The 56,870-nt window shown below is 58.8% G+C and carries 52 protein-coding genes and 2 tRNA genes (2 of these 54 only partly in view); 19 read left to right on the top strand and 35 right to left on the bottom strand.

Annotation, left to right across the window (positions count from 1 at the left end):
- A protein-coding gene (locus tag AACY18_RS04545) for an AIPR family protein (protein WP_339464403.1) crosses the window boundary here: on the bottom strand, window positions 1–1,526 show its 5' portion. 166 nt of this gene lie to the left of the window's left edge; only the first 1,526 of its 1,692 coding nucleotides appear in the window; it begins with the start codon at window positions 1,524–1,526; its stop codon lies beyond the left edge, outside the window.
- 944 nt (window positions 1,527–2,470) lie between these two features.
- On the opposite strand from AACY18_RS04545, the gene AACY18_RS04550 reads away from it, so the two are divergent.
- Window positions 2,471–3,019, top strand: a complete 549-nt coding sequence (locus AACY18_RS04550) for a hypothetical protein (RefSeq protein WP_339464404.1) — start codon at window positions 2,471–2,473, stop codon at window positions 3,017–3,019.
- A 438-nt stretch (window positions 3,020–3,457) separates the two neighbouring features.
- Window positions 3,458–5,359, top strand: coding sequence for a potassium transporter Kup (locus tag AACY18_RS04555; RefSeq protein WP_339430608.1), 1,902 nt, complete (start codon window positions 3,458–3,460; stop codon window positions 5,357–5,359).
- Window positions 5,360–5,428: 69 nt separating this feature from the next.
- On the opposite strand, the gene AACY18_RS04560 is transcribed toward AACY18_RS04555, so the two are convergent.
- The 4 genes from AACY18_RS04560 to AACY18_RS04575 all read right to left on the bottom strand — a co-directional run bounded on the left by AACY18_RS04560 (window position 5,429) and on the right by AACY18_RS04575 (window position 10,016).
- Window positions 5,429–6,724 (bottom strand): virulence factor family protein, encoded by a 1,296-nt coding sequence (locus tag AACY18_RS04560; RefSeq protein ID WP_339464405.1) that lies wholly within the window; start codon window positions 6,722–6,724, stop codon window positions 5,429–5,431.
- Window positions 6,724–9,363: a bifunctional lysylphosphatidylglycerol flippase/synthetase MprF gene (gene mprF, locus AACY18_RS04565; protein WP_339464406.1), complete on the bottom strand. Its 2,640-nt coding sequence runs from the start codon at window positions 9,361–9,363 to the stop codon at window positions 6,724–6,726. Before mprF ends, AACY18_RS04560 begins: the two co-directional genes overlap by 1 nt.
- A 278-nt stretch (window positions 9,364–9,641) precedes the next feature.
- Window positions 9,642–9,718, bottom strand: a tRNA-Met gene (locus AACY18_RS04570).
- Window positions 9,719–9,939: 221 nt separating this feature from the next.
- Window positions 9,940–10,016, bottom strand: a tRNA-Met gene (locus AACY18_RS04575).
- A 280-nt stretch (window positions 10,017–10,296) separates the two neighbouring features.
- On the opposite strand from AACY18_RS04575, the gene dinB reads away from it, so the two are divergent.
- Window positions 10,297–11,358, top strand: coding sequence for a DNA polymerase IV (dinB, locus tag AACY18_RS04580; RefSeq protein WP_339430611.1), 1,062 nt, complete (start codon window positions 10,297–10,299; stop codon window positions 11,356–11,358).
- A gap of 109 nt (window positions 11,359–11,467) precedes the next feature.
- On the opposite strand, the gene AACY18_RS04585 is transcribed toward dinB, so the two are convergent.
- The 4 genes from AACY18_RS04585 to AACY18_RS04600 all read right to left on the bottom strand — a co-directional run bounded on the left by AACY18_RS04585 (window position 11,468) and on the right by AACY18_RS04600 (window position 16,240).
- Window positions 11,468–12,421, bottom strand: a complete 954-nt coding sequence (locus tag AACY18_RS04585; RefSeq protein WP_339430612.1) for a hypothetical protein — start codon at window positions 12,419–12,421, stop codon at window positions 11,468–11,470.
- Between the two features lie 17 nt (window positions 12,422–12,438).
- Entirely contained in the window at window positions 12,439–14,154 is a 1,716-nt protein-coding gene (locus AACY18_RS04590; protein WP_339430613.1) for a proline--tRNA ligase, read from the bottom strand.
- Between the two features lie 129 nt (window positions 14,155–14,283).
- Window positions 14,284–15,843: an AmpG family muropeptide MFS transporter gene (locus tag AACY18_RS04595; RefSeq protein WP_339430614.1), complete on the bottom strand. Its 1,560-nt coding sequence runs from the start codon at window positions 15,841–15,843 to the stop codon at window positions 14,284–14,286.
- Window positions 15,844–15,886: 43 nt separating this feature from the next.
- Window positions 15,887–16,240 carry an MGMT family protein gene (locus tag AACY18_RS04600; RefSeq protein ID WP_339430615.1) on the bottom strand — a complete coding sequence of 118 codons (354 nt, stop codon included), beginning with the start codon at window positions 16,238–16,240 and terminating at the stop codon, window positions 15,887–15,889.
- 163 nt (window positions 16,241–16,403) lie between these two features.
- On the opposite strand from AACY18_RS04600, the gene AACY18_RS04605 reads away from it, so the two are divergent.
- Window positions 16,404–17,411, top strand: a complete 1,008-nt coding sequence (locus AACY18_RS04605; RefSeq protein WP_221731464.1) for a DUF481 domain-containing protein — start codon at window positions 16,404–16,406, stop codon at window positions 17,409–17,411.
- Between the two features lie 154 nt (window positions 17,412–17,565).
- Here AACY18_RS04605 and AACY18_RS04610 read toward each other — a convergent pair whose 3' ends face one another.
- Window positions 17,566–17,775 carry a cold-shock protein gene (locus AACY18_RS04610; protein ID WP_002554837.1) on the bottom strand — a complete coding sequence of 70 codons (210 nt, stop codon included), beginning with the start codon at window positions 17,773–17,775 and terminating at the stop codon, window positions 17,566–17,568.
- Window positions 17,776–18,128: 353 nt separating this feature from the next.
- On the opposite strand from AACY18_RS04610, the gene dcd reads away from it, so the two are divergent.
- Both dcd and AACY18_RS04620 read left to right on the top strand, forming a co-directional pair.
- Entirely contained in the window at window positions 18,129–18,695 is a 567-nt protein-coding gene (gene dcd, locus AACY18_RS04615) for a dCTP deaminase (protein ID WP_085724551.1), read from the top strand.
- A gap of 106 nt (window positions 18,696–18,801) precedes the next feature.
- Window positions 18,802–19,011, top strand: coding sequence for a hypothetical protein (locus tag AACY18_RS04620; RefSeq protein WP_339430617.1), 210 nt, complete (start codon window positions 18,802–18,804; stop codon window positions 19,009–19,011).
- A 40-nt stretch (window positions 19,012–19,051) separates the two neighbouring features.
- Here the strand turns inward: AACY18_RS04620 and pdeM are convergent, their stop codons facing one another.
- From pdeM to AACY18_RS04670, 10 genes are all read right to left on the bottom strand, one after another.
- Window positions 19,052–19,708, bottom strand: a complete 657-nt coding sequence (pdeM, locus tag AACY18_RS04625) for a ligase-associated DNA damage response endonuclease PdeM (RefSeq protein WP_339464408.1) — start codon at window positions 19,706–19,708, stop codon at window positions 19,052–19,054.
- Complete coding sequence (locus AACY18_RS04630) at window positions 19,708–22,194, bottom strand: ligase-associated DNA damage response DEXH box helicase (protein ID WP_339464409.1); 2,487 nt, start codon at window positions 22,192–22,194, stop codon at window positions 19,708–19,710. Before AACY18_RS04630 ends, pdeM begins: the two co-directional genes overlap by 1 nt.
- A 192-nt stretch (window positions 22,195–22,386) precedes the next feature.
- Window positions 22,387–23,151 (bottom strand): ABC transporter ATP-binding protein, encoded by a 765-nt coding sequence (locus tag AACY18_RS04635; protein WP_339430620.1) that lies wholly within the window; start codon window positions 23,149–23,151, stop codon window positions 22,387–22,389.
- A 13-nt stretch (window positions 23,152–23,164) separates the two neighbouring features.
- Entirely contained in the window at window positions 23,165–24,283 is a 1,119-nt protein-coding gene (locus tag AACY18_RS04640) for a succinylglutamate desuccinylase/aspartoacylase family protein (protein ID WP_339464410.1), read from the bottom strand.
- A gap of 12 nt (window positions 24,284–24,295) precedes the next feature.
- Window positions 24,296–25,006: an ABC transporter permease gene (locus AACY18_RS04645; RefSeq protein WP_221731458.1), complete on the bottom strand. Its 711-nt coding sequence runs from the start codon at window positions 25,004–25,006 to the stop codon at window positions 24,296–24,298.
- Window positions 25,003–25,731, bottom strand: a complete 729-nt coding sequence (locus AACY18_RS04650) for an ABC transporter permease (protein WP_339430622.1) — start codon at window positions 25,729–25,731, stop codon at window positions 25,003–25,005. Before AACY18_RS04650 ends, AACY18_RS04645 begins: the two co-directional genes overlap by 4 nt.
- 57 nt (window positions 25,732–25,788) lie before the next feature.
- A complete protein-coding gene (locus tag AACY18_RS04655) occupies window positions 25,789–26,571 on the bottom strand; it encodes a transporter substrate-binding domain-containing protein (RefSeq protein WP_221731456.1) in 783 nt (260 codons plus the stop codon).
- Window positions 26,572–26,800: 229 nt separating this feature from the next.
- Window positions 26,801–28,489 (bottom strand): ATP-dependent DNA ligase, encoded by a 1,689-nt coding sequence (locus AACY18_RS04660; protein ID WP_339430623.1) that lies wholly within the window; start codon window positions 28,487–28,489, stop codon window positions 26,801–26,803.
- Window positions 28,486–29,520: a ligase-associated DNA damage response exonuclease gene (locus AACY18_RS04665; RefSeq protein ID WP_339464411.1), complete on the bottom strand. Its 1,035-nt coding sequence runs from the start codon at window positions 29,518–29,520 to the stop codon at window positions 28,486–28,488. The genes AACY18_RS04660 and AACY18_RS04665 overlap by 4 nt, the downstream gene beginning before the upstream one ends.
- A gap of 183 nt (window positions 29,521–29,703) precedes the next feature.
- Window positions 29,704–32,154 (bottom strand): penicillin acylase family protein, encoded by a 2,451-nt coding sequence (locus tag AACY18_RS04670; protein ID WP_339464412.1) that lies wholly within the window; start codon window positions 32,152–32,154, stop codon window positions 29,704–29,706.
- Between the two features lie 212 nt (window positions 32,155–32,366).
- On the opposite strand from AACY18_RS04670, the gene AACY18_RS04675 reads away from it, so the two are divergent.
- Entirely contained in the window at window positions 32,367–32,924 is a 558-nt protein-coding gene (locus tag AACY18_RS04675) for a cysteine hydrolase family protein (RefSeq protein ID WP_339430766.1), read from the top strand.
- Between the two features lie 139 nt (window positions 32,925–33,063).
- Here AACY18_RS04675 and AACY18_RS04680 read toward each other — a convergent pair whose 3' ends face one another.
- Genes AACY18_RS04680 through AACY18_RS04695 form a run of 4 tightly spaced genes read right to left on the bottom strand, consistent with a single transcriptional unit; the run spans window position 33,064 to window position 34,779 of the window.
- Window positions 33,064–33,267, bottom strand: coding sequence for an SEC-C metal-binding domain-containing protein (locus AACY18_RS04680; protein ID WP_003198420.1), 204 nt, complete (start codon window positions 33,265–33,267; stop codon window positions 33,064–33,066).
- On the bottom strand, window positions 33,264–33,758 hold the full coding sequence (locus AACY18_RS04685) for an LEA type 2 family protein (protein WP_339464413.1): 495 nt from the start codon (window positions 33,756–33,758) through the stop codon (window positions 33,264–33,266). Before AACY18_RS04685 ends, AACY18_RS04680 begins: the two co-directional genes overlap by 4 nt.
- 42 nt (window positions 33,759–33,800) lie before the next feature.
- Window positions 33,801–34,277, bottom strand: a complete 477-nt coding sequence (locus AACY18_RS04690) for a YchJ family protein (RefSeq protein WP_339464414.1) — start codon at window positions 34,275–34,277, stop codon at window positions 33,801–33,803.
- Between the two features lie 4 nt (window positions 34,278–34,281).
- Complete coding sequence (locus AACY18_RS04695) at window positions 34,282–34,779, bottom strand: DUF6231 family protein (RefSeq protein WP_339430628.1); 498 nt, start codon at window positions 34,777–34,779, stop codon at window positions 34,282–34,284.
- Between the two features lie 199 nt (window positions 34,780–34,978).
- On the opposite strand from AACY18_RS04695, the gene AACY18_RS04700 reads away from it, so the two are divergent.
- The 4 genes from AACY18_RS04700 to AACY18_RS04715 all read left to right on the top strand — a co-directional run bounded on the left by AACY18_RS04700 (window position 34,979) and on the right by AACY18_RS04715 (window position 37,682).
- A complete protein-coding gene (locus AACY18_RS04700; protein WP_221731448.1) occupies window positions 34,979–35,674 on the top strand; it encodes an OmpA family protein in 696 nt (231 codons plus the stop codon).
- Between the two features lie 89 nt (window positions 35,675–35,763).
- Window positions 35,764–36,486 carry an OmpA family protein gene (locus tag AACY18_RS04705; RefSeq protein WP_339430629.1) on the top strand — a complete coding sequence of 241 codons (723 nt, stop codon included), beginning with the start codon at window positions 35,764–35,766 and terminating at the stop codon, window positions 36,484–36,486.
- Window positions 36,487–36,649: 163 nt separating this feature from the next.
- A complete protein-coding gene (locus AACY18_RS04710; RefSeq protein WP_339430630.1) occupies window positions 36,650–36,931 on the top strand; it encodes a DUF1145 domain-containing protein in 282 nt (93 codons plus the stop codon).
- On the top strand, window positions 36,924–37,682 hold the full coding sequence (locus tag AACY18_RS04715) for a collagen-like protein (RefSeq protein ID WP_339430631.1): 759 nt from the start codon (window positions 36,924–36,926) through the stop codon (window positions 37,680–37,682). Before AACY18_RS04710 ends, AACY18_RS04715 begins: the two co-directional genes overlap by 8 nt.
- 76 nt (window positions 37,683–37,758) lie before the next feature.
- Here the strand turns inward: AACY18_RS04715 and AACY18_RS04720 are convergent, their stop codons facing one another.
- The gene (locus tag AACY18_RS04720; RefSeq protein ID WP_339464416.1) at window positions 37,759–38,223 is read right to left on the bottom strand and encodes a CopD family protein; all 465 of its coding nucleotides are present in this window, start codon (window positions 38,221–38,223) and stop codon (window positions 37,759–37,761) included.
- Window positions 38,224–38,323: 100 nt separating this feature from the next.
- On the opposite strand from AACY18_RS04720, the gene dinG reads away from it, so the two are divergent.
- The 5 genes from dinG (at window position 38,324) to pdxH (ending at window position 46,260) form a co-directional block, all read left to right on the top strand.
- Window positions 38,324–40,468: an ATP-dependent DNA helicase DinG gene (dinG, locus tag AACY18_RS04725; RefSeq protein ID WP_339464417.1), complete on the top strand. Its 2,145-nt coding sequence runs from the start codon at window positions 38,324–38,326 to the stop codon at window positions 40,466–40,468.
- A gap of 95 nt (window positions 40,469–40,563) precedes the next feature.
- Window positions 40,564–43,041, top strand: coding sequence for a beta-agarase (locus AACY18_RS04730; protein WP_339464418.1), 2,478 nt, complete (start codon window positions 40,564–40,566; stop codon window positions 43,039–43,041).
- Between the two features lie 202 nt (window positions 43,042–43,243).
- Window positions 43,244–44,389: a serine hydrolase domain-containing protein gene (locus AACY18_RS04735; RefSeq protein WP_221731441.1), complete on the top strand. Its 1,146-nt coding sequence runs from the start codon at window positions 43,244–43,246 to the stop codon at window positions 44,387–44,389.
- Between the two features lie 113 nt (window positions 44,390–44,502).
- Window positions 44,503–45,588, top strand: coding sequence for an OmpA family protein (locus tag AACY18_RS04740; protein ID WP_339464419.1), 1,086 nt, complete (start codon window positions 44,503–44,505; stop codon window positions 45,586–45,588).
- Window positions 45,589–45,612: 24 nt separating this feature from the next.
- Complete coding sequence (pdxH, locus tag AACY18_RS04745; protein ID WP_339430635.1) at window positions 45,613–46,260, top strand: pyridoxamine 5'-phosphate oxidase; 648 nt, start codon at window positions 45,613–45,615, stop codon at window positions 46,258–46,260.
- 5 nt (window positions 46,261–46,265) lie between these two features.
- Here the strand turns inward: pdxH and AACY18_RS04750 are convergent, their stop codons facing one another.
- On the bottom strand, window positions 46,266–46,502 hold the full coding sequence (locus tag AACY18_RS04750; protein WP_339430636.1) for a hypothetical protein: 237 nt from the start codon (window positions 46,500–46,502) through the stop codon (window positions 46,266–46,268).
- A 166-nt stretch (window positions 46,503–46,668) separates the two neighbouring features.
- On the opposite strand from AACY18_RS04750, the gene AACY18_RS04755 reads away from it, so the two are divergent.
- Window positions 46,669–47,133 (top strand): outer membrane lipoprotein, encoded by a 465-nt coding sequence (locus tag AACY18_RS04755; RefSeq protein WP_024776354.1) that lies wholly within the window; start codon window positions 46,669–46,671, stop codon window positions 47,131–47,133.
- A 78-nt stretch (window positions 47,134–47,211) separates the two neighbouring features.
- Here AACY18_RS04755 and AACY18_RS04760 read toward each other — a convergent pair whose 3' ends face one another.
- From AACY18_RS04760 to nhaA, 5 genes are all read right to left on the bottom strand, one after another.
- Window positions 47,212–47,463 carry a pyocin S6 family toxin immunity protein gene (locus AACY18_RS04760; protein WP_339430637.1) on the bottom strand — a complete coding sequence of 84 codons (252 nt, stop codon included), beginning with the start codon at window positions 47,461–47,463 and terminating at the stop codon, window positions 47,212–47,214.
- Window positions 47,464–47,473: 10 nt separating this feature from the next.
- On the bottom strand, window positions 47,474–48,667 hold the full coding sequence (locus AACY18_RS04765) for an S-type pyocin domain-containing protein (protein WP_339430638.1): 1,194 nt from the start codon (window positions 48,665–48,667) through the stop codon (window positions 47,474–47,476).
- A 438-nt stretch (window positions 48,668–49,105) separates the two neighbouring features.
- Complete coding sequence (locus tag AACY18_RS04770) at window positions 49,106–49,441, bottom strand: hypothetical protein (protein WP_339464420.1); 336 nt, start codon at window positions 49,439–49,441, stop codon at window positions 49,106–49,108.
- Window positions 49,442–49,518: 77 nt separating this feature from the next.
- The gene (locus AACY18_RS04775) at window positions 49,519–49,788 is read right to left on the bottom strand and encodes a hypothetical protein (RefSeq protein WP_339464421.1); all 270 of its coding nucleotides are present in this window, start codon (window positions 49,786–49,788) and stop codon (window positions 49,519–49,521) included.
- A gap of 105 nt (window positions 49,789–49,893) precedes the next feature.
- Window positions 49,894–51,096 carry a Na+/H+ antiporter NhaA gene (gene nhaA, locus AACY18_RS04780; protein WP_339430641.1) on the bottom strand — a complete coding sequence of 401 codons (1,203 nt, stop codon included), beginning with the start codon at window positions 51,094–51,096 and terminating at the stop codon, window positions 49,894–49,896.
- A gap of 252 nt (window positions 51,097–51,348) precedes the next feature.
- Here nhaA and AACY18_RS04785 point away from each other — a divergent pair, with 252 nt between their 5' ends.
- The gene (locus tag AACY18_RS04785) at window positions 51,349–52,443 is read left to right on the top strand and encodes a PLP-dependent cysteine synthase family protein (protein ID WP_339430642.1); all 1,095 of its coding nucleotides are present in this window, start codon (window positions 51,349–51,351) and stop codon (window positions 52,441–52,443) included.
- Between the two features lie 119 nt (window positions 52,444–52,562).
- On the opposite strand, the gene AACY18_RS04790 is transcribed toward AACY18_RS04785, so the two are convergent.
- The 3 genes from AACY18_RS04790 to AACY18_RS04800 all read right to left on the bottom strand — a co-directional run bounded on the left by AACY18_RS04790 (window position 52,563) and on the right by AACY18_RS04800 (window position 55,586).
- A complete protein-coding gene (locus AACY18_RS04790) occupies window positions 52,563–54,176 on the bottom strand; it encodes an NAD(P)/FAD-dependent oxidoreductase (RefSeq protein ID WP_339430643.1) in 1,614 nt (537 codons plus the stop codon).
- Window positions 54,177–54,273: 97 nt separating this feature from the next.
- Window positions 54,274–54,927, bottom strand: a complete 654-nt coding sequence (locus tag AACY18_RS04795) for a COG3650 family protein (protein ID WP_339430644.1) — start codon at window positions 54,925–54,927, stop codon at window positions 54,274–54,276.
- Between the two features lie 59 nt (window positions 54,928–54,986).
- Window positions 54,987–55,586 carry a short chain dehydrogenase gene (locus tag AACY18_RS04800; RefSeq protein ID WP_339430645.1) on the bottom strand — a complete coding sequence of 200 codons (600 nt, stop codon included), beginning with the start codon at window positions 55,584–55,586 and terminating at the stop codon, window positions 54,987–54,989.
- Window positions 55,587–55,690: 104 nt separating this feature from the next.
- Here AACY18_RS04800 and AACY18_RS04805 point away from each other — a divergent pair, with 104 nt between their 5' ends.
- Entirely contained in the window at window positions 55,691–56,605 is a 915-nt protein-coding gene (locus AACY18_RS04805) for a LysR family transcriptional regulator (protein ID WP_339464422.1), read from the top strand.
- Here AACY18_RS04805 and AACY18_RS04810 read toward each other — a convergent pair.
- Window positions 56,596–56,870, bottom strand: partial view of a DoxX family protein gene (locus AACY18_RS04810; protein WP_339430647.1) — the 3' portion only. It continues 199 nt past the right edge of the window; 275 of the gene's 474 nt are visible here — the last part of the coding sequence; its start codon lies beyond the right edge, outside the window — the gene reads right to left on this strand; the stop codon is at window positions 56,596–56,598. The two genes, AACY18_RS04805 and AACY18_RS04810, sit on opposite strands and share 10 nt — an antisense overlap.

Below are 56,870 nucleotides of genomic sequence, written 5' to 3' on the forward strand. Positions count from 1 at the left end.
TTTTTTGAATTGAGATGAACTTGTTCATTTCCACAGAGGATAGATTTAACTACCGGGAGCATATGCCATTTTAGTTTTTTTAGATTTTGTGGAATGGTGCTATTAGATACCAGCAAGTTAAATCTATACATCGTTACACACGAGGCATAGAAAATAGACTCTTTGGTATCATCGGAAAAAATTGTATCAGTGAGTTCGTCATACATTTGTTTTGTGTAACGCGATGCTAGTTCAGGTCTACTGCAAAACATTGAAGCTACGCATTTTGCCGCGTTATTTAAGGTGAATATCCTAGTCGCGGGTATATCCTGCCCAACATATTGCCTATCTCTGCGCTCCAGATACAGGCGACTGTCTGCACCTTCATAAGTGTTGAAGTACTGTTCCACACGCTTGACTATCGGTTTCAGTGACAAAAATTGCGTGTCTTCAACTTTGCTTTGGCTGTTCGTTGCTCTTACTAAATCGGAAAACACATCTTCCAATTGAGTTTTGACTAGCTTTATATTTACCATTACATCGTTAAGCATTTCGCGATTTTCGAAGAGTACATTGGATGTTTGGCAGCCATTAACTATCTGGTAGTTTGTTAGGTGGAGCGTTGTTCCTTGGAGTTTTATGTCTGGACTTACAATGGTTATACCATTGTTCAATACAGGAAACCTGCTTGCTGATTCAGAAGCCAGCGTGGCCGCTATAGATTGGTTGACGGCATTGTCTTGCCCTAAGAAAGATCGAACATTCTCCTCAAATACTTGAGTTCTAAGATTACCGTCTTCAGTTGTGAGAAGGTTTTTAACAAAGTCTTGGGCTCTTACTACCGCCAAGTACGCCTCATCGATTCCGTTGATTATCGGCAGTGCCGCAATACTGAATGTGGGGAGGCTTGCATTTATACTTGAGTATGTGCTAACCCATAATCTTGTTAGTTCGTCTCGATCAATAAACCTTACATCGATTTCATGAAATAAACCCAGGTCTCGCAGTTGGACTATAAAGTCCTGAAGTGCAGTTTCCAGCGCCGCCGGCTTTAGATATGTTCCAGTTGAAATATACCGCGCAGTTAGCGAAGGCTTACCATTTCTGATCTTGGGGACTTCGTTTAGCGCAATATCAAATATTTCTCGGGCGTTGATCAGTACAGGGTCTTCATTTAAATATGGGGTTTGAGAAGCAAAGCGAAGTATTCCTTCTTTGAACTTTAGGAAGTCTCCCAGATCGAAGCCTTCTGTCCTTTTTGCCTGAACAAAAACCGCATCAACGTCGTGATTTCTTTTAGGTGTAGCGAAAATAGCCTTAGTGTCGTCTGTAGACACCGCTACAGATTCATCAACTATAATCGCAACACCATCGATACCTTCATCACCGGGTCCGGTTGAGACATCGTCAAGATCAAATGCTGATCCAAAGCGATTAGATAATACACAGTAGGTGGTAAATTTTTCGAACTGAACAGACTCATCATCGGCTTCCAGTCCGAAGCTTTTAACAAAGCTTGCGAGGTGTGACTTAACAATCCTATGCACCTAAAACTCCTTAACAATAAATGTTTTATTAAATTTTCAAATGTGGAATTAAGTTAAAGTATGGTTATAGCGATTGAATTATTAATTTTTTAGCCTGCTTGACTTTATCAGCTCTATTAACACAAGCCGCAAATCTCGTCAATTTTTTTAGCAAAAACTATTGGTGGTATGGCAATTTCACTGGCTGCCTATTTCTATATCCGAAAGCTGTACAGATTTATTTCTGCTTGACGGACGGCAGCCCTAGCACTGGATCGCTCCCGTAACGGTTTGGCCGGCAGGCTTTGCCCAATAAAACATAAGTCTCATCGGCTGCTATTGGTCGAAAGCTGCATGCGGTAAAGAAAATATTGTAGGAAAAGCACTTATCCCCCTCCCGCCGACGGGGTTTGTGTCCCTTTAAAGTGCAAAGGTTGTGGGTGGTGCAATCAGGGCGGCAAGCCACGCCCGCCATGGGCTTCCGCAGGTGATCGCCGTTTGCACTGAGTGCAAAGTTTTCCAGAGAAATGTCATGCGGCTGCCCATTGATCGTCAAGTGCTGCTGTTCAGTCGGGAATAGCGCAGGCCTGGCCCGCTTAGTTGAAAAGTCGGAAAGCCGGTGAAAAGCAGGATTTTCAAAATCGGTATAGCTCCAGAAACGGGGTATTGGTTCAGGGCTCGATATTCGACACGAAAAGCTAGAACCGTTGTGGGTCTTGGTCTACGGGGCATTTGTGCCACACCCATACTTTGCACAGCGCAGCACGGCCTAGTAACGCTCCTATCATAGGTTTGGCCACTTCAACTACGCTCGCTGTTCAAACGTAGAGGTTGCCCTTATTGGGCCGAACTTAAATCGGACCGCTTGGCAAGCCCTCTCTTTTGAGAATATTGTTATGATGGCATTGCGCCGCATTATGCTGATGCAGCGCTTCATGGACTATGGACTGGGTTAGGAAGACGTTATGAATAAAATTTTGCTGCTGATTGGCGTTGTATTGCTCGCTTCGTGTTCGGCGATCGAACATAAGCCGACTCAGATTCTCCCGTATACCGTCACATTTCACGGTGCCAACAATGCGATCAACCCCACTGCCTCTGGTCTACCGAGAACTGAGATTCCTACAAATGGCCAGCCCGGAGACGTTCAGTATGGAGGGATTTATCCCCTCTCATATGCCGTTGAATGCAATACGGCGAGAAGTGCCTGCAAGCATGCTGTCATCCAGACTGAACTGACCTATGAAATTCACGAGGTAAATTCAGTGGTGCAGTTCACTGGTTTCCTCAAGTCGACGATGGGCAGGAAAATTACACAACGGATTATTGCTCAGCCAGGCTCAGAGAGCAGCGTGACTATGGCCGTCAGCGATGATGTCCAGGTCATCGGTACCAAGACGATTAATACTCCAATCTCGTTCACCTACGCTCCTGGCAAACGTGTAGTAATCGACGGGTTAGGAGGTGTGCAGGTCATTTTCGCCTTCGACGCAGTGAAGCCTCCAGCCGCGTAGCCTGAGGTCGATGGCAATATAGATCCCAGAGAACCGCCTACTCAGGCGGTTTTTTATGCCTGATATTCAGGTATAGATTGAAGATCGCTAGGGCAACCCAGAGATACAAAGCCAACCTTTGGATTGGCCGGCGCAGGAGTGGTGGACATGTCTAACCTCGGTATTTTGTGACATCGATTGCCTGACGCAGGAATCGAGAGACGGGCGCTTGAATGGCGCCTCTGATCAAAAAGTGCGCAATTCTAGCGGCGTGCAACGCACTTGACCAGCTTTATGCCGGGAAATACGACGAGTGCTGCGCTATGCTTCGCGCCGTTGGGCCTTGCCAAATTTTTACAGTCAACAAATCATCTGTAACAGCAAGTAAAACAGCGCATGCTGCACCACACAACATAGTGTTTCATTCGAAGTAGCCGGTCTGGGAATCAGGAGTGTTGGATGGGGCAGGCAAGTAGTCAGGCGGCGGGCGCCGAGCATTCGACGGCAAAGCCGATCGGCATGCTGGTCGCGGCGGTCGGGGTGGTTTACGGCGACATCGGCACGAGCCCGTTGTACACCCTCAAAGAAGTGTTTTCCGGCGGTTACGGTGTGCCCGTCAATCACGACGGGGTGTTGGGCATTTTGTCGTTGATTTTCTGGTCGCTGATCTGGGTCGTGTCGATCAAATACATGATGTTCGTGCTGCGCGCCGACAACCAGGGGGAGGGCGGGATCATGGCGCTCACCGCACTGGCACGGCGAGCGGCGGGCGAGCGCAAGAAATTGCGTTCATTGCTGGTGGTTTGCGGGCTGATCGGTGCGGCGCTGTTTTACGGCGACAGCATGATCACGCCGGCGATTTCCGTGCTGTCGGCGATTGAAGGCGTCGGTCTGGCGTTTGAAGGCATCGACCATTGGGTGGTGCCGTTGTCGCTGGTGGTGCTGGTCGGGTTGTTCCTGATTCAGCGTCACGGCACGGCGCGGATCGGTATTCTCTTCGGGCCGATCATGGTCACCTGGTTTCTGGTGCTCGGCGCCCTTGGCGTGTACGGCATCAGCCACACGCCGGAGGTGCTGTATGCGCTGAATCCAGTGTGGGCGGTACGGTTTTTCATGGTGCATGCGGGCATGGGCGTGGCAATCCTCGGCGCGGTGGTGCTGGCGCTGACCGGTGCCGAAGCACTTTACGCCGACATGGGCCACTTTGGCCGCAAGCCGATTGCCCGTGCCTGGTTCCTGCTGGTGCTGCCGGCGTTGGTGCTCAACTACTTCGGTCAAGGCGCCTTGATGCTGGAAAACCCGGAAGCGGCACGTAACCCGTTCTACCTGCTGGCACCAAGCTGGGCACTGATTCCGCTGGTGGGGCTGGCAACGCTGGCGACCGTGATCGCCTCGCAAGCGGTGATTTCCGGTGCATTCTCCCTGACCCGTCAGGCGATCCAGCTCGGTTACATCCCGCGCATGTACATCCAGCACACCTCCAGCGACGAGCAGGGCCAGATTTACATCGGTGCCGTGAACTGGTCGCTGATGGTTGGCGTGGTCTTGCTGGTGCTGGGCTTTGAATCCTCCGGCGCACTGGCCTCGGCTTACGGTGTGGCGGTGACCGGCACCATGCTGATGACCACGATTCTGGTGTCGGCCGTCATGTTGCTGCTGTGGAAATGGCCACCGATCCTCGCGGTGCCGGTGCTGATCGGTTTCCTGCTGGTGGACGGCCTGTACTTTGCCGCCAACGTGCCGAAGATCGTGCAGGGCGGTGCGTTTCCGGTGATTGCCGGTATCGCCTTGTTCGTGTTGATGACCACCTGGAAGCGCGGTAAGCAGTTGCTGGTCGAGCGTCTCGACGAAGGCGCCTTGCCGCTGCCCATCTTCATCAGCAGCATTCGTGTGCAACCGCCGCATCGCGTCCAGGGCACCGCCGTGTTCCTCACCGCGCGCCCCGACGCCGTGCCTCACGCGCTGTTACACAACCTGCTGCACAACCAGGTGCTGCACGAGCAAGTGGTGTTGTTGACCGTGGTCTACGAAGACATCCCGCGGGTGCCGCCGCAACGGCGATTCGAAGTGGATGCCTACGGAGAAGGCTTCTTCCGGGTGATCCTGCACTTTGGCTTCACTGACGAGCCGGACGTGCCGCAAGCGCTGAAGTTGTGTCATCTGGACGAGTTGGATTTCAGCCCGATGCGCACCACTTACTTCCTCAGCCGTGAAACGGTGATTGCCTCGAAACTTGAGGGGATGGCGCGTTGGCGTGAAGCGCTGTTCGCGTTCATGTTGAAGAACGCCAACGGGAACTTGAGGTTCTTCAATTTGCCGCTGAACAGGGTGATTGAGTTGGGGACGCAGGTAGAGATGTAAGCCCACTGGAATGTAAAAAGCCCCCGCAACTGCAAAGTTACGGGGGCTTTTTGTTGGGTGCGCTTCAGATCACTCTTCAGCCACCTTGCCCGCAGCCTGACGCTTCTCGATCAAGTCCACCAAGCGCTTGGCCAGTGCCGGATAGTTCTCATCGAAGTGATGACCACCCGGCAGTTTCACTGCTTCGCCGACGGCTGTCTTGTCGGTGCAGCCGCTTTCATCGGCCTCTTCTTCACCGTAGATGCACACAACCTTGGCCGCTGGCAGCTTGGCCATTTCCGGGCCGGTGGCGGCTTCTTTGCCGGCGTTGCCGAGCCAGCCTTCGACTTCGATCTCGAAGCTGCCGGTGCGGGCGAAGGCCAGCAGGATGATGGCGTCGACGCGTTGCTGCTCGGTTTCAGGCAGGCGGTTGTAGATCGCCGGCAAGACATCGGCACCGAACGAGTAACCGGTGAGGATGAAGCGCTTGGTGCCCCATTTCTGCCGGTAGTGCTGCATCAGTTCGGTCAGGTCCAGCGCGCTTTGCTCCGGACTCTTGTGCTGCCAGTAGTAGCGCAGGGTGTCGATGCCGACCACCGGGTAGCCGATCTTGGCCATTTCGCCCGCTACGTCCCGGTCGAGGTCGCGCCAGCCGCCGTCACCCGACAGGAACAGGGTGACGGTGTCTTTGGCCTGGCCGGCCGGGACTTCAACCACCGGGATCGCCAGACCACCGTTGGCCTTGTCGCCGCCGACGAGGATTTTGCGCAGTTCGTTGTTCAGCACTTGCGGCAGGTTGATGTCGTAGTCGCTGATACTGGTTTCGGCGTTCGGTTGATCGCGCACGAAACCGGCGCTGGTGTCGTCCGGGTTGTCGTTCCATGCCACCAGCCAGTGGCCGTGGGCAGCGGATTTTGGCAGCAGGTGGGTGCAGCCGGGTTTTTCCAGCGCCAGGCCAACCGATACGGCTTGGGCCTTGTCGTCCTTCTGCTCGGACAACCACCGCCACGCCAGCACCGCACCAGGGCCGATGCCGCTGACCAGGGTGGCCGGGCCGTTCAGTTCGCGCAGACCCGTCTGCAGGGCGCGGCTTTGCAGCAGGCAGTCCTGGGGCAGAACCACCTGAACGATCTGCGCCGAAGCGCTGCGGCTCAGGGTGGTCAGTTGCTTTTCACTGAGTTTCTGGTCGTCATTGACGGCCACCAGCACCTGAGCCTTGGGCTGGGTGCCGGGAATCACACGGGTCATGGCCGGGCCATCGACGGGCGTGAGTTGTTCGAGGGTCGGTTCCGGTGCCGGACGTTTGAGGTACCAGTAACCGCCGCCGGCAATCACGGCCAGCACAATCAGTGCGGCCAGGATGTACTTCAGGGAGCGTTGAATCATCAGCGTTTCACCAATCCAGTCAAGCCGCCCGCGATCAGGGCGGCAGTATCAGCCAGCGCCACCAGCGGATCCAGTCCGGCGGGCACGGCCATATAACGGGGTTCCCAGTCAGGCTGGAACTTGTCTTTGAAGCGGCGCAAGCCTTGGAAGTTGTACAGCTGCTCACCACGGCGGAAAACCATCGAGCCCAGACGCTGGGTCAGCGGTGCACCCCGTCGAGGTTGCAACCCCGACAACGGCACCATGCCCAGGCTGAAGCGCGCGTATCCGTGACTCTTATAATGTTGAATCAGGCCGACCATCATGAATTCCATGGTCAGCTTGGGAGCCTCCGGGTGCGCGCGCATCAGGTCGAGACTGGCCAAGTCATGGCTGTAGGTCTCGAGCAGATTGGCGAACGCCACCGGACGACCTTCGAAGCGAATCACCGCAATGCGAAAATGCTTCAGGTAATCGTCGCTGAAACGGCCGAGGGAGAAACCTTTCTCGCGTACATTCTTGCCGGTCAGCCAGGCATCGGAAATAACCTTGAGCTCATCCATCGGCGCTTGCCCCGGCTCGTGGATTTCCAGCGACAGACCGTCGCGGGTGCCACGGTTCCAGGTGTAGCGCAGATCCTTCATCTCTTTGCCCTTGGCTTCCAGGTCAAAGCGATGCAGGTCGACCCGGGCTTCTTCGCCAAGCTTGATCGCGGTCAGGCCGATGTCCATGTAGTACGGCAGGTTTTCCGCGCGTACTTGATAGAACACGGGGCGAGCGTGATGGATGTCGCACAGGTCGCGGAACTGCCAGATCATCTCGGCGCGTTGCTGGCCGGGGCCGATAGGGTCGTACAACGCCACGAGGCTGCGGCCACGGCGGGCATACATCAGGAACGCTTCGTCGTTGGGGTGGAACAGCAACGCCTTGTCACCGGTCAGCGCGAGGCCGCCATCGGGTTGCGAGGACGCCATCAGAATCTTCGCCGCGCGATCGATTTCGTCCGGCGTCGGCAAATGAATCACCGGGCGCGCGGTGCGCAGCAGCCAGGTCAGTGCAATCACCAGCAACAGCACCGCCGCGCCGAGCAGCGAGCGCAGGCCGCGTGGTGCGTCGGCGTCGAGGGTGAACTGCCACCATAGTTGATGGCTGTACGGTACGTCTTGATAAGCGAACAACAGCAGCCAGGTCGAGGCGCCCAGCACGCAGAGGCTGGCCACCAGATACAGCGGCGAGAACGGCAGTTCGGTCAGGCGGCTTGGGCGATAGAACGAGCGACGGAACACACCCAGCAACGCCGCGGTGAGTGTCATCAGCGTGGCTTCTTCCCAGTCGAAGCCTTTGAGCAGCGAGAGCAGGGCACCGACAAGCAACAGAATGGTGGTCAGCATCCACGCGGCTGAGAGGCGACGGCGCAGGCCCTGAGCCAGCATCAGACAGAGCACACCGATTAGGCTGGCGCCGAAGTGCGAAGCGTCGACCAAACGATGAGGGATCAGGAAACCGATGTGCTCCAGGCGCGTGTCGATCTCGGGTGTGGCACCGGAGAACAGCAGCACCACGCCGGACAGAAACACCAGCACCGCCAGAATCGGCGCCGCCAGACCGGACGCCGCGCGCATGGTCTGGGTCTGGAACAGGCGCTGGCCTTCATTGATCAACAGCAATACGCAGGCGACCAGCAGCGGCAGCACCACGTAGATCAGGCGATAGAGCAGTAACGCAGCGGCCAGTGGTGCGGCACCGAGCTTGTCGGCAAACGCGGCCAGCAGGATCGCTTCGAATACGCCGACACCGCCTGGCACATGGCTGAGTACGCCAGCGGCCAGCGCCAGCAGGTACACCAGCAGGAACGCGCCAAACGGTGGGCTTTCGGGCAGTAACAGATACAGGACAGTCGCAGCAGCGGCGACGTCGAGAGCGGTGATGAGCAGTTGCAGGAAAGTCAGGCGTCGACCCGGCAGGCGCAAGGTGCGACGGCCGGCCTTGACCAGCAGGTTGTCACGATACGGTTGTTCCGGCAGGCGACGACGATAGATGCCGATCATCAGGATTGCGCCGAGCAGCAGCACAGTCGCAGCGATCGTACCCAGCAGTCCCTCGGACAAGCCCAGTGCCTGAGAGGCGGCGGGCAGATCGCTCAGGGTCGCCAGAGCCGCCAGCGGGGGCAGGGCGCAGCCGAGCGACAGGCTGGCGAACAAGGTCATGTGCGCGACTTCCGACGCCCCCAGGCCCAGTCGTGCATATAAACGATAGCGAACCGAACCGCCGGACAGCATCGACAGGCCGATGGCATTGCCAATCGCAAACGCGGTGAAACCGCCGAGCGCCAGTGTGCGCGGTGGCAATGTCACGCCGGCATAGCGACTGGCCGACCATTCGTAACCCAGCAGAATAATAAAGCCGACCACGGTCGCCCCGAATGCACCGCGCAAGGCGGGTGTGGGCACGGCAAGAATCGAGTCATGCAAGGCATCGAGATCGAGCTCGGCGAGCAAATGACGACAGGCAATCAGCGCAATGGTAAACAACAGCAACGTGACCGCCAGGCCAATCGGTTGCCGGTATTTGCTTAACCGATCCAGCAAGCGCAAACGCTCGGGTTTGATCGGGTGTTCCGCTGTGACGGTGTCTTGTGGATCAGACGAGTTGGCGCGCATCAATCACCTCTTGGATTGTGCGCGACAGGATGGAGGTATCCAGCCAAGTTACCAATCCCTGTAGAAAAAAATAATCACAAAATACTACGCCTCTCACCGGGTATCGACGAGGGCAGTCATGGATGGCAGACGTCTTGTTTGCGACACAAGCATAGTCGCAACTCGGCGGGTCTGATGATCCTGGACGATTCACTGCACTGTGACAGCTCATTGTTGCGAAAGGACTTTTTCCACAGATACAAAAAAGGCCACTCTTTCGAGTAGCCTTTTTTGATGTTTGGTTGCGGGAGCCGGATTTGAACCGACGACCTTCGGGTTATGAGCCCGACGAGCTACCAGACTGCTCCATCCCGCGTCTGTGTGGCGGCATTCTACAGGCGAACGGCGAGGTGTCAACCGCTAATTCCGTAAAGGGTCAAATAAGTGTGGAATCGCGCCAAACGGTCGCAGGTGGCGCGTTAAGTTTCGGAAACGAAACGAATTCCTGTTTGACGGTTGTCATGGCTGCGAGGGCTGAAACTGAAAAACACGCACGCACAAAAAAGGCCACTCTTTCGAGTAGCCTTTTTTGATGTTTGGTTGCGGGAGCCGGATTTGAACCGACGACCTTCGGGTTATGAGCCCGACGAGCTACCAGACTGCTCCATCCCGCGTCTGTGTGTCGGCATTCTACAGAGGATCGCTGGGCTGTCAACCTTCAATCCGGATAAAAAGTGTTGAGGTTCAATTGGTTAGCGTTTTATTGGGGTGTTGAAACACGCTGCAGGTCAGGTGGGACAAGGCTTTCGGCTCTATTGGTTGTCGATTTTCGATTGAGAAAATAAATTCATAGGGCTTTTCCTACAGATGGAAAAGAACATTCAGACCACTGGTGCTATATACAGTTGTCAGTGAGATACTGCCTAGCCGGTTCGCCACGTTTCCTTTTCTGACATGACTCAGCGAAAAATCATCCACGTCGACTGTGACTGTTTCTACGCCGCCATCGAAATGCGCGATGACCCGCGCTTGGCCGGCAAACCGTTGGCGGTGGGCGGGTCGGCAGATCGGCGCGGGGTGATTGCCACCTGTAATTACGAGGCGCGTGCCTATGGTGTGCGCTCGGCCATGTCATCGGGGCATGCCCTGAAGCTGTGCCCGGACCTGACCATCGTCAAGCCGCGCATGGACGCCTATCGAGAAGCTTCAAAGGAAATTCATACAATCTTTGCCGACTACACTGATCTGATCGAGCCACTGTCGCTGGATGAGGCCTACCTTGATGTGTCGGACAGTGCCCATTTCGGTGGCAGTGCCACGCGCATCGCCCAAGACATCCGCCGTCGCGTCTCCAATCAATTGCACATCACTGTTTCTGCAGGCGTGGCGCCGAACAAATTTCTGGCGAAGATCGCCAGTGACTGGAAGAAGCCCAATGGCTTGTTCGTGATTACGCCGGATCAGGTCGAAGATTTTGTCAGCGGCTTGCCGGTAAGCAAATTGCACGGTGTCGGCAAGGTCACCGCCGACAAGCTGGGCAAGTTCGGCATCGTCGACTGTATGCAATTGCGCGAGTGGGACAAGCTGGCGCTGGTGCGCGAGTTCGGCAGTTTTGGCGAGCGACTCTGGAGTCTTGCCCGTGGGATTGATGAGCGGCTGGTCCACAATGACAGTCGCCGTCAGTCGATCAGCGTGGAAAATACCTACGATGTTGACCTGCCGGATCTGCGCAGTTGCCTGGATAAGCTGCCAGAGCTTCTGGAAACCCTGAAAACCCGTATGGCGCGAATCGATAGCAGTTATCGCCCGGGCAAACCGTTCGTCAAAGTGAAATTCCACGACTTTACCCAGACCACGCTGGAGCAGGCCGGGGCAGGGCGGGATCTTGGCAGTTATCAGTTGATGCTCACGCAGGCGTTCAATCGGGGTGGCAAACCGGTACGTTTGCTGGGGGTTGGCGTGAGGCTTGAGGATTTGCGCGGCGGGTTTGAGCAGATGGAGTTGTTTGAGCGGTAGTTTTGCGGTGAATATCGTTCGGCCTTCGCGGCAAGACCGCTCCCACAGGGAATTTGTGCAAGACACAGATCCAATGTAGGGGCGGGCTTGCCCGCGATGCTTTCAGCTTTTAATTAGATCCTGGATCAGCCACCAGGCGTCCCGCATCCTTGGTCAAGGACTTGAGAAATTCAGCCTGCAACTCGGGATCGTTACGCGTCAGTTCGATCAGGCTTTGTTCCAGTTCGCTGGCTTCTTCTTCCAGGCCCAGTTCCGACAGACGTTTGACTCGGTGCACCCACTGGCTCACTTCGTCATCTTCAAGGTCGTCGTAAATCAGCCCGTGGGCTTCCAGCAGCTTGCCACGCAGGTGGCTGCTGATCACCAGGGATGAGTCAGAGTGCACGTCATCCTTGGCGTCTTCGACGCTGATCTGCAATTTGCCGACATGATTGAGGTCATTTTCGGCGAACGGACTGTCCAGCAGGTTGAGACGCAGCACGCCGTTGCGGTCGGTGGTCATGTCGAAAGTCTGTTTGCCAGCCTTGACTTGTACCGGGCGCTCGCTCCACGGCAGGCTCGAATACTCCGTGCGCTTGTCGCGTTGGACTTCATCGATGCCGGCCAGGTTCTGTTGCGCACGACCGTTGGACTGCACGTTCATGAACGGGTTGAGTCCGGCGAAGCCGTAGCTGAGCCAGTCCTTGGTCACGCTGTCCGGCAAGTTGCCGAGCGCGAATACGTTGACCACGTTCGCGCCGACGCCACCGACCACGGCCACCACACCCAGCGGGATCTCGTAGATTTCCCGCCAGGGCTGGTAAGGCGTGTAGCGATCGTAACGACGGGTGACGTCGAACTCGGTGACTTCGAACGTTTTCTGCTCGTTGATCTTCACGCGTCGCTGCGGCAGCTCAAGCACCTTAGGCTCACCGACATCGATCTGCAGGCTGTGATCGAGCAGTTTGCGCTCGACCCGCTCTTCGTGCTCGCTGCGCTGTGACATGTGATTGGCACAGCCGCTGACCAGCAGGGCACCGCACAGGGCGGTGCCACCGAGGCCTAAGGTGTTTCGCTTGAACATGACGTCTCTATCTGGTTTCAGCGGCGGATACGGGCCTGAAGGAAGGACAATACGTCAGCCACCGGCAGCGCTTGCGCCTCGCCTTCGGTACGGCTCTTGTATTCCAGGTTGCCTTCGGCGAGGCCGCGGTCGCTGACCACGATGCGGTGTGGAATGCCGATCAGTTCCATGTCCGCGAACTTGATGCCCGGGCTGGTTTTCTTGTCGCGATCGTCCAGCAGCACTTCGAAACCGGCCGCAGTCAGTTCCGCGTACAGCTTGTCGGTGGCTTCGCGAACCTGTTCGGTTTCATAACGCAGCGGCACCAGCGCGATCTGGAACGGCGCCAGGGTGTCGCTCCAGATGATGCCGTTTGCATCGTTGTTCTGCTCGATGGCGGCAGCCACCACGCGGGACACGCCAATACCGTAGCAACCCATTTCCAGGGTCACTGGCTTGCCGTTCTCGCCCAGCACTTCGCACTTCATTGCTTTGCTGTACTTGTTGCCCAGCTGGAAGATGTGACCGACTTCGATGCCGCGCTTGATTTCCAGCGTGCCTTTGCCGTCCGGGCTTGGGTCACCCGCCACCACGTTGCGCAGGTCAGCCACGGTCGGAACCGGCAGGTCTCGCTCCCAGTTCACGCCGAAGTAGTGCTTGTCATCGATGTTCGCGCCGATACCGAAGTCGCTCATCAGCTCGACCGAGCGGTCGATGATGATTGGCAGCGGCAGGTTCAGTGGGCCGAGGGAACCGGCACCGGCGCCAATGGCGTCACGCAGTTCGGAGTCGGTCGCCATGACCAGCGGGCTGGCAACGCCGGGTTGCTGGGCGGCTTTGATCTCGTTGAGTTCGTGGTCGCCACGGATCACCAGAGCGATCAGTTTGCCTTCTTCTTCGGCGCGCACGATCAGGGTCTTGATGGTCTTTTCAATCGGCAGATTGAATTTTTCCACCAGTGCAGCAATGGTCTTGGTGTCCGGAGTGTCCACCAGACGCAGCTCTTGAGTCGGTGCAGGGCGGGAAGTTTCCCGTGGCACCGCTTCGGCTTTCTCGATGTTCGCCGCATAGTCGGAGCCGTTGCTGAAGGCGATGTCGTCTTCGCCGGACTCGGCCAGTACGTGGAACTCGTGGGAACCGGCGCCGCCGATCGAGCCGTTGTCAGCCTCGACAGGGCGGAACTTCAGGCCCAGACGCGTGAACACGTTGCAGTACGCCTGATGCATGCGGTCATAAGTGACCTGCAGCGACGCCTGGTCGGTGTGGAACGAGTACGCGTCTTTCATGATGAATTCGCGGCCGCGCATCAAACCGAAGCGTGGGCGGATTTCGTCACGGAATTTGGTCTGGATCTGGTACAGGTTGATGGGCAGCTGTTTGTAGCTGCTCAACTCGTTGCGCATCAGATCGGTGATCACTTCCTCGTGGGTCGGGCCCGCACAGAAGTCGCGACCGTGGCGGTCTTTGATGCGCAGCAACTCAGGGCCGTATTCTTCCCAGCGCCCCGATTCCTGCCACAGTTCGGCCGGTTGGGTGCTCGGCATCAACACTTCCAGAGAGCCGGCAGCGTTCATTTCTTCGCGAACGATGGCTTCAACCTTGCGCATAACCCGCAGGCCCATGGGCAGCCAGGTGTACAGGCCCGAGGCGAGTTTGCGGATCATGCCGGCGCGCAGCATCAGCTGATGGCTGATCACGACCGCATCGGAAGGCGTTTCTTTCTGTGTGGCGAGCAAAAATTGACTGGTGCGCATGGTTGGCCGTTGTCGGTTGCTATGACTGGAAATGACGGAGCAGTGTACCGGCGAGTTTTGCTGCCGTACAGAAGTGTGGTCAGTGCAGTGGGGTAACGGCGGGATTCCTCCCGCCGTTGGCGAAACGTCTTACGATTCTTCCGCAACCGGCGTCGGCACGGGCTCCGGCGTCGGTGTCGGGCCTTCGCGACGGCTTTCCTGGAACCAGTGCAGGGCGATCAGCACCAGTGTCGGTACGCCGAGCAATGCGGTGATGAGGAAGAAGTTGTGGTAACCGAACTTCTCCACCATGACCCCGGAATACCCACCAATGAGGCGCGGCAACAGGAGCATGATCGAGCTGAGCAGGGCGTATTGCGTTGCGGAGAATTTCAGGTTGGTCAGGCTCGACAGGTACGCAACAAACGCCGAAGTTGCAAGGCCCGAGCTGAAGTTGTCGAGGGAAATGGTCACCACCAGCATCTTAAGGTTCGGCCCCATGTCGGCCAGCATCAGGAACAGCAGGTTGGTGCCTGCCGAGGCCGCGCCACCGATAAACAGGATCGGCAGAATCCCGAAGCGTACGATCAGCAGGCCGCCCATGCCCGCACCCACGAGGGTCATGATCAGGCCGAAAATCTTGCTGACGCTGGCGATCTGATCCTTGGTGAAGCCCTGGTCGATGTAGAACACGTTGGCCATCACGCCCATGACCGTGTCGGACATCCGATAGGTAGCGATCAGCCCGAGCAACAACAGGGCTTGCCAGCGGTAGCGCAGGATGAAGTCGTTGACGGGCGTCAGCACGGGCGCAAGCCCACGGCGTCCCATGGCTGACAGGCACATCCAGGTGAGCAAGGTGTAGAGAATGGCGCGCAGGAAGGCGCGGTCTTCGAGCAGCAGGTCCAGCGGGCTGACGCCTTCAAACAGCACGCTGGCGAAATCGGTGTTGTACAACTGAGTGAACATCGCCGGCACGGACACCAACAAGATGATCAATACCAATACCGACATCAATTGGTGCATGAAGGTGTAGCGGCCGGCCTGCAATTGGGTGCGCAGCGGCACTGGCGGTTCACGCATGAACAGGGTCGTGAGCAGGGCGGGAATCATCAGCGCGCCGAACAGCGCATACGTGCCAGCCCAGGCCGAATGTTTGTAGTTGAAACCGGTCGAGCCAAAGCCTTCGGCGAAAAACAATGCGCCAGCGGTCGCCAACAGGGCGGCGACGCGATAGCCAGACATATAACTGGCGGCCAGTGCTGCCTGGCGGCTGTCGTCGGCGATTTCCAGGCGATAGGCATCCACCGCGATGTCTTGGGTGGCGGAAGCGAAGGCGACGACAACGGCGATGGCGATCAGCCAGGACAGATGCTTCTGCGGATCGCAGAAACCCATGCCGATCAGGCCCAGAATCACCAGCACCTGCGAGAGCACCAGCCACGAGCGGCGACGGCCAAGCTTGCCCAGCAAGGGCAGGCGCCATTGGTCGAGCAGCGGTGACCAGACCCATTTGAACGCATAGGCCAGGCCGATCAGGCTCGCGTAACCAATGGTTTCCCGGGCCACGCCGGCCTCACGCAGCCAGACGGAAAGCGTTGAAAACACCAGCATGTACGGCAGGCCGGCGGCGAAACCCAGCAGCAACAGCACGAGTGTCGAAGGACTGGCATAGGCGGCGAGCGCGGCGCGCCAGGTTTTACGGGGCATGGGCTGAAGTCTGCCTCAAGATTGCGAAAACAAAGCGCGCACTCTAACCGCTGTGCTCTACCGGACGCCAGCCATGACGCTGAATATCCACACGATTGTTCAGGATGGTGATGCCTTCCATGCGCAAACGCGCACGTTGTTCATCGCCCGATGGGCTGCCTGCCGGCAGGCTGATCCGACCGCCGGCGCCCAATACGCGGTGCCAGGGCAGTTTGGTGTCGCCGGGCAATTGACTCAGGGTGCGCCCGACCCAGCGCGCGGCACGCCCCAGCCCGGCAAGGTCAGCCAATTGACCATAGCTGACGACCTTACCCTCGGGCACTTGGGCGAGGGTCGAGTAGAGCGCCGTGCGTCGGATTTGCGCTTCGCTCTCGTTTTCGTGAATCAGGTCTGTCACGTCCGCGGTTCCTGAATGTGTTCGTTCGATATTTTCAAGGGTAAATGCAGACCGTGCAGTTGAGAAATGAACTCAATAGAAATAGTCCGGTCAGTCCTTGTCAGGGTCTTATTCCTACGGATAATGCCGAACTTTTTCGCAAACTTGAGCCCTCGATTCGCTTATGTTTTCCAGAACCTTGCTGTGCCTTGCTGTTTTCAGTGCGTCCACGCCCCTGCTTGCCGACACCGTCTGGATGAAGAACGGCGACAAGTTGAGCGGTAAAATCACCCTGTTCGATGGCGGTAAGCTGTTGGTTCAGACCCAGTACGCTGGTGCGGTCTCGATCAACTGGAAAGAGGTCAAGACCCTGGAAAGTGACCAGGAGTTGCTGGTCAAGCAGGACGCCTATAACGGTGAGAAAGCCAAATCGCTGACCGCTGCCGGCGACGGAAAGGTCACGCTGGCCAACGGCGAAGCGCCGAAAACCGTGGAGCTGGCGAGCATTCAGCAAATTCTCAAGCCCAAGCCGGTGGTCGAGGATCTGGTGTGGAAGGGTAATGTCGACCTGGCACTCGATTATCAGCGCGCCGAAAAGGACACTGATGATTACGACATCGGCTTCAAGACCTCTGCGCGTCATGGGCGCTGGCGTCATACCGCTGAAGGCGAATACAACCGCGAAGTGCAGAATGACGTGACCACCACCGACAACTGGCGCGCCGAGTATGCACTCGACCGGTTCCTGACCGATCAGTGGTTCTGGCAGGGGCGCCTGAACTACAAACGCGATCACGTCGAGGAATTGTCACGTCAGCGAGTCGTAGGTACCGGCCCCGGCTACCAGTTCTGGGATGACGAATTGGGTGCGTTCTCGCTCGGCTCGCTGTTGAACCGAACGGACTATGAATACAGCGATGGCAGCAAGGACAACTTTTACTCCGTCGCGATGAAGTGGGACTACAACCGCTACCTGATTGGCAAGAAGGTCGAGTTCTTCACTAACGGTGAGGTCGGCAAGCCGTTGTCCGGTGTGGCGGATTACGCGCTGGATGCCGAAATGGGGCTGCGCTACAAGGTTACCGACTGGGCTTCGCTGAATCTCAAGGCTGAGCGCGACATCATCAGCGGTACCGATGATGCCGATTTGAGCAAGACACGTTACACCGCAGGCTTTGGCGTGGCCTGGTAAGGCAAAAGCAAAAGATCGCAGCCTGCGGCGGCGCCTACAAAGAATCAGCGTAGGAGTTGCTGCGGGCTGCGATCTTTTTTTGCGCCTGGAAAACAAGCGCCCACAAAAAAGCCCCGCTTTTAAGGGCGGGGCTCTTTTCTAAAGAAGCTACAAGTTAGATAACTTGTACTTCTTCAGCTTGCATGCCTTTCTGACCGCGGGTAGCGATGAAAGAAACCTGTTGGCCTTCTTTCAGGCTTTTGAAGCCGTCGGATTGGATAGCTTTGAAGTGAACGAACAGGTCGTCACCGGATTGTGGAGTGATGAAGCCGAAGCCTTTTTCATCGTTGAACCACTTAACGGTACCGGTTTGGCGATTAGACATGGTGTAACTCCTTGAACAAAGATAACTGCGACGCAGGAAGAACCCTGGCCGAGACTGAGTGCAAAGAGCAGGAAAAATTCTTGTAGATGGTTGGATCGAAATTCAACATATCGTGTAGAGATTCTCAGTGACACAAGCAGCACAGTGGCGCCACCTTAACCCTTTTTCCCGAACGTGCCAATGCTTCTTGCGAAGGTTTCTCTGTTTTAAGGATCAGCGGTGCGACAGTTCGTCTCCAGAACCCGTATTTTCAGCGTGTTCGGCGAGAATTGCAGCGCGCACTTTGAACCCGGCGGCGCGCCCGGTAAGATGCCGGACAGAATTTTTCCACCTCGCTATTCAGGACACCCGCCATGAGCATCAAATCGGACAAGTGGATTCGCCGCATGGCGCAGGAACACGGCATGATCGAACCGTTCGTCGAGCGCCAGATGCGCGGCAGCGACGACAGCCGGGTGATCTCCTACGGTGTGTCGAGCTACGGCTACGATGTGCGTTGCACCAGCCACTTCAAGGTGTTCACCAACATCAATTCGGCCATCGTCGACCCGAAAAACTTCGACGCTGGCAGCTTTGTCGATATCCACAGCGATGTCTGCATCATTCCACCGAACTCCTTCGCGCTGGCCAGCACGGTCGAATACTTCCGCATTCCGCGCAACGTATTGACCATCTGCCTGGGTAAAAGCACCTACGCGCGCTGCGGCATCATCGTCAACGTCACGCCGCTTGAGCCGGAGTGGGAGGGCCACGTGACGCTGGAGTTTTCCAACACCACTAACCTGCCGGCGAAAATCTACGCCAACGAAGGCGTGGCGCAGATGCTGTTCCTTGAGTCCGACGAGGAATGTGAAGTGTCCTATAAGGATCGCGGCGGCAAGTATCAGGGCCAGCGTGGCGTCACTCTGCCGCGTACCTGATCGTCCATCCGGCGGATGTCGGGAATTCTTTGGCGGGCAGACACTCTATGGGGTGTACTGCCCGTTTTTGTTTCTGGCAAAACGGGCCTTCGCTGAGGAGTGTTCCATGAAGATCGATCCGCATATCACTGCCGAACTGGCAAGGCTTGAGCCCAATCAGGTTGGCGTTTTAGCCTGGTCCTTGTTGGCACACCCGACCCTGAGCATGGCGGGGGGAATTCCCGGTCAGCCCGATCCTGATACCCCCAACGAACAACCGACCGAGCCGGGTGAGCCGACGCGTCCCGACGAGCCGCCACCGGCGCCAGTTGCCTAACTCACATGCGATGGCCCGTCATTTGAAGTCCTCGAAGGCTTCAACTGACGGGCCATACTTCGTTATCACCGATGACAAATATCCTGCAGTTGTCATCTCGTTTGATCGCATAACCACCGGTGAACGCGCCGAACGCCGGCATCAAGCTGACGCGTTCGCCCACGCTGAAACACGCCAAACGCAAACTCTGCCGGCCCTTGCCATGCAGCCGATAAACCGGGTGTACATGACCGGCCAGCACATGTCTTTCCGGATGAGGAATCGGTTCATGCTGCAAGGCAAACGGCCCGAGCAGCATCGGTTCTGCAACCACTCTGATGTTAAGCGCCACTGGTGGATCGCCCGCACGTTTGTCGTGATTGCCACGGATCAGCGTCATCGGCAGATCCGCGTGGCGAGCTCGCCATTGCGCCAGCGCGTTCAATGTGCCGGGCGAATGAGAGCCCGGACCATGAAGGAAATCCCCCAGAAAAATGAGTTGCCGACAGGGATGCTGGTTCAGCAGTTGATCGAGCATCGCGATATTGCTCGCCGTCGTGCCTTGCGGAACGGGCTGCCCGAGGCTGCGATAGGCGCCAGCCTTGCCAAAATGGACATCGGCGATGAGCAGCGCCTGTTGTGCCGGCCAATACAGGGCTTTTTCCGGCAATAGCCAGAGTTCTTCACCGGCCAGATGCACAGGGTAGAGCGTACTCATCAGCGTTTGCCCGTGTCGGCAGATTGCTCCAGGTCGCCGACCATCCGTCTGATACGGTCAGCGAGTTTTTCCGAACTCATGCGCTCGCGCATACGTTCCACCAAGAGGGGAAACCCCAGGGGCGTAGGGCGTTTGATCCGGTGCATGTCCAGTTTCATTCCTTGGAGGCGCTCCAGCGTCTGTTCCAGCCTGCGAATATCCAGTTCTTCACGCAGGACTTCTTCCCCGGCTTGCGCCAGCAGCAGATTGTCACGGTCATATTGTTTGAACACTTCGAAGAATAATCCGCTGGAGGCTTGCACCTGGCGGGTACTTTTCGGTGCGCCTGGAAAACCGGCGAACACCAGTCCGGCGATCCGGGCGATTTCCCGAAAGCGCCGCAAGGCCAGTTCTCCGGCGTTGAGACTGGCCAGAACGTCGGCTAACAGATGATCGCAAGTGAATAACGCCTCGTTCAGGTGTTCTGCCCAATCAACCGGCGTGGCGCTGAGCAATTCCAGCCCGTAGTCATTGACGGCAATCGAGAATGTCAGCGGCTGACGCTGACTGACGCGCCAGGCCAGCAGGCTTGCAAGCCCCAGATGCACTTGTCTTCCGGCGAACGGGTAGAGAAACAGGTGCCAGCCTTCACGGGATTTCAGCGCTTCGGTCAGCAGGTGGCGGGTCGTGGGCAAGCCAGAGGCGCGCGCCTGTGTTTCCAGCAGGGGGCGCAGTGCCTGCATTTCCGGACCGGCAAACTCACCTTGCGCGGCGGCGCTCAAGCGCGTCACCACCGCTTGCGCCAGTTCACTGGAAAGCGGCATGCGTCCGCCGTTCCAGCGTGGTACGGCGGCTTTTTTAGCGGCGCTGCGTTTGACGTAAGCGGTCATGTTTTCCACGCGCACCAGTTCCAGCAAACGTGCGGCGAACAGAAAACCATCACCCGGTTTAAGGCGGGCAATGAAGCCTTCTTCGACGCTGCCCAATGGCTTGCCTGCGCCGCCCTTGCTCCAGAACTTCAACTGCATGCTCGCGTCGCTGACGATGGTGCCGATGCTCATGCGGTGCCGCCGCGCCAGTCGCGCATCGGGCACGCGCCAGACACCATGCTCATCCGGTTCGACCCGGCGGTAATCCGGATAAGCCGTCAGAGACATGCCGCCATGGCGTACGAAAGCCAGCGCCCATGCCCAATCGACGGGTGTGAGGTCGCGATAAGCCCAAGCGCCACGGACTTCTTCGTACAACGCTTCGGGTATAAATCCGCCCCCCAGTGCCATGCTGACCACATGCTGCACCAGCACATCCAGCGGTTGATGCGGCGACCATCGCGGTTCAATTTGTCTTTGCTCCACGGCATCGCGAGCGGCGGCGGCCTCGATCAGTTCAAGGCTGTGCGTCGGCACCAGCGTTACTCGTGAAGTGCGCCCCGGTGCGTGGCCAGATCGCCCGGCGCGCTGCATCAGACGTGCCACGCCCTTGGCTGAGCCGATTTGCAGCACGCGCTCTACCGGCAGGAAGTCCACGCCCAGATCCAGGCTTGAGGTACACACCACGGCTTTGAGTTGCCCGTCCTTGAGCGCCTGCTCAACCCAGTCGCGGGTGTCGCGGGACAGCGAACTATGGTGCAAAGCGATCAACCCGGCCCAGTCCGGGCGCGCCTCAAGCAACGCCTGATACCAGATTTCCGACTGCGCCCGGGTGTTGGTGAACACCAGGCTGCTGGCGCAGGCGTCGAGTTCGGCGACCACTTGCGGCAGCATCTTCAGACCGAGATGCCCGACCCATGGAAAACGTTCGATGGTCGGGGGGAGGAGGGTGTCGACTGTCAGGGATTTTTCGCTCTGGCCCTGAATACTCACGCCACCGCCCTGTGGGATCAGCACCTGTTCGGCGTGGGATTGATTACCCAGCGTGGCGGAGACGCCCCAGACGATCAGGTCGGCTTGCCAGTGGCGCAGGCGGGCGAGGGCCAATTGCAATTGCACGCCGCGTTTGTTACCGAGTAGTTCGTGCCATTCGTCGACAACCAGCATACGCAGGGTTGAGAGCGCAGTTTGTGCGTCAGCGCGGGCGAGCATCAGCGTCAGGCTCTCAGGTGTGGTGATCAGCGTGGTGGGCAGGCGTCGACTCTGACGGGCCCGTTCGCTGCTGGCGGTGTCGCCTGTGCGCAGGCCGATGCTCCAGGGAATGTGTAAATCATCGACAGGCATTTGCAGGGCGCGCGCAGTGTCGGCGGCGAGGGCGCGCATTGGCGTGATCCACAGCACGGTCAGCGGTTCGGCCAGCGGTTTGCGTTTGCGCGATGTTTCGACGGTTGGCGCGGATCTGGCGAAACGATTGAGTGCCGCAAACCACACGGCATAGGTTTTACCGGCGCCGGTGCTGGCATGGAGCAAACCGGATTCGCCGTTTTTGACAGCGGCCCACACCTGTTTCTGGAACGCGAAGGGCTTCCAGTGTCGGGCGCTGAACCAGGTTTTTGCGAGGTCGGGGGATTTCGCCATGCGGGCTGCGCGCACTCTGGAGGGGTTATTCCAGTGACCGCGGTGCCCGCTAACAAGTTTAATTTCGTCAGTAGCTCAATACCCTTGTGGGGGCGAGCTTGCTCGCGAAGACGTCGCCACATTCAACATCATTGTTGACTGACCGATCGCTTTCGCGAGCAGGCTCGCTCCCGCAGGTTTTATGTGTGCAAATTATTTGAGGTTGCCGCTGAGGAATTGTTGGAGGCGCTCGCTTTTCGGATTGCCCAGCACGTCCTCAGGCGCGCCTTCCTCTTCGACCAGTCCTTGGTGCAAAAACAGGACCTGACTGGATACTTTGCGGGCGAAGCTCATTTCGTGGGTCACCATGATCATGGTCCGGCCTTCTTCAGCCAGCCCCTGAATCACCTTCAGTACCTCGCCCACCAGTTCCGGATCCAGCGCCGAGGTCGGTTCATCGAACAGCATGACTTCCGGCTCCATCGCCAGCGCGCGGGCAATCGCCACACGCTGTTGCTGGCCGCCCGACAGAAACGCCGGGTACTGATCCGCCACCCGCGCTGGCAGGCCGACCTTGTCCAGATAACGTCGGGCACGGTCTTCGGCTTCCTGTTTGCTGCAGCCCAGCACCCGGCGCGGGGCCATGGTGATGTTTTCCAGCACGGTCATGTGGCTCCACAGGTTGAAATGCTGGAACACCATCGCCAGGCGCGTGCGCAGGCGTTGCAGTTCATTGGCATCAGCCACATGCACGCCATGGTGGTCGGTGACCATGGCAATCGCTTGGTCGTCGAGACTCATCGCGACTTGATTGGGTTGTTCGAGAAAATTGATACAGCGCAAAAAGGTACTTTTGCCCGAGCCGCTGGCGCCGATCAGGCTGATCACGTCGCCAGTCCTGGCCTTGAGCGAAACGCCTTTGAGCACCTGATGGTCGCCATAGCTTTTGTGCAGGTTTTCAACGGTCAGTTTGTACATGGGACAGACATCCTCAAGGCGAAAGTAGGTAGCCGCTGCGATAGGCTTCAGCGCCCGCGACGTGGGCGATCACCATGCCGGCCGTGGCCATGCGCCGCAATGAGCGGGCGTACATCAAACCGGCAATGGTGCAATGAATGGGCGTGACCCGGTCGTTGATCGGGTCAATGATTTCGGCGATCTGCTGACCAGCCTCCAGGTATTGCCCCGCAGTGGCGCAATACACCAACAGGCCGCCGACTGGCGTGATCACCGGTTCCACCCCGGCCAGCGGCGTGGCGGGGAACGGCAGTGGCGGCTGCGGCTTGGTTTCGCCAACGATCGCATCGAACTGCACCAGATAATCGAGCAGCGCCTGGCAGTCGCGGCTGGCCATCGGGTGATTGACATCACCCTGGCCGCGCAACTCCACGGTCACCGAGAAACTGCCCAGCGGAATCTTGAAGTGTTCGCCGAAACGTTCTTTGAGTTGCCACCAGAGCAGGGTGAAGCATTCATCGAACGACTGACCGCCGGAATCGGTGGCCAACAGACTGGCCTGGGATTCGATGTAACGCGCCAGAGGCTCGACCTGCGGCCACGCTTCGGGCGTGGTGTAGAGGTGAACCACCGATTCGAAGTCGCAATGCAGGTCGAGCACCATGTCCGCATCGCAAGCCAGCCGTTGCAGGATCAGGCGTTGGGATTGCAGTTGCGTACTGGCGGTCTGGCGGGCGAGGGCGCTGCGCAGGCTGGCGCGGATCAGCTCGAGGTTGCGCTGCGGGTCGTCGCTCAGTCTGGCCTCGATGTCGTTGCCGATTTCTTCGCTCAGGTCGACGAACCAGCGGTTGAAGTTCTGCCCGCTCTCCAGCTCGTAGCGGCCCAGCGGCACGTCCATCAGCACTTGTTCGAGGCCAACCGGGTTGGCCACCGGCACCAGCACGATTTCGCTGCGCAGGCGCCCGGCGGCTTCGAGCTCCTTCAGGCGCTGCTTGAGGTGCCAGGCCACGAGCATCCCGGGCAATTCGTCGGCGTGCAGCGAAGACTGGATGTAGACCTTGCCTTTGGCCTGCTCCGGGCCGAAGTGAAAACTGTGAATCTGTCGTGCGGTCCCCGGCAGCGGGGCCAGCAAGTCATGTATCTGGTGGCGCATTTGAGCTAAGTCCTAGTGGGTCGGCCCGAGGAAGGCCAGCCATCGGCGTTCGGCGAGGCGGAACAGGCCGACCAGCGCGAAAGTAATGGTCAGGTAGATCAGCGCGGCGATGCCGAACGACTGAAACGTCAGGAAGGTCGCCGAGTTGGCGTCCCGGGCCACTTTCAAAATGTCAGGGACGGTCGCGGTGAAGGCCACGGTGGTCGAGTGCAGCATCAGGATCACTTCGTTGCTGTAATAAGGCAACGAGCGGCGTAGCGCCGAGGGCATGATCACGTAGGCATACAGCTTCCACCCTGTCAGCCCGTAAGCTTTGGCCGCTTCGACTTCGCCGTGGTTCATGCTGCGAATCGCCCCGGCGAAAATCTCCGTGGTGTAGGCGCAAGTGTTCAGGGCAAAGGCCAGAATGGTGCAGTTCATCGCATCGCGAAAGAAGCTGTCGAGAATCGGCTGCGCGCGCACGGCGGCCAGGCTGTAGATGCCGGTGTAGCAAATCAGCAACTGGATATACAGCGGCGTACCCCGGAACAGGTAGGTGTAGAACTGCACGGGCCAGCGGATGTAGAAGTGCGTGGAGACCCGAGCGATCGACAGCGGAATGGATGCGAAGAATCCGATGAAGATCGAGGCGCTGAGCAGCCACATCGTCATCGCCAGCCCGGTGATGTTGTTGCCGTCGGTATAAAGGAAGGGTTTCCAGTATTGCTGTAGAAGTTCGATCATCGTACGGCCTCCCGGGAGCCGGCGGCATAACGGCGTTCGAGCCTGCGCAGGATGATGTTCGAGGCGCTGGTGATCAGCAGATAGATCAACGCGGCGAGTACCAGAAAGTAGAACAGTTGATAGGTGCTTTTGCCGGCGTCCTGCGCGGCTTTGACCAAATCGGCCAAGCCGATGATCGACACCAGCGCGGTGGCCTTGAGCATCACCATCCAGTTGTTGCCGATGCCGGGCAGGGCGAAGCGCATCATCTGCGGGAACACCACCAGGCGAAAACGCTGGCCGCGTTTGAGGCCATAGGCGGTGGCCGCTTCAACCTGGCCGCGTGGCACCGCGAGGATTGCGCCACGGAAGGTCTCAGTGAAATACGCGCCATAAATGAAGCCCAGGGTCAGGACCCCGGCGCTGAACGGGTCAATCTCGATGTAATCCCATTCCAGGTAGTCGGTGAGCAGGGTCAACCAGGTTTGCAGGCTGTAGAAAATCAGCAGCATCAGCACCAGGTCGGGCACCCCGCGAATGAGCGTGGTGTAGAGCTGGGCGGGCAGGCGCACCAGTTTGACTTTTGACAGCTTGGCACTGGCGCCGATCAGACCGAGCAGCACGGCCACCAGCAGCGACATCGCCGATAATTTGATGGTCATCCAGGTGCCTTCCATCAGCAAAGGACCGAAGCCCTTGAGGCTGAAGGCAGAGAGCCCCAGATTTTGTAAGAGGGTTTCAAACATAAATCAGCAACCTGAGCGGGTGGAAAAGGCGCCCATCGAGTGATGGGCGCCGGGGTGTTATTTGCCGCTGTACAGATTCAGATCGCCAAAGTGTTTCTTCTGGATGGTGGCGTAGGTGCCATCATCGTGTAACGCTTTGATACCTTTATCCAAAAGTGCCTTCAGCGCAGTGTTACCTTTCTTAATACCGACAGCAGTTTTGGCTGGCAGCAATTCGCTGTCCACTGGCTTGCTGACGTCATAATCGGCGCCCTGTGGCGACTTCAAAAAGCCCAGTTCGGCTTGCAGCATGTCCTGGATGCCAGCGTCGAGACGGCCGGACGTCAGGTCGGAATACACCTGATCCTGGTTTTGATAGGCCTGGGTTTTCACGCCTGCCTTGTCCAGAACGGCTTTGGCATAGGCTTCCTGAATGGTGCCTTGCTCGTAGCCCACGGTTTTGCCCTTCAGGGACGCCACGTCTGCTGTGACGCCAGAACCTTTCTTGAACACATAAGCGGTCGGACCGGAGAACAGTTCGCTGGAGAAGTCGATGACTTTTTCACGGGCCGGGGTCACGGTCATCGACGAGATCACACCGTCGAATTTATTGGCCTTGAGGCCCGGAATCATGCCGTCGAAGTCACTTTCGACCCACTTGCACTTGACCTTCAGTTCGGCGCAGATCGCGTTGCCCAGGTCGATGTCGAAGCCCACCAGGCTGCCGTCGGCCGCTTTCGACTCAAACGGTGCGTACGAAGGGTCAACGCCAAAGCGCAACTCTTTGTATTCCTTGGCCAGCGCGGAGCCGGCGGCCATGCACAACGCCAGTGCAGAAAGGGTCAGCAATGCTTTTTTCATTATTCAATCCCTAAGAACCAATATGAGCGCTTGTGGCGCAGAATTATTGTTACTGGAACGCGTACGACCTATTAAAAGTAGCAATTTCCGAACCACAGTCCCGAACAAGTGTTTTAAAAGGTTGGGGAAGGGAGAGGAGAGAGTGATTGGTGCACAGAAACGGGCATCGTAAATACCTTGCACCAAATCAGTTCAAATGGCGTCGACGCGCGGCGTGGTACTGATCCAGTCAGGCCAGCAGATCTTGCAGTGTTGCCAGACTGTCCGCTTCTTCTACGGTTTTGTCCTGGCGCCAGCGCAGCATCCTTGGGAACCGCACCGCAATCCCGCTTTTATGCCGTCGCGACAGGGCGATCCCTTCGAAACCCAGTTCAAATACCAGGCTCGGCTTGACGCTGCTGACCGGGCCGAACTTTTCCACGGTGGTCTTGCGTACGATGCTGTCGACTTCGCGCATCTCTGCGTCGGTCAGCCCGGAATAGGCCTTGGCGAACGGTACCAATGTACGTTGACTCGACTCCGGCGGCCCGTCCCACACGGCAAAGGTGTAATCGCTGTAGAGGCTGGCGCGCCGCCCGTGACCGCGCTGTGCGTAGATCAACACCGCATCGACACTGAACGGATCGACCTTCCATTTCCACCAAACGCCCATGTCCTTGGTGCGGCCGATGCCATACAAGCCGTCGCGTGCCTTGAGCATCATGCCCTCGACACCTAATCGGCGGGAGGCTTCGCGCTGGCGGGCGAGGTCAGACCAATCGGTGCCGGTCAGCACCGGCGAGGCGAGCAACACCGGGCTGTTGCAGCGCGCAATGACCTCTTCCAATTGGGCGCGGCGCTTGGCTTGCGGCTGGTTGCGCCAGTCTTCGCCCTGCCATTCCAGCAGGTCGTAGGCAAGCACCACCACCGGCACCTCCTGGAGAATTTTCCGGTCAAGGTTTTTGCGGCCGATCCGCTGTTGCAGCAGGGCGAACGGTTGCACCGCTGGCGGCTCCGGCGATTGCGGATCGAAGGCGTCTTCAGTGCTCGGGTGGGTGCTTTTCCACACCACGATTTCGCCATCGATCACTGTGCCATCGGGCAGGCCGTGTACCAGCGCATCAAGTTCGGGGAAGCGCTCAGTCACCAACTCTTCGCCCCGCGACCAGACCCACAAGCGGCTGTCACGCTTGATCACTTGCGCACGAATGCCGTCCCACTTCCATTCCACTTGCCAATGACTGGCAGGCCCGATCAGCCCTTCAAACGCTTCAACCGGTTGCGACAAAGCATGAGCAAGAAAAAACGGGTACGGCTGACCGCCGCGCTGGGCATGTTCATCGGCAGATTCTGGCGCGATCAATTTCAGATAGCTGGCGGCGTTCGGTCGGTTGGACTGATCGGTGTAACCGACCAGGCGTTGCGCTATGCGCTTGCTGTCCAGGCCGGCCATTGAGGCCAACGCCCGTGTCACCAACAATTTCGACACGCCGACGCGCAAACTGCCGGTGATCAACTTGATGCACAACATCAGGCTCGGTCGATCCAGTTGCGCCCACAGCGCCGGCAGTTGCTTGGACAGGTAGTCCGGGGTTTCACCGCGCAGCGGCAGCAATTTGTCCTCGATCCATTGCGCGAGGCCGGCATCGGAGTTGTGCGGATTTTCCGGAAGCACCAGTGAAATGGTTTCCGCCAGATCGCCTACCGATTGATAGCTTTCCTCGAACAGCCAGGGTTCCAGGCCGGACACCCCGACCGCACGTTCACGCAGGATGCGCACCGGGACCAGTTGCCGAGGGCGTCCGCCGCAGAGGAAGTACACCGCCCACGCCGCATCTTGCGGTGCTGCCTGGGCGAAGTAGGCTTGCATTGCCGCCAGTTTGGCGTTGCTCGACGTGGTCGCGTCGAGCTCGGCGTACAACTCGGCGAAGGCTTTCATGCAGACGTCTCGGCAATGGTCGGTTCGACGGTGATGTTTTCGTCTTCGTCATCGCCGTATTCGGTGTTGAAGCCTTGAGCATCCAGACCTTGTTCACGCAGATGGCGCACCAGGACGCCTATCGAGCCGTGGGTAACCATCACCCGTTCGGCGCCGGTCTGATTGATCGCCCAGAGCAGGCCGGGCCAATCGGCGTGATCGGACAGCACGAAACCGCGATCGACCCCGCGCCGTCGGCGGGGGCCGCGCAGACGCATCCAGCCGCTGGCGAAACCGTCGCTGAATTCACCGAAACGCCGCATCCAACTGCTGCCACCGGCCGAGGGCGGAGCAATGACCAAGGCCTGGCGCATGATCGGGTCGTTCTTTTTCAGGTCACCGGCATAGATCGTCGGCGGCAGGTACACGCCAGCGTCGCGGTAAACCCGGTTCAGCGGCTCCACAGCGCCGTGGCTGAGGATCGGGCCGAGTGTTTCATCGATGCCATGGAGAATCCGTTGGGCTTTGCCGAATGAGTAACAAAACAACACGCTGGCTTTGCCGGCGACGATGTTGGCCGACCACCATTGATTGATCTCGCTGAACACCTGTGCCTGCGGCTGCCAGCGGTAGATCGGCAGGCCGAAGGTCGATTCGGTGATGAACGTGTGGCAGCGCACCGGTTCGAATGGATGGCAGGTGCCGTCCGGCTCGATCTTGTAATCGCCCGACGCGACCCAGACTTCGCCGCCGTATTCCAGACGTATCTGAGCCGAGCCGAGTACGTGGCCAGCCGGATGAAAGCTCAATGTGACGCCGTGATGAGTCAGGCGCTGACCGTAAGCCAGGGTTTGCAAGTGGATGTCCTGGCCGAGGCGGGCGCGCAGGATGCCTTCGCTGGCGCTGCTGGCCAGGTAATGCTGGTTGCCGGTGCGGGCGTGATCGCCATGGGCATGGGTGATCACCGAGCGTTCGACCGGCCGCCACGGGTCGATGTAAAAATCCCCGGCGGGGCAGTACAAACCTTCAGGGCGGGCGATAACAAGATCCATGTCGTTACCAGAATGGAGGGCTTGTTAGCTATGAGGTTTGGGCGTGCTCAGAAGTTCTATGGATTTTTCAGTGCGTGGGGACAAAGCCAATGTGGGCTTGTTCGCGAGGGTGTCGTGTCAGTCGAGATATTTCGTAATGACACAGCGCTTTCGCGAGCAAGCCCGCCACAGAGGGACGGCGTTTTATTTACCCGGCGTAAGGGTCAAGCGCGTCTTGCCGTAAACCCGCTCAAAGTTCTGCGGTTGCATCGGCAAACCGATGTACTGGCCCTTGAGCCATGCATCAATCCCGTTGAGGTAATTCGGGCTGACCGGATTGCCCGACTGGCCCGTACCGTTTTGCCCCATCAGCGGTTCGGTCTGGCCGAAGTCGACGATAAACCGCATCGACGGCGCATGGGTCGTGTTGAAGTCCTGCCCCCAGTTAAACGCCGCCGTGTTCAACGTCGTGTGATCGCCGCCCGCCGCCAGCGGCCCACGAACGGTCTGGCCATCGGCATTCTTCCACGTGTAGCTGTGCAGTTTGCCCCACTGCCAAGCCTTGTGATCGCCACCCAACAGACTGTCGCCGGCGGTGATCGCTGCGGCCAGGCTGCGGGCGAGAATCAGCGCTTTATCCTCTTTCTGCGCCGTGCGAATGTCATCCCAGAACGGACTGTCCTCGCGTCCCAGCAGATGATCAGCCTGGGCTGTGTAGGATAAGTTGCCATTGGCAATAAACGCTTTCCACGCCGGGCTGGACTCGGGGCCGAGTTCGTCGAGGAAGATCTGTTTCATGCTTTCTTGCAGGAACAGTTCGTAGATCGCCGCGTCGGCGGACGTCGGGCTGAGCTTGCCGTCGAACGCCATCAACCGGCTAAAGGCTTCGCGGGCCTTGCCGCGTTCAATCGGCGGCAAAGCGTCGATGGCCTGTTTCAGCGATTGTTTCATGCCCGGTGCTTCGAATACCTTTTTCAGCTTGGCGGCGAACGTGGTGGTCTGGTCGTATTGCATGGCAATCACGCTGCGACTGTCGTGTTTGCCGCTGCCGGCCAGTTCGGCCAAGCGTTCGCCACGCTCCGGCGCGGCCCAGGAGTTGGACAACTGCATGCCGTAACCGTGGGGGATGACACGCTGGTTGGCGGTGCCGAGCCAGCCCTGTGCCGGATCCTGATCATAGGGATGTAGCATGGGGTCGGCGTAACCGTCCCAATCGTAACGGCCTTCCCAGCCCGGCGATGGCAGCAGGCCTTCGCCTTCACGACGGTTGGGGAAACGCCCGGTGACTTGCCAGCCGATGTTACTGGCGTCGGCGAACACCAGATTCAGGGCGATCGCGCGGATTTCCCGGCTCGCGTCCGAGGCGCGCTCAACATTCTGCGCACGGCTCAGGTCAAAAAACGCGTCCAGGGATTTGTCGTCGGTAAAACTCGGCGTCTGCAAGGCCAGGCCAAAACCGTTGCCTTGTGCCGCCGCCTGAGCGCTATTGAGCAGGGCACCGTGACGGGTTTCGTACACTGCTTCGCGAATCGGCCGCTGGCCTTTGACGAAGTAGGTTTCGTTGCGCACGCCCAGCGGCTGCCATTTGCCGTTGACCTCGTAGGTCAGGCTGCTGCCCTGGCGGCGGATCTTTTCCAGAAACAGGTCCTGGTTGTCGCCGAGCACGCTGCTCAGGCTCCACGCCACTTTGCCGTTGAAGCCCCCGAGGACCATCGGCAAACCGGCGACGGTGACGCCGGCGGCCTGATATTTCGGCGCGCGGATCTGTACAAAGGTCCACAACGACGGCGCGGCCAGCGGCCCATGGCTGTCGCTGGCCAGCAGGCTTTTGCCGCTGCGGCTGCGTTGCGGGGCCATTGCCCAGTTGTTCGAAGAGGTGGCGCCGAGCAAGTTCAGTGCCGATAGCTGCTGGCTGGTGTTACTCAGTTCGTTCAGGCCCGGTATTTGCCCGTTGAGCTTGAGCCCTTTGAGCTTGTCGGCTTCAGCCAGCGGCAGGTTCTCGTCTGGTGCGGAGGGGGTCAGCCAGGCAAGTTTGTCGGTGGTCATGGTTTGCGCCAGGACCAGCGACGAGATCTCTTGCGGCAGATTGGCCGACTGGCTGAAGTTCAGCAGTGCAAAAATCAGCGCCGAATCTTCCGGTTTCCAGTATTCAGGCTTGTAACCGCTGGAGGCGAGATCCCCCGGCAATTTGTCGGCGTAGCGGAACAGGTAGGCGTTGACGCCCCGGGCATAGACTTCGAAGAAACGCTTGAGCCGTGGCGACGAGGCTTTATACAACTCGCCGGCACTTTTCTTCAGGTTGACGGCGCGCATGTAGCGGTCGGCATCCAGCATCGAGGCGCCAGACATTTCCGCCAGACGGCCCTGAGCCAACAGACGCAGCGTGACCATTTGGTTGATGCGATCGCTGGCATGCACGTAGCCGAGGCTGAACAGCGCGTCATGGAAGCTGTTGCTTTCGATCAACGGCATGCCCATGGCATTGCGCCGCACCGAAACGTTCTGCGCCAGCCCCTTGAGCGGTTGCACGCCGGAGGTGGGTGGGAGGCTGTCCTGAGCGTTCCAGGTCTGGCAACCGGACAGGCCCAAAACACTGGCCACTGCTGCGGCAACGCCGAACCGGGGAAGAAAATGTGTAAGGGCTGGCGAGGCCATGGCAAAGCTCCTGCGGGGGGTAGCGTCAGTAAAGGCGCTACGTTAGTGAGCAGGAGGATGCCGCGCAAGCGGGGGCGGGGGTTATTTCCAGATTTATGGCGGACGGTAAACCCCGGCATCAGGTCGTCCCGTGTGCGTTCGATCGCTTGCTTTGAGGAAGGGGGGGATGCTCAAGTGCACATTATTCAATGAACCGCGTGAGAGAAATCGCCATGGAGCTTCAGGCCAACGCCGCACTGATCATCATCGACCAGCAAAAAGGCATCCTGCATCCGCGCTTGGGGCGGCGCAATAATCCTGACGCTGAAGCGCGAATCCTTGATTTGCTGGGCATTTGGCGTAGCAGTGGGCGACCGGTGATTCATGTGCAGCACTTGTCGCGCTCGCCGGAATCAGTGTTCTGGCCCGAGCAGTCCGGAGTGGAGTTTCAGGCAAGGTTTATGCCGCAGGACGGCGAGTGGCTGATTCAGAAACAGGTCCCGGATGCATTTTGTGGCACGGGGCTGGAGGCGCGGTTGCGTGAAGCGCGGATCGCACAGGTGATCATCGTTGGCGTGGCGACCAACAACTCGGTGGAATCCACCACGCGCACGGCGGGCAATCTGGGGTTCGAGGCGTGGGTCGCGGAGGATGCGTGTTTCACCTTCGACAAGGCCGATTATTTCGGTACGCCGCGTTCAGCCCAGGAGGTACACGCGATGTCGCTGGGGAATCTGGATGGGGAGTATGCGACGGTGGTCAGTTCAGGCCGGATTCTGGCTATCGCCTGAGAAACCTGTGGGAGCTGGCAAGCCCGCTCCCACAAGGATCGCGATGCAAACAAAAATGGCGACTGACGTTGATTAACCTGTAGGCGTGAGCCTGCTCGCGATGGCGACTTTCAGGCAAAGAAGATCTGCGCCCGAGGCATCAGGCGCCGTGGCACTTCTTGAATTTCTTACCGTTGCCGCATGGGCAAGGGTCGTTGCGGCCGACGTCTTTCAGGGCGTTGCGCACCGGTTCCTGGTGGGCGTGGCCGCAGTTCGGGCCGTGGACATGGCCATGGTCGTGATCGTGGTGATGGTCATGATCGTGGTTGCAGTCAGGGCCATGGACATGAGGTTGCTGAGTCATCGGTGTTGCTCCGGAATTAAATCGGCGGGGATTATCACGCCATTGCGCTCAAGGTGCACGTAGTGGGCGATGAATAAACCGGTTTCCATGTCGCCCTGCAGTCGGTAAGGAATCTGCTGGTTCGGCCTTTTCAGCATTTTCACCACCTCTTTGACCTGAGGCCACAGGTTGGTGCGAATCGGCACTTTGTAGAAAGCGCTGTGTTTGGCCCCGACAGTGATCCAGCGTTCATACGCACCCTCGGTCAGCAGCATGTCAGCCAAATGGATGCGGTATTCCAGGCCGCGCACGGTCAAGTCACTGCTGTTGGGGTTGTCGATGCGAAAGTGCAGGATGAATTTCTGCTCAAGTAACCTGGCGCGCACCACTTCGACTTTGACCAGATGCACGGCGGGGTCGACGCTGACATCACTGAACCACGAGGCGCAACCGCCCAGGTTCAGGATCAGCATCAGAGATAAAGCCTGAAATGTGCGCCGTTGACTGAGCATCGCGTAAAACTCCCTTTCGCCTCAGTCTAGTCGCCGGCGGATTTACGCGCCGAAATACCCCGCGCAGCACTTTTTAAACTTCTGCCCGCTGGCGCATGGGCAACTGTCATTACGGCCCAGCTTCAATTGCACAGTCGGGTCGATGAAGTACCAGCGCCCGGCGTTCTGTACAAACGAGGAGCGCTCGCGGTGACTGTGTTCGCCCTGGCTGTCATGCCAGCGTGCGGTGAAGGTGACGAAGGCATGTTCCGGCTGGCCGCCGAAGACTTCCGAGTTTTCGACGTCGAGGCCCAGCCAGGTGCTTTGTGCGCTCCAGGCGCTGATCGACTGACGATCAAGGCCCGATTGCTGGGCGGGCAGGGTGGTCGCCACCAGATAGTCGATCAGCCCCAGCACATAGGCGCTGTAACGCGAGCGCATCAAGGCTTCGGCGCTCGGCGCCGGGAGGCCGGCGTGATAGTGACCGCAGCAGGCATCCAGCAGATTGCCGCTGCCGCAAGGGCAAATAGCTGTACTCATTGCATTACCACCAGTATTTCCCGAAGTTTTCCGGATTGGCCCAGAACCGTGAATTCAGCCAGTCGGGGACTTGTTTGTAGTCAAGCAGGTCGTAGGTGAACAGGGTCAACACTTGATCGTCACGCTGAAAGCGCTCACTGGCTTGCAGTGCCAGTGAGTAAAAATCAGTCTCCTGCCAGCCACTGGCCGACAGATCCGCCATTACCGCGATGCGGCTGGCGTTGAGGTTGCGAATCCCGCCCAGAAGATTCAGGCCGTCACGCTTGGGCAAATGTTCCAGGCAATCGACCACCAGTGCCAGGTCGAAGCGCTGTGCCGCCAGTTCGGCAGGCAAGGTGCCGGGTTCGGCGTGGGCGACGCAGCAGTCCGGGTGCGCTTGTTTGAAAGCGGCCAGCGCCGGAAACTCGCTGGCGCCGATCAGCAGCAAGCGCTCCGGAGCGTAGCGATCCAGCAAAGCGGCCAACGCCTGTTGCGGCGTGCGGGAAGAAATGGCGACGTTCATCGAGGCTCCTCAATCAGACCGCCAAGACTAGCCTGCCTGACGGCGGCGGCAAAGCGTGGTGTGCCGCCGGTTTGCGGCCAATGCGCCAAAGTCCTGTGAACTCGGTCGCAAACAGCCATGGCCTATTGCTGGCGGAGATTAAAACTCCGGTCTTTACTCCCTGAATCGGTTCTAAGCCGATCCCTCAGGAGAAAACCAGATGAGCATAGTTCGGACAGCGTTACCCTTGATTCTGTTAACCAGTGTGTTGACTGGTTGTGCAGGTTTGCAGAAAACCGACTGGCCGACCTGTGCGGCGGTCGGTGGCGTCGTCGGTGCCGGTCTTGGTGCCACCGAGAGTTCCTCGTGGGCAGGTGGTGGTGCACTGATCGTCGGAGGCATGGCGGCGGCCTATTGCTGGGTTCATGGTGATGGCGATGAGGACGGCGATGGTGTGCCGGACAGTCGCGACAAGTGCCCGGGCACGCCTAAAGGCGTACAGGTCGATGCTGACGGCTGCCCTCCACCTGCACCGATGCCTATGGTCGAAGAAGCTGTAGTGGTCAAGGAAGAAACCATCGTCATTCGCGATGTCCACTTCCAGTTCGACAAAGCCACGCTCACGGGCTCTGATAAACAAGTGCTCGACAAGGTCGCCACACGTCTGAAGCAGGAATCCTCTACAGCGCAACTGACTGTGACCGGTCACACCGACAGCGTGGGCAGCGATGCCTACAACCAGAAGTTGTCTGACCGTCGTGCGCACTCGGTGGTGGAATACCTCATCCAGCAAGGTGTGCCGCGTGCCAGCTTCGTTTCGGTGTCCGGTATGGGTGAGATGCAACCTGTCGCCGACAACAAAACCGCTGATGGCCGCGCGCAAAACCGCCGTACCGAAATCAAAATCGTCCGCTAGACCTCTCGCATCCTCGGCTTGTGCAGTCGCGGATGCGGGTCTTTACTCCTGTGTAACCGGTATGGGCCGGTGACACAGGAGCTTTCAAAATGACTGTTTTCTCAAGGTCCGTCTTGCCGGTACTGCTGCTGGGCAGCTTGCTTACCGGTTGCGCTACTCACAGCGATGGCACTGCCCCCCTCAATCAACGTACCTGGCCGATCTGCAGCCTTATTGGCGGGCTGGTCGGTGGCGGTCTAGGCGCCATCGAAAGTGGTGGCTGGGCCGGTGGCGGCGCAGCGCTGGGGATCCTGACCGGCGGATTGATCTGTTATGCCCAGGATGGCGATGAAGACGGCGATGGCGTGTTCGATCGCCGCGACCGTTGCCCTGATACACCGGCCAATACGCCGGTCGATCACCGGGGTTGCCCACTGCCGCAATATCCGGTGACTGAAAAAGTACCGGAGCCTGCGCCTCAGACTGAAGTCATCACCCTGAGCGATGCCGGCGATGTACTGTTCGATTTCGACAAGTCCGACCTGACCCCGGCGGCCAAATCCCAGCTTGATACGCTGATGGATAAACTGCGCAATGCTGATGTGGTGAGCATCAAGGTGATCGGTCATACCGACAGCAAAGGTTCGGATGCCTACAACCAGGCATTGTCGGAACGACGCGCCAGCAGTGTGGCGGCGTACTTGCTGAGTCAGGGCCTGGCCCCGAACAAACTCACCAGTGAGGGGCGCGGCGAGAGCGAGCCGGTGGCCGATAACGCCACCGACGAGGGCCGCGCGAAAAACCGTCGAGTGGAGTTGCACATCAATCGTTAGGATGGCGCTGAAGTGCGCCAGCTAGAGCTGTCGGGCGACGATCTTCGTCGACCCGGCAGCGATTTGGCGGCCAAGCGAGTTTTTTTCATTTAACCCTCTGGCTTATCCCCCGTAGAAGCCGTTACTGTGCGTGCAAAGAATAATTCGCAATACAGGGGAGCGTATGAAAGTGTTTTGGGGGCTGGGGCGGTTATTGACCCTGCTGTTCTGCTGCGTGGTGCTGGTCGATCAGCTCATGCCGTTCATACATCCGTTGCACCTGCTGGTCAATCTGGCCGGCAGTCTGCTGTTGCTGATCCATGTGCTTGAAGTGCTGCTGTGCAACCGCAGCCTCAAAGGGCGCCCGCACCCTTGGCGTGACCGTGGCCGCATCCTGCTGTTCGGCATCTTCCACCTGCAAACCATCCCGGCCCCGGCCGCTCCGGAGGCTTCTTCCCATGCGTAAACTCTGCCTGCTCGCTGCATTCATCAGCCCTTTGGCCTGTGCCCAAGTGGTCAGCGTCGAAGCCAACTCCCTGATGCGTCTGCCCAACACTGCCAACACCTTGCAGTTGGACAAGCTGGAAGTGGCCGATTACGGCACGTTGCTGATTCCACCGAATGTGACTGAGCTCAGCGTGGGTGAATTGCGCCTCGGTCATGATGCGCGTATCGCTATCGTCCCGGGTGAACAGGCTTTGGACATGAAAGTCGTTCGAGCCGAACTGAGTGATGGCAGCCAGATTACTGCGCGCGGTGCGCCGGGAACTTACGAAAAAGCTGCGCGTGCGGGGCGCAATCTGAATCTGCAATTCAAGGCACTGGATGCGCCGCAACTGGTGGTCGACGCTCGTGGCGGCCGCGGGACGCCAGGTTTTGTCGGTCTTGACGGTGGCAACGGTGAAGATCCGGGCTGCACCTGGGGTCAGGCCGGACACGGTGCCGACGGTAGCGATGGCAGCGACGGTCAGCCGGGCGCACCGGGTGGGTTGGTGCGTCTGCAAGTGCCGCGTGAATTCCCGGCCGAACAGATCAAGATCAACGTTGCAGGCGGTGCCGGTGGGCCAGCGGGCGTTGGCGGCAAGGCCGGTAAGGGTGGCAAGTCCAAGGGCTGTCTGGTGTATCGCGCCGATGGCGGCAAGAGTGGCAAGGCCGGGGCGGATGGCCAGGCTGGGCCGGTTGGGGCCGCTGGCTCGGTGACTGTTCAGCGCCTCTAAAGATCAACGCCAGTGTTGTGGCGAGGGGGCAAGCAGCCTCGCCACAACAGTGTCCAGCGCAAATGATGGGTACCGATCAAAACATCGGTCGTGCCGCCGCAACGGCCACCAGCACCAGCCCGACCAGCAGATTAATCCCCACCACCCGGCGAATTCGCCCCAGCACCGCCGCACCTGCCGGCCAGTCCTTGGCCTCAACCGCTTTGCGCAACTCTGGCAGCATCAAGCCCTGAATCCGGATGAACAGCGCCGTCATCACCACATACAACCCGATCATCACCTGCACATATTTCGGCGCGGTCTCAAACCCGACCTGCTGAAGATGCAACATGCCCACGCCGCTGACCGGCAACACGATCACGGCAACCCAGACCCAGCGAAAAAAACCTTGAAACACTTCCACCCACAGCGTCAGCCGATTTGGCCCGTCCAGAGCCTTCACTGCCGCAGGACGCAAGATCATCCAGGCGAAAAACATACCGCCGACCCACACCAGAGCGGACAGGACATGCAGCGGATAAACGAGGCTAAAAGGTGTCATTGGGGCACTCCGTTCTGCGCGGGATTAATTAGCGGGGTATGATAGCCGCCATCTGAAACCACTGAAAATTTATCCAGCGTTTTTTTGCGCCCGACAATCCATGATCAGCACTGAACTCAAAACCACGATCCAGGGCGCCTACTCGCGTTTTCTTGAAGCCAAGAGCCTCAAGCCGCGTTACGGCCAGCGCCTGATGATCGCTGAAATCGCCAAGGTTCTCGGGGATATCGACACCGACGACGAAGGCCGGCGCAGTGGCGACCCCGCGATTGTTGCGGTGGAAGCCGGCACCGGTACCGGCAAAACCGTGGCCTACAGCCTGGCAGCGATCCCTACGGCCAAACTGGCCGGCAAGCGTCTGGTGATCGCCACGGCGACCGTGGCCCTGCAAGAGCAGATCGTCTACAAGGATTTGCCCGACCTGATGCGCAACAGCGGGCTGACCTTCAGCTTCGCGCTGGCCAAGGGGCGTGGCCGCTACATGTGCCTGTCCAAGCTCGACATGCTGTTGCAGGAAGGCCACGCACAGACGGCCACTGCCCAGCTTTTCGAAGAAGAAGGCTTCAAGATCGAGGTCGATGAGGCCAGTCAGAAGCTGTTCACCAGCATGATCGAGAAACTCGCCGGCAATAAATGGGACGGCGACCGCGACAGTTGGCCCAATGCCCTTGAAGACGCCGATTGGGCGCGCCTGACCACCGATCACAGCCAGTGCACCAACCGGCATTGCCCGAACTTCGGCCAGTGCGCCTTTTACAAGGCCCGCGAAGGCATGGGCAAGGTCGATGTGATTGTCACCAACCACGATATGGTGCTGGCCGACCTGGCATTGGGCGGCGGCGCTGTTTTGCCTGATCCGCGCGACACCATTTACGTGTTCGACGAAGGCCATCATCTGCCCGACAAGGCGATCGGCCATTTCGCTCACTACACACGTCTGCGCTCTACCGCCGACTGGCTGGAAACCACCGCCAAGAACCTCACCAAACTGCTGGCTCAGCATCCATTGCCGGGCGATCTCGGCAAGTTGATCGAACAGGTGCCGGAGCTGGCGCGGGAGATCAAGGCCCAGCAGCAGTTCATGTTCAGCGCCTGTGAGCAGATTGCCGATTTCAAACCCGGTGAAGATGTCGAGGGCCGTGAGCGCCCGCGTCATCGTTTCGTCGGCGGGGTGATTCCCGAGCACATGCGCGAAATGGGCATCGAGCTGAAAAAGGGCTATTCGCGTCTCAATGATCTGTTCACCCGCCTGACCGATCTGCTCAAGGAAGGCATGGATGGCGAGGTCAACATAGGCATCGCCAGCAATCAGGCCGAAGAGTGGTATCCGCTGTTCGGCAGCCTGTTGTCCCGTGCCTCGGGCAATTGGGAACTGTGGACGGCGTTCACCGCCGAAGATCCGGAAGACAGCCCGCCAATGGCGCGTTGGCTGACACTGGCTGAAAGCGGTTCGCTGTTCGATATCGAGGTCAACGCCAGCCCGATCCTGGCGGCGGAAACCTTGCGCCGCAGCCTGTGGAACGTGGCGTATGGTTGCCTGGTGACCTCCGCAACCCTGACCGCGCTTGGCACTTTCGATCGCTTCCGCATGCGCGCGGGCCTGCCGAAAAAATCCATCACCGCCGTGGTGCCGAGCCCGTTCCATCACGCCGACGCTGGCGTGCTGCGGGTGCCGGATCTGAAAGCCGACCCACGCGACGCCGCGGCCCATACCGCCGCAATCATCCGTGATTTGCCTGACCTGGTCGAAGGTTCGCGCGGTACGCTGGTGCTGTTCTCCTCGCGCAAACAGATGCAGGACGTGTTCGACGGCCTCGACCGCGACTGGCGCAAGCAAGTGTTCATTCAAGGCAACCTGTCGAAACAGGAAACCCTGAACAAGCACAAAGCGCGGGTCGATGGCGGTGACTCCAGCGTGTTGTTCGGTCTGGCCAGTTTTGCGGAAGGTGTCGATTTACCCGGGGCTTACTGCGAACACGTCGTGATCGCCAAGATCCCGTTCTCGGTGCCGGACGATCCTGTGGAAGCGGCATTGTCCGAGTGGATCGAGGCCCGGGGCGGCAATCCGTTCATGGAAATCTCCGTGCCCGACGCTTCGTTGAAGCTGGTTCAGGCTTGCGGCCGTCTGCTGCGCACCGAAGAAGATCGCGGCACCATCACGTTGCTGGATCGGCGACTGGTGACCCAGCGTTACGGCAAGGCGATCCTCAATGCGTTGCCGCCTTTCCGTCGTGAAATATCCTGAGACATCGGTGGGCCGTTTTGCCCGCCGCGTTGTCTATCTCTCTGCCATCGCGTTTCCATTGGCCTTTGTTGGTCGCTAGGGAGAACTCCGTTCTTATGATCCGCCGTTCGTTGCCTGCCGTGTTTGCCTTGCTCTTTGCTGCCCCGTTGCTGGCGGCGCCTGCTGGTCAACAGACCCTGTTCAATTTTGTCCGTCCCGCTGACGTGGTGAAAGTCGCGACCGAAAACGCTGACCTGCCGCAAGCCAATGCCGAACAAACGGCTGAAGGTGAAGTGCTGCGTCGTGTGACGTTCAACCCGGTGGCCCGCCCGACCTTGCGTCTGACGCCACAAACCGGCGCTTGGGACTGGTCACAATCGGGCATGATGACCCTGCGTTTGCAGAGTGCAATGAACTGGGCCGTGACGGTTTATGTGCAGATCCAGAGCAACAACGGGCAGACGCTGACCAGCCGCGTCGATTTGCCGGCCGGCCCTGCACAAACCCTGTTGGTGCCGCTGGTCGCCACTTCACCGCTCAGCCAGGGCATGAAAGCCGGGCCGCCGATGCCGATGCTGGTCGAGGGTCAGCGAATATTGCTGGCCAGCAGCAGCGGCGAGATTGATCGCAGCCAAGTGGTGTCGGTGAGCCTGTCGATGGATCAGCCAAAAGTTGCCCAGAGCCTGTTGCTCGAGCGTTTCGGCGTGGAGCACGGCGATGCGGTCATGCGAGCGGTGTATAGCAATCTGGTCGACGCTTACGGGCAGTCGACCCGCAGCAAATGGCCGGAAAAGGTCAGTAATGATGAACAGCTCAAAGCCGCCGCCGGTAAAGAACAGCAACAGCTGAAAACCTGGCTGGCCCAGCGCGAAAAATCATCGCTGGACACGTTCGGCGGCTGGAACAAAGGCCCGGCGTTCAAGGCCAGCGGCTTCTTTCGCACTGAAAAGCGTGACGGCCGCTGGTATCTGGTGACGCCTGAGGGGCATCCGTTCTACTCCCTTGGCGTCAACACCGTCAGCCCGGAGGTCAACCAGACTTACGTTGCCGGTCGCGAGAACATGTTTGAAGCCTTGCCCAAACCTGACGAACCGTTGGCCGGGCATTTTGGCGAGGACGACCACCGTGGTGGCAATGGCGCCGATCAGGGCCGAGGTCATGCCAGCGGGCGTTGGTACGATTTTTACGGTGCCAACCTGCAGCGCCTGTATGGCGAACCGTGCAAGCCGGCCAGCGCCACCAAGGCTGGGGTCGCCGAGGCGGCCAAGGCGGGTGCGGCTGAGCAAAGCGCAGCAAACGCTGCAGAACCGCTCGCTACGTCTGAACAGCCCAAGGCTGGCGTTGCTGAAGCGGCCAAATCGTCATCATCCAATCCGCCCGCTGCTGTGCCTTGCACCGCTTCGGTCGATGAACAGAAGTGGGTGAGCCACACCCTTGATCGCCTGCAAGCCTGGGGTTTCAACACCGTCGGCAACTGGAGCGCGCCGTCGCTTGGAAACGCCGCTCGCGTGCCTTACACCTTGCCGCTGTCTATCGTCGGCGATTACACCAGCATCAGCACCGGCAGTGACTGGTGGGGCGGTATGCCGGATCCGTTCGATCCGCGCTTTGCCATGGCCACCGAGCGCGCCGTGGCCATCGCTGCCCGCGATCACCGCGACGATCCATGGCTGATCGGCTACTACGCCGACAACGAGTTGGCGTGGGCCGGCCCTGGCGAGGATCTGAAATCCCGCTATGCGCTGGCTTACGGCACCTTGAAAATGACCACTGACGTGCCGGCCAAACGTGCGTTCCTCAAGCAGTTGCGCGACAAATACCGCAATCAGGCCGGGCTATCGAAGGCGTGGGGCATTGATCTGCCCGCGTGGGAATTGATGGAAGACCCGGGCTTCGAGCCGCCGTTGCCGAGCGCGGAACACCCGGAAATCGAGGCCGACTTCAAATACTTCCAGAAAGTGTTCGCCGACACCTATTTCAAGACCATTTCCGACTCGCTGAAATGGCACGCGCCGAACCAGTTGCTGCTCGGCGGCCGCTTCGCTATCAGCACCCCAGAGGCCGTGGCGTCCTGCGCGCAGTTTTGCGACGTGCTGAGCTTCAACATGTACACCCTCAAGCCGCAGGACGGTTATGACTTCGCCGCCCTGGGCGCCCTGGACAAACCGGTGCTGATCACCGAATTCAACTTTGGCTCCACCGATCGCGGCCCGTTCTGGGGCGGTGTGACGCAATTGGCCAAGGAAGAAGACCGCGGTCCGGCGTACGCCAACTTCCTCAAACAGGCGTTGAGCGAACCTTCGATTGTGGGTGTGCACTGGTTCCAGTATCTGGATCAACCGGTGACCGGGCGCTTGCTCGATGGCGAGAACGGCCACTTTGGCTTGGTAGGCGTGACAGATCTGCCCTATCAGGATTTCGTCGAGACGGTGCGCAAGAGTAATTTGCAGGCGATTGATCAGTTGGGCAAAGAGGCTGGGAAAGCCGCGGCCGCGGCGGGTCATGAGGCTGAAGGTGGGCGAAAGGCTGAAGCCGGCAAAGGGCCAGGGCGGGGCGTAGGCCATGCGGGTGGGCATTCCGGCAACGGTCACTAGTCTTTACGTGCGCGTTAGCGCTCTTCGCGAGCAAGCCCGCTCCCACAGGTTGTTCGTAAACTTTGTGGGAGCGGGCTCGCTCGCAAAGGCCTCGATTGTTGCACCACAGCATCAACCGTCCAGCCCATAGCTGTTCCCAAATCCCTCAAGGGCTGGAACAATGCGGGCCACTTTGTAGAGCGTTTTCGCGGGGGAGTTGCGGGTGCAGATTCAGGGACATTACGAGCTTCAATTCGAAGCGGTGCGCGAAGCTTTCGCCGCACTGTTCGACGATCCCCAGGAACGCGGCGCAGCGTTGTGCATTCAGGTCGGCGGAGAAACTGTTCTCGATCTCTGGTCCGGTACCGCCGATAAGGACGGCGCTGAGGCCTGGCACAGCGATACCATCGCCAACCTGTTCTCCTGCACCAAAACCTTCACCGCTGTCACGGCACTGCAACTGGTCGCCGAAGGCAAGTTGCAGCTCGATGTTCCGGTGGCCCGCTATTGGCCGCAGTTCGCCGCCGCCGGCAAAGAATCCGTCACCCTGCGCCACTTGCTCTGCCATCAGGCCGGTCTGCCGGCCCTGCGCGAACTGTTGGCGCCCGAAGCCCTTTACGACTGGCAAACCATGGTCGACGCCCTGGCGGCCGAAGCGCCGTGGTGGACGCCGGGCACCGGTCACGGGTACGCCGCGATCACATACGGCTGGCTGATCGGCGAATTGCTGCGTCGTGCTGATGGTCGCGGCCCTGGCGAATCGATCGTCGCCCGTGTCGCCAAGCCATTGGGCCTGGATTTCCACGTCGGCCTGGCCGATGAAGAATTCCACCGCGTGGCGCACATCGCTCGGGGCAAGGGCAATGCCGGCGATGCGGCCGCGCAACGTCTGCTGCAAGTGACCCTGCGCGAACCCACCGCCATGACCACCCGCGCCTTCACCAATCCGCCGTCGGTGCTCACCAGCACCAATAAGCCGCAATGGCGACGCATGCAGCAACCGGCGGCCAACGGCCACGGCAATGCGCGCAGTCTCGCCGGTTTCTACGCCGGACTGCTCGACGGCAGCCTGCTCGAAAGCGACATGCTCGAAGAGCTGACCCGTGAGCACAGTCTCGGCGAAGACAAGACCCTGCTGACCCGGACCCGTTTCGGCCTCGGCTGCATGCTCGATCAACCGGACGTGCCCAATGCCACCTACGGCCTCGGCCCAAGGGCGTTCGGTCATCCGGGGGCGGGCGGCTCCATCGGTTTTGCTGACCCTGAGCATGATGTCGCGTTCGGTTTTGTGACAAATACCCTTGGGCCATACGTCTTGATGGATCCGCGCGCGCAGAAGCTCGCGCGGGTGCTTGCCACTTGTCTATAAAGCATCAAAGGAGGTTCCAGGGCTGGAACCTCGACACGATTTTCGATTCAAAGCGACTGTTTATCCGGGCGATAGTGCTCTGATTTTTCATTACTTCATTTTGTGGATTTTCAATGTCATCTAAAAAGACGCTCGCCCTGGCCTTGTGTGTTGCGATCACCGGTTGCGCACAGACCCCGAAAAACGATGCGGACGGCAGCAGTTGGTGGCCGTTCGGATCTTCCGACAAGGTGGCGGCCAAAGAGCCGGCCCCGGCCCCGTTGAAGCCTGCCGCCACTGCCCCGGTTGCCAAAGCCGAGAGTAGCAACCCTTGGTACTGGCCGTTCGGTTCCGATGATTCGGCTACCAAAACTGAAGCAAAAAACGAAGCCAAACCGGCCGCCGTGGCCAAGGCCGACGCTGAGGCGGGCGGTAAATGGTGGTGGCCGTTCGGCGGCAAGGATCAGAACACGGCCAAAATCGTGCCGATGCCTGACCCGAAAATCACTCAGGCCTGGCTCGACGATTATGAGCCGCGCCTGCGCGAAGCGGTCAAGGACAGCAATCTGCAACTCGAGCGTCGCGACAACGTGCTGGTCGTAACGGCGCCGGTCGAAGGCTCGTTCAACCCGGATCGTCCCGCCATGCTGCTGCCGGTCACCCTAGGCCCGTTCACCCGCGTTGCGAAAATCCTCGAAGCCGATCCGAAAACCGCCGTGCTGGTTCTGGGGCACAGCGACTCCAGTGGCGCCGCGCCCGCCAACGTCAAATTGAGTCAGGAACGTGCCCAGGCCATTGCGGCGATTTTCCGTCTCAGTGGCTTGCAACGTGATCGCCTGATGCTGCGCGGTATGGGTTCCGAAGCGCCGCGTGCGGCCAATGACAGTGCAGAGGGGCGTGCCCTGAACCGTCGTGTGGAACTGCTGGTCACTCCGCAGAACACCATGGTTGCGCTGTTGAGCAAGTACAACATGCCGGCGCCGAGGCCAGTGACCCTGGTCGCTAAGCAGGACGTCAAGCCAGCGGCCAAACCGGTGGCCCCGGCACCCGCGGCGAAGAAAGCTGCCGCACCGGCGACTAAAAAAGCGCCGGTCAGGAAAGCTGCTGCCAAGGCGCCGGCGAAGAAAGCACCGGCCAAGGCTCCAGCCAAGAAAGCCGCTCCAGCCAAAGCCGCTGCAACAGACAAGAAAGTCGCAGCGACCGATACCACCAAAAAGTGATTCGCTAACGAAAAGGAATGCGCCATGACCCAGGCTCTGGCAGATATGCGTCGTGATTACACTCGGGATGGTTTGACCGAGGCTCAAGCCCCGCGGGAGCCGTTTGCGCTGTTTCACCAGTGGTTCGCTGACGCGGTGAAAACCGAGCAGGCGCCGGTGGAAGCCAACGCCATGACCCTGGCCACGGTTGATGCGCACGGGCGTCCGCATTGCCGCATTCTGCTGCTCAAGGGCTTGGATGAGCAGGGTTTCACCTTCTTCACCAACTACGACAGTGCCAAGGGCCAGCATCTGGCGGCCAATCCGTTTGCCGCCATGACCTTCTTCTGGCCGTCCCTTGAGCGCCAGGTGCGTATCGAAGGGCGGGTGGTGAAGGTCACGCCTGAGGAATCCGATGCGTATTATCAGGTGCGCCCGCTGGGCAGCCGTCTCGGTGCCTGGGCGTCGCCGCAGAGCCGGGTGATCAACGGGCGTGGCGAGCTGGAGGATCTACTCAAGGCTACCGAGCAGCGCTTCAGTGACACTCAGCCTGACTGCCCGGAACATTGGGGCGGTTACCGCCTGCTGCCCGAGCGCATCGAATTCTGGCAGGGCCGTCCGAGCCGTCTGCACGATCGCCTCAACTACCGCTTGCAGGGCGCCGACTGGATTGTTGAACGTCTGGCACCTTAAGCAGTCTACCGAGCGGGATAGCCTGCCGCAGCGGCCTCAAGCCATTGCGGCAGATCCCGACGCTTGATCTTCTGCGTCTGTGCCTGTTTCAATTTTTCGAGCATGAAGGCGCGTTTGCCTTCATCCTTGCCGGCCAGCGACAATGCCAGATCGCGGTCCATCCAGCGTTTGATCCGCACGTAAAGCCACCAATGGAAGTACAGACCGGCAACGCTAGTGACGACAATGATCAAGTAATCCATGAAAATCCTTGGGTCGGCGGCGCAAGAAATGGAATTTGGCGCTAATGTTGGTGAGTTCGCAGGGCGCCTGTACCGGGCCTGAATGAAAGCAATTTTATCCGGGTTGCGCCGTGACAGGCGTCAAGCTGCGGAGTTTAATGAATACCTGTCCTTTGGAGTTGATGCTATGCGTAAGTCTGTTCTGCTGGTTGCTTCCTTTTCCACGATGGCGATGTTGCTTACCGGCTGCCAATCGAGCCTGACCGGTGACTCCTACTCCCGTGACGAAGCACGTCGCGTGCAGACGATTCGCATGGGCACCATCGAGTCCCTGCGACCGGTGAAAATCGAAGGCACCAAGACCCCGATCGGCGGCGCAGCAGGCGCAGTGGTTGGCGGTGTCGGCGGCAGCGCCATTGGTGGCGGTCGCGGCAGCATCGTCGCAGCGGTCATCGGCGCGGTGGCGGGTGGTCTGATCGGTTCGGCGACCGAGGAAGGCCTGACGCGTACCCAAGGTGTGGAAATCACCGTGCGTGAGGATGACGGCAGCATGCGTGCCTATGTGCAGCAGGTTCAGGAGAATGAAGTGTTCCGTGTTGGCGAGCGCGTGCGCATCTCCACCGTTGGCGGGACCAGCCGCGTTTCGCACTAAGCGCGAGCGAGCGGTAAAAGAAAACCCCGATCAGGTGACTGGTCGGGGTTTTTGTTTTTTGCTTACAACCCGGGTAAGTCAGTAATCGGCACATGTGCCCAAAAAAAACTCCAAACCGTTCGGAAGGCTAACTTTGAGAAGAGTTTCCAGCGCAGCTACCTGATCTGTGCTCAATAACAACTCCCCGGGTTCCAGTTCACTTAGGGGTTTGGACTCAATGAGCTGTGCGACTTTTTCATTCATCTCGCTACCGGTGATATCTAACTCGAATTGCAGAGAGTCGTCTTGAGCGTCATCGGGGTAAAAGCCGGTTATAGAAAGGTAGCGCATGTCTCAATCCTTAGTTTCTAGAGGTTCTTCTGTCCGGCACTGCAGGCCCGGTTTGCTCACCCGTCAGGTGATTGAACTCGCCCAAATGAGTAGTTCCCAATTTGTCGTATTTTTCGACCGCGTTACTTTTGTAATCCCATTCATAAATTCGACCTTTGCGGTCTACCCAGCGTGCTCGCCGCTTCCCGCCACCTTTCACCGATGATTTCGACTTTACTCTAACTGCATCAGGGAAGGCGGGTAGCGTCTTAGGGTGGTCGTAGTAAGCATGGTCGCGCGCCCTGCTTAGAACGATGTACACAGGCCGAATTCCAGAATCCGCCGGAAACACCAGAATGAAATCCCGATACTCCGGCGGATAAACCGGATTCACCAGAATCCCGTCTGCTGCTTTCGTTGGCGGATAAACCCAGATGTGCGGCGCCTGCGGAGCGGCCTCCAGTGCAGGAATGCCAAGAATGTCCGCACCATCCACGGCCGGTGTCCAGATCAGTTCGACGCCTTCACCCAAGTCAGCAATGAACTGACTGCCACGCGCAGTGAACTGCACGACATCCACCATTTCCCAATCACGGTTCTTGCCGGTGTAGAAGCCGTAACCCTTGAGGCTGCCGTCGGCCTGTTGCTCTACCCGCAAACGAACGCGGGTGCGGGCCTGCTTCAGGGCGCGCAGTTGATCATCGGTGTAGAGGGCGCTGTCGCCCAGGCTTGAGGGCATGAACAGCGCGACCAGTCCAACCAACGTGGCGGCAGCAGTGCTGGCGGCAACGGCAGGCAATGCTTCGAATGCAGATCCGGCCAGAGCGAAGTTGCCAAATCCTGTCGGGATGGCCGTCGCACTGATGTTCTTCAACGCGACGGCACCGTTGATATCGGCTTCGCGGGCACCGAGCAGGATCAGTTCGCCGTAGTCTTTCAAACTATCGGTCGGCACCATCCCCGAAGGATTGGAGTAATCAATGATCGCGTCTGGCAACTTGCAAGATTTGGCAAAGACGCATCCGGCGCGCAGGGGGTCAGGTTTTGTCGCAGCGATTTCACGGCTGCGCTCGAAGGCCTCCTGGCGCGCCAGCATGGCGTCGTAAGCGTTTTGTCTGGCATCGCGCGCAGCCAGTTCACTGGCCGTCATATAGCGGTAGGTGACGTAATGCCCGTCGCCTTGTGGTGGGTTGGGAACCCGGGGAATGTCCTTGTTGCGAGCCACTGATCGTCCTTTCGTTCATCCATCGACCGTCCCTGGGGAGGGGCTGGGCGACGTTAACGAAGCAGGCATTTTGTGGCTGTAGGACGCGTCTCTACAAGCGTGGGATTGTTCGACTACAACAATTTATCGAGTACGAACTCTTTGAATCAGGGGGGGCTGGATAGCTGACTTGATTTCAATCAGTTCTCCATCAGTGATTTCTGCTATTTGTGTCAGCCTTTCGCTGCCTTCATCCGAGTTATCGAAAATGTAGGCTCTGTTGGATGTAAGGATAGCTTCAGACAAAAGCTCCAGAGATCTCCAGTAACGGGCCTTTATTTTTTCAGGAGGAACGCTATGTCCACCTTGCGATACGCGGTAGGCAACCCTGGCTATATTGATTTCAGGATCAGCTGTAGCGACGTAATAAACGTAGACTCTGTAGCCAGAGTCATGAGCCTAGGCGAGCAGGTTAACTTTGGCTGAGGAGGACATGACCGTTTCAAACGTAAAGCTGATGCGTTCTTTGATCAGCGACCGGCGTATGAAATCGGAAAGGGCTGAAGCGACGTAGGAGTCGATTTCAGTATTTGCGAAGCTGAGTCTTTCACCTTCAATCGCAAGTGAGTCCAGCTTTGCCAATGAACGTGGGGATTTCTTTGAAAGCGCATGTTCACGGAAAAATTCAAAAATCCCTGCTTTATGAGATTCGATTCGATATGAGGTGAAGTCAACGTATCCCGTATCGTTAATCGCCCGTTCGATATCATCAGGATTGATGTAGTTTCCAAGCAAATGGGCAGGAACAAGTCGATTGAAGGTGCTTTTTCCCTATCCATTAGGTCCCGCAAATATCCGTATTCTTGGTGTGCTCAAGAAGTAACCTGTTTTGAAGATTTATTGATGTGCAGGCGAGTACCGCTTTTCAGGTTTCCATAAGTGCCGATCGAGCGCAAAGCAACGGAGGTCTTCTCCGTCACCTCGAACAGTTGGCCAGCTTTAGCAACAAGAACGGCTGCGCTGTTGGCAAGTGCCATCCTATAGGCGTTATTGAATGCCTTCAGGGCGATATCTGGAATCCGGGATTCCTGCACGGCAATCTGATCATCCGTCATTGGGCGTTTTTCTGCTTTACGTGACATGGATGGCTCCGAGAAATACCGTGCTCGAGAGGCGGCTGAGGTTAACGAAAGACATAGCACACTTGCGCGGCTCATTGCTAAGCCTTGCGCGAAGCGTGCTGATACTCATGACGCAGCTGGTTTCTCAGATTGTAGGGTGCTTTGGCGGCTCGCCGCCGCCGTCACCGCATACCCGATCAATGCCGCCAGAATCGAGCCGGTCAAAATGCCCATCCGGTCCATCCCGGCGTAATCGCTGAGACCTGGCTCAAAGGCCAGCGAGCCAACGAACAGGCTCATGGTGAAGCCGATGCCGCAGAGAATCGCCACCCCCAGCACCTGACCCCAATTCGCACCTTGGGGCAGGGTGGCGATGCCGATCTTGACTGCCAGCCAGGTCAGGCCAAACACGCCAACGGTCTTGCCCAGCAGCAGGCCCACAGCGATACCCATCGGGACGTGGTGGGTGAAGCTTTCGACGGTCACGCCACTCAGCGAAAGGCCGGCGTTGGCGAAGGCGAACAGCGGCAGGATGCCGTAGGCCACCCACGGGTGCAGCGCGTGTTCGAGGGTCAACAGCGGCGAAGGCTCGGCGTTTTTTGTCCGTAGCGGAATGCAGAAGGCCAACGTCACACCGGCCAGCGTTGCGTGGACGCCGCTCTTGAGTACGCAAACCCAAAGGATCAGGCCGATGATCATGTACGGCCCGAGCTTGACCACCCCTAGGCGGTTCATCGCCACCAATGCTGCGATGCACGCTGCCGCCAGACCCAGTGACAGGGTCGAGAGTTCGCCGGAGTAGAAGATCGCAATGATCACGATGGCACCGAGGTCATCGATGATTGCCAGGGTCATCAGGAACAGTTTCAGCGACACCGGCACACGCTTGCCGAGCAGAGCCAGCACGCCGAGGGCGAAGGCGATATCGGTGGCGGTTGGAATCGCCCAACCGTCGAGGGCCGGCGGGTTGTCACGGTTAAGGAACCAGTAGATCAGCGCTGGCACGACCATGCCGCCGATCGCCGCGGCACCGGGCAGGACAATCTGCGAGGGTTTCGACAACTGGCCGTCAAGCACTTCGCGCTTCACTTCCAGACCGATCAGCAGGAAGAACATTGCCATCAGACCGTCGTTGATCCACAGCAGCATGGGTTTGGCGATTTTCAACGCACCGATCTGCGCCACCACCGGAGTGTCGAGCAGCCCGGTATACAGCCACGACAGTGGCGAGTTGTTGATAATCAGAGCCAGAATGGCCGCGGCGATCAATAACAGACCGCTGGCAGCTTCCAACTGAAAGAAACGCGTGAAAGTGCTACGCAGAGGCAAGGTCGCTCTCCATCGAATAGTCAAAAGGTGGAACACCCTAACCCGGACTGTTGGTTGTTAAAACAAAACTCATATTCTTTTTTTGTTATATGTCGTTACAGAGTGGTTTGCCGTTGGCCCTGCTGAGCCTAGCAGTTACTCGACATATTGAAACTCAGCTGTACCTGTGCGTGATGCAGGTTTTTTCCTAAGCTGACGACTGAGCCTTTTGACGAGGCTGATTTCCTGCCAGATTCAACGAGAACCCTCACCATGAGCGACAACCGACAGTGGGCCCGCGAAGCCATCCGAATCATTGAAGCGGACTTCCAGCGCAGCGCCGACACCCACCTGATTCCCTTGCCGCTGCCGGGGTTTGCGGGCATTGAGTTGTACTTCAAGGATGAATCCAGCCATCCCACCGGCAGCCTCAAGCATCGGCTGGCGCGTTCACTGTTTCTCTACGCGTTGTGTAATGGCTGGCTCAAGCCCGGCGCTCCGGTGATCGAGGCATCCAGTGGGTCGACGGCGATCTCCGAGGCGTATTTCGCACGGATGCTGGGTTTGCCGTTTATTGCGGTGATGCCGGCGACCACCTCCAAGGAAAAGATTGCCCAGATCGCTTTCTATGGCGGCCAGAGCCACCTGGTGAACGATCCGACGCAGATTTACGCTGAATCCGAACGTTTGGCCCGTGAGCACGGTGGCCACTTCATCGATCAGTTCACCTATGCCGAGCGCGCCACCGACTGGCGAGCGAACAACAACATCGCCGAGTCGATTTTTCAGCAAATGCGCTACGAGCGGCACCCCGAACCGAGTTGGCTGATCTCCAGCCCCGGCACTGGCGGCACCACAGCAACCCTTGGCCGCTACGTGCGCTATCGCCAGCACTGCACCCGCGTGTTGTGCGCCGACGCCGAACGCTCGGTATTCTTCGATTACTACAAGAGCGGCGATGCGAGTCTGCGTCTGGATTGTGGTTCGCGGATTGAAGGCATTGGCCGGCCTCGGGTGGAAGCGTCGTTCTTGCCCAAGGTGATCGATGCGATGGTCAAAGTGCCGGACGCCTTGTCGCTGGCGGCCATGCATTATATGGCGCAACGTCTGGGCCGGCATGTCGGTGGGTCAAGCGGCACCAACCTGATCGGTGCGCTGATGGCGGCGCAGCAGATGAAAGCAGCGGGTGAGTCGGGGTCGATCGTGGCGATTCTGTGCGACGGCGGCGAGCGCTATGCCGACACTTATTACGATCAGGACTGGCTCAAGGCGCAGGGTTATGAGTTGGAGGGGTTGATTGCCGCGGTGGCGGCGACAGCCGAGCGCGGTGAGGCGCTGCCAGCTTCAGTGTTGCGCGCCAATATCTGAATAAAACGCAGCAACCAATGTGGGAGCGGGCTTGCTCGCGAAAGCGTCGGGTCAGTCACCATTGTCGTCGACTGACGCACCGCCTTCGCGAGCAAGCCCGCTCCCACAGGTTTAAGTGATCAAGCTTGCAGGCCGAGAATGTCGCGAGCCACAGCTTCGGCGATGCGAATGCCATCCACACCCGCCGACAGAATCCCGCCCGCGTAACCCGCGCCTTCACCGGCCGGGAACAGGCCTTTGACGTTCATGCTCTGCAACGACTCGTTGCGGGTAATGCGCAACGGCGACGATGTACGGGTTTCAATCCCGGTCAGCACCGCATCGTGCAGCGAATAACCGCGAATCTGTTTCTCGAACGCCGGCAACGCTTCACGAATGGCTTCAATGGCGAAGTCCGGCAAAGCCAGCGCCAGATCGCCGAGCGCTACGCCCGGTTTATAGGACGGTTCAACTTCACCCAGTTCGGTCGAAGGCGTGCCATTGATGAAGTCACCCACCAATTGCGCCGGGGCCTTGTAGTCGCTGCCGCCGAGAATGAACGCGTGAGATTCCAGGCGTTCCTGCAACTCGATCCCGGCCAGCGGTCCGCCCGGATAATCGACTTCCGGGGTGATGCCGACGACGATGCCGGAGTTGGCGTTGCGCTCGTTACGCGAGTATTGGCTCATGCCGTTGGTGACCACCCGGTTCGGCTCGGAAGTTGCCGCTACCACCGTGCCGCCCGGGCACATGCAGAAGCTGTAGACCGAACGACCGTTCTTGGCGTGGTGCACCAGTTTGTAATCGGCGGCGCCGAGTTTTGGATGGCCGGCGTATTTGCCCAGTCGCGCACGGTCGATCAGCGATTGCGGGTGTTCGATACGGAAACCCACCGAGAACGGCTTGGCTTCCATGAATACGCCGCGCCCGTGGAGCATGCGGAAGGTGTCACGGGCGCTGTGGCCCAGAGCCAGAACCACGTGCCTGGAATGCAAGGTTTCGCCGCTGCCCAACTCGACGCCGACCACTTGGCCGTCTTCGATCAGGACATCGGTGACGCGCTCCTGGAAGCGCACTTCACCACCCAGGGCGCGGATCTCTTCACGCATGGTCTCGACCATACCGGTCAGGCGGAACGTACCGATGTGCGGTTTGCTGACGTAGAGGATTTCTTCCGGTGCGCCGGCCTTGACGAACTCGTGCAGCACTTTGCGGCCAAGGAACTTCGGGTCCTTGATCTGGCTGTACAGTTTGCCGTCGGAGAACGTGCCCGCGCCGCCTTCGCCGAACTGCACGTTGGATTCGGGGTTGAGCACGCTTTTACGCCACAGGCCCCAGGTGTCCTTGGTGCGCTGGCGCACTTCGGTGCCGCGCTCGAGGATGATCGGCTTGAAGCCCATTTGCGCCAGCAGCAAGCCGGCGAATATGCCGCACGGGCCGAAGCCGACCACGATCGGGCGTTGACTCAGATCGCTCGGCGCCTGGCCGACGAACTTGTAGCTGACATCCGGCGCCACGTTGACGTTACGGTCATCGGCGAACTTGCCCAGCACCTTGGCCTCGTCGCGTACGTTGAGGTCGATGGTGTAGATGAAGCACAGTTCGGAGGACTTTTTGCGCGCATCGTAGCTGCGCTTGAACAAGGTGAAATCGAGCAAGTCATCGCTGGCGATGCCCAGGCGTTGCACGATGGCGACGCGCAGGTCTTCTTCGGGATGATCGATTGGCAGCTTGAGTTCAGTGATTCGTAACATGGCGAGGATCCGGGTTCGCGGGGCGCACAACTGCGCCAGGGCGTTTGAAGGCCGCGATTATAAGCCGCAAAGGCCGGATCCGGTGAGGCAAAAACGCTCAGTCGTTGCGCGATCCGCCGAAATACCCGCAGCCTCGCTGCACTTTGCCATCGATACGCAACTCGGCACTCATGTGTTGCACGCTGCCGGTATGGCTGTCGACACAGCGTTGTGGCGCAACCCACAATTCGATGCGTTGATTGTTGGCTTCGCTGCTGAGATTGAAGCGGCCGTCGCCCAATTGCTCCTCAACATAAGGCACGGCGAGCGGTGGTTGACCTTCGCGTTCGATGACCATGCCTCGACCGCTGACCTTGGCGTTCCATTCCGGGCCGTGGCCGGCGGCGCGCAGGATCAGCAATTTGAAATTGGGATCATCACAAGCCGTGCCGGAACGCTCGACGCGATAGAGTTGAGTCAGGTCGAGGCGCTCGCCGACAGTTTTCCCGCGTACGTCGGCGAACAGTTTGCCTTGCTCGTCGGCGAGGGTCGCTGCCTCTTGCAGGATGCTGGTGCCGCCAATGTCGTTGACCACGAACCGGCGCTGATCCTGGCACGGCTGGAACACCAGTTTGCCGTCGGCAGCAGTCAGTTGCCCCTGCATCCGCGTCTGGCCGACATGGAAGGCACTTTGTCGCGGGCCATCAAGCAACTGGCAGGCGGCGAACAACGGCAGCAGGGCAACAAGGACTAACGAACGGGCAACACGCATCTTCGGCTCTCCAGACAAGTGCGGCCACGTTACGCAGGCTGACCGTTGATCACAAGGGTTTAGCCCACGCGAAACGTCTGACCGGTTTGCAGGCCTTCGACACTTTTTGCGTAGGCCAACGCCACATCCGCCGCAGGAACCGGTTTGTAGCCTCGGAAATACGGGGCGTAGCTGCCCATGGCTTCGAGCAACACGGTCGGGCTGATCGAGTTCACGCGCAGACCGCGTGGCAATTCGATAGCCGCCGCACGCACGAAGCTGTCCAGTGCGCCGTTGACCAGTGCGGCCGAGGCGCCACTGCGGATCGGATCGTGGCTGAGCACGCCGGTGGTGAAGGTAAACGAAGCGCCGTCATTGGCAAATTCACGGCCGATCAGTAACAGGTTGACCTGGCCCATCAGTTTGTCCTTGAGGCCAAGCGCGAAGCTGTCTTCGGTCATCTCATCCAACGGGGCAAAGGTCACATTGCCCGCAGCACAGACCAGCGCATCGAACTTTCCGGTCTGTTCGAACAGGTTGCGGATCGACGCGCTGTCGCTGATATCCACTTGCAAATCACCGCTGTTGCGACCGATACGAATGACTTCGTGGCGCTGCGAGAGTTCGTTGTCTACGGCTGAGCCGATGGTGCCGCCCGCGCCTATCAACAGAATTTTCATCGAACTGTACCTCAAGTAATTGAATGAGGTTTCAGTCTAGAGTGGTTTTTTCTGCGGATAAGCGTGCTAATGGGCAACCTTTGGTTTTCAAATGGAAACAATCCATGAGCGAAATGGATGATCTGGCCGCGTTTGCCGTGTTGATCGAGGCCGGTAGTTTCACTCTCGCAGCGCAGCAACTGGGCTGCAGCAAGGGGCAGTTGTCCAAGCGCATCAGTCAGTTGGAAGCGCAGTTTTGCGTGGTGCTGCTGCAACGCACGACTCGGCGTTTGAGCCTGACGGCGGCGGGTGCGGCGTTGTTGCCGCAAGCCCAAGCGTTAGTCATCCAGGTCGAAAGAGCGCGTCAGGCATTGGCGCGCTTGAAGGATGACATGGCCGGCCCGGTGCGCATGACCGTTCCGGTGTCGCTGGGAGAAACCTTCTTTGAGGGGCTTGTGTTGGAGTTCTCGCACAAATATCCCGAAGTGCAGATTGAGCTTGAGCTAAACAACAGCTATCGCGATTTGTCCCGGGACGGTTTCGATCTGGCAATCCGTAGCGACGTGACCAATGACGAACGACTGGTGGCCAAACCGTTACTGGCCTGGCAGGAAATGACCTGTGCCAGCCCCGCCTACCTCGAACGTTTCGGCGAGCCGACGACGCCGTTGGCACTCGCTGAACATCGGTGTTTGCTCAACAGCCACTACAGCGGTCGCGAGGAGTGGCTCTATCATCAGCATCACGAGTTGCTGCGGGTACGGGTGTCGGGGCCGTTCGCCAGCAATCATTACAACTTGCTCAAGAAAGCCGCGCTCACGGGGGCGGGGATCGCCCGGTTGCCTTCGTACCTGCTGCAAACGGAATTGGCTGACGGGCGATTGCGCTGGCTTCTGCGCGACTATCAGACCCGCCGTATGCCGATGTACCTGGTGCATCCGTATCAGGGGGGGCTGCCAAAGCGCACACAAGTGCTCGCCGATTATCTGATCGACTGGTTCAAACGCAGCGGCGAGGCGCTGGATCGGCTTCAGCGATAGCGCTTGGCAATCAGGTGATCAATCGAGATTTTCCCCGGCCCGGTCGCCATCAGATACAGCAACACCGCCGCCCAGGTACCGTGAGTCGGGTAGGCATCCGGGTACACAAAGAGCTGAATGGTCAGGGTCATGCCCAGCAGCGCCAGCGCCGAAAACCGTGTGGCGAAGCCGATCAGAATCAGGATTGGAAAGAAGTGCTCGGCGAACGCGGCCATGTGCGCGGCGATTTCCGGCGACAGCAGCGGTACGTGGTATTCGCTCTTGA

This window comes from Pseudomonas sp. EA_65y_Pfl2_P74 (assembly GCF_963970575.1).
Classification (GTDB): domain Bacteria; phylum Pseudomonadota; class Gammaproteobacteria; order Pseudomonadales; family Pseudomonadaceae; genus Aquipseudomonas; species Aquipseudomonas baetica_A.

Bases quoted from the DNA above. Each gene is read 5' to 3' on its own strand.
- AACY18_RS04645 (WP_221731458.1), bottom strand. From the start codon at position 25,006: ATGATCGAACTTCTACAGCAATACTGGAAACCCTTCCTTTATACCGAC.
- AACY18_RS04690 (WP_339464414.1), bottom strand. From the start codon at position 34,277: ATGAGTACAGCTATTTGCCCTTGCGGCAGCGGCAATCTGCTGGATGCC.
- AACY18_RS04705 (WP_339430629.1), top strand. From the start codon at position 35,764: ATGACTGTTTTCTCAAGGTCCGTCTTGCCGGTACTGCTGCTGGGCAGC.
- AACY18_RS04675 (WP_339430766.1), top strand. From the start codon at position 32,367: ATGGAGCTTCAGGCCAACGCCGCACTGATCATCATCGACCAGCAAAAA.
- AACY18_RS04750 (WP_339430636.1), bottom strand. From the start codon at position 46,502: ATGGATTACTTGATCATTGTCGTCACTAGCGTTGCCGGTCTGTACTTC.
- AACY18_RS04775 (WP_339464421.1), bottom strand. From the start codon at position 49,788: ATGTCACGTAAAGCAGAAAAACGCCCAATGACGGATGATCAGATTGCC.
- AACY18_RS04620 (WP_339430617.1), top strand. From the start codon at position 18,802: ATGAAGATCGATCCGCATATCACTGCCGAACTGGCAAGGCTTGAGCCC.
- AACY18_RS04635 (WP_339430620.1), bottom strand. From the start codon at position 23,151: ATGTACAAACTGACCGTTGAAAACCTGCACAAAAGCTATGGCGACCAT.
- AACY18_RS04795 (WP_339430644.1), bottom strand. From the start codon at position 54,927: ATGCGTGTTGCCCGTTCGTTAGTCCTTGTTGCCCTGCTGCCGTTGTTC.
- AACY18_RS04730 (WP_339464418.1), top strand. From the start codon at position 40,564: ATGATCCGCCGTTCGTTGCCTGCCGTGTTTGCCTTGCTCTTTGCTGCC.
- AACY18_RS04800 (WP_339430645.1), bottom strand. From the start codon at position 55,586: ATGAAAATTCTGTTGATAGGCGCGGGCGGCACCATCGGCTCAGCCGTA.
- AACY18_RS04595 (WP_339430614.1), bottom strand. From the start codon at position 15,843: ATGCCCCGTAAAACCTGGCGCGCCGCGCTCGCCGCCTATGCCAGTCCT.
- AACY18_RS04755 (WP_024776354.1), top strand. From the start codon at position 46,669: ATGCGTAAGTCTGTTCTGCTGGTTGCTTCCTTTTCCACGATGGCGATG.
- AACY18_RS04760 (WP_339430637.1), bottom strand. From the start codon at position 47,463: ATGCGCTACCTTTCTATAACCGGCTTTTACCCCGATGACGCTCAAGAC.
- AACY18_RS04700 (WP_221731448.1), top strand. From the start codon at position 34,979: ATGAGCATAGTTCGGACAGCGTTACCCTTGATTCTGTTAACCAGTGTG.
- AACY18_RS04720 (WP_339464416.1), bottom strand. From the start codon at position 38,223: ATGACACCTTTTAGCCTCGTTTATCCGCTGCATGTCCTGTCCGCTCTG.
- AACY18_RS04650 (WP_339430622.1), bottom strand. From the start codon at position 25,731: ATGTTTGAAACCCTCTTACAAAATCTGGGGCTCTCTGCCTTCAGCCTC.
- AACY18_RS04685 (WP_339464413.1), bottom strand. From the start codon at position 33,758: ATGCTCAGTCAACGGCGCACATTTCAGGCTTTATCTCTGATGCTGATC.
- AACY18_RS04790 (WP_339430643.1), bottom strand. From the start codon at position 54,176: ATGTTACGAATCACTGAACTCAAGCTGCCAATCGATCATCCCGAAGAA.
- AACY18_RS04670 (WP_339464412.1), bottom strand. From the start codon at position 32,154: ATGGCCTCGCCAGCCCTTACACATTTTCTTCCCCGGTTCGGCGTTGCC.
- AACY18_RS04785 (WP_339430642.1), top strand. From the start codon at position 51,349: ATGAGCGACAACCGACAGTGGGCCCGCGAAGCCATCCGAATCATTGAA.
- AACY18_RS04695 (WP_339430628.1), bottom strand. From the start codon at position 34,779: ATGAACGTCGCCATTTCTTCCCGCACGCCGCAACAGGCGTTGGCCGCT.
- mprF (WP_339464406.1), bottom strand. From the start codon at position 9,363: ATGCGCGCCAACTCGTCTGATCCACAAGACACCGTCACAGCGGAACAC.
- AACY18_RS04555 (WP_339430608.1), top strand. From the start codon at position 3,458: ATGGGGCAGGCAAGTAGTCAGGCGGCGGGCGCCGAGCATTCGACGGCA.
- AACY18_RS04680 (WP_003198420.1), bottom strand. From the start codon at position 33,267: ATGACTCAGCAACCTCATGTCCATGGCCCTGACTGCAACCACGATCAT.
- AACY18_RS04710 (WP_339430630.1), top strand. From the start codon at position 36,650: ATGAAAGTGTTTTGGGGGCTGGGGCGGTTATTGACCCTGCTGTTCTGC.
- dinB (WP_339430611.1), top strand. From the start codon at position 10,297: ATGACTCAGCGAAAAATCATCCACGTCGACTGTGACTGTTTCTACGCC.
- AACY18_RS04630 (WP_339464409.1), bottom strand. From the start codon at position 22,194: ATGGCGAAATCCCCCGACCTCGCAAAAACCTGGTTCAGCGCCCGACAC.
- dcd (WP_085724551.1), top strand. From the start codon at position 18,129: ATGAGCATCAAATCGGACAAGTGGATTCGCCGCATGGCGCAGGAACAC.
- AACY18_RS04560 (WP_339464405.1), bottom strand. From the start codon at position 6,724: ATGATTCAACGCTCCCTGAAGTACATCCTGGCCGCACTGATTGTGCTG.
- pdeM (WP_339464408.1), bottom strand. From the start codon at position 19,708: ATGAGTACGCTCTACCCTGTGCATCTGGCCGGTGAAGAACTCTGGCTA.
- AACY18_RS04590 (WP_339430613.1), bottom strand. From the start codon at position 14,154: ATGCGCACCAGTCAATTTTTGCTCGCCACACAGAAAGAAACGCCTTCC.
- AACY18_RS04715 (WP_339430631.1), top strand. From the start codon at position 36,924: ATGCGTAAACTCTGCCTGCTCGCTGCATTCATCAGCCCTTTGGCCTGT.
- AACY18_RS04585 (WP_339430612.1), bottom strand. From the start codon at position 12,421: ATGTTCAAGCGAAACACCTTAGGCCTCGGTGGCACCGCCCTGTGCGGT.
- AACY18_RS04805 (WP_339464422.1), top strand. From the start codon at position 55,691: ATGAGCGAAATGGATGATCTGGCCGCGTTTGCCGTGTTGATCGAGGCC.
- AACY18_RS04605 (WP_221731464.1), top strand. From the start codon at position 16,404: ATGTTTTCCAGAACCTTGCTGTGCCTTGCTGTTTTCAGTGCGTCCACG.
- AACY18_RS04655 (WP_221731456.1), bottom strand. From the start codon at position 26,571: ATGAAAAAAGCATTGCTGACCCTTTCTGCACTGGCGTTGTGCATGGCC.
- dinG (WP_339464417.1), top strand. From the start codon at position 38,324: ATGATCAGCACTGAACTCAAAACCACGATCCAGGGCGCCTACTCGCGT.
- AACY18_RS04550 (WP_339464404.1), top strand. From the start codon at position 2,471: ATGAATAAAATTTTGCTGCTGATTGGCGTTGTATTGCTCGCTTCGTGT.
- AACY18_RS04665 (WP_339464411.1), bottom strand. From the start codon at position 29,520: ATGGATCTTGTTATCGCCCGCCCTGAAGGTTTGTACTGCCCCGCCGGG.
- AACY18_RS04640 (WP_339464410.1), bottom strand. From the start codon at position 24,283: ATGCGCCACCAGATACATGACTTGCTGGCCCCGCTGCCGGGGACCGCA.
- AACY18_RS04610 (WP_002554837.1), bottom strand. From the start codon at position 17,775: ATGTCTAATCGCCAAACCGGTACCGTTAAGTGGTTCAACGATGAAAAA.
- AACY18_RS04740 (WP_339464419.1), top strand. From the start codon at position 44,503: ATGTCATCTAAAAAGACGCTCGCCCTGGCCTTGTGTGTTGCGATCACC.
- pdxH (WP_339430635.1), top strand. From the start codon at position 45,613: ATGACCCAGGCTCTGGCAGATATGCGTCGTGATTACACTCGGGATGGT.
- AACY18_RS04660 (WP_339430623.1), bottom strand. From the start codon at position 28,489: ATGAAAGCCTTCGCCGAGTTGTACGCCGAGCTCGACGCGACCACGTCG.